The 40762-nt window shown below is 64.7% G+C and carries 54 protein-coding genes; 4 read left to right on the forward strand and 50 right to left on the reverse strand.

Annotated features, from left to right (window positions below; genetic code table 11):
• Window positions 1-124 precede the first annotated feature (124 nt).
• The 5 genes from B1A74_RS07595 to B1A74_RS07620 form a co-directional block, all read right to left on the reverse strand.
• A complete protein-coding gene (locus B1A74_RS07595; RefSeq protein WP_077244255.1) occupies window positions 125-772 on the reverse strand; it encodes an Eco29kI family restriction endonuclease in 648 nt (215 codons plus the stop codon).
• Window positions 769-1992 (reverse strand): DNA cytosine methyltransferase, encoded by a 1224-nt coding sequence (locus B1A74_RS07600; protein WP_244269191.1) that lies wholly within the window; start codon window positions 1990-1992, stop codon window positions 769-771. Before B1A74_RS07600 ends, B1A74_RS07595 begins: the two co-directional genes overlap by 4 nt.
• Window positions 1976-2416, reverse strand: a complete 441-nt coding sequence (locus B1A74_RS07605) for a very short patch repair endonuclease (RefSeq protein ID WP_077244292.1) — start codon at window positions 2414-2416, stop codon at window positions 1976-1978. Before B1A74_RS07605 ends, B1A74_RS07600 begins: the two co-directional genes overlap by 17 nt.
• An 87-nt stretch (window positions 2417-2503) precedes the next feature.
• Entirely contained in the window at window positions 2504-2749 is a 246-nt protein-coding gene (locus tag B1A74_RS07610) for a hypothetical protein (RefSeq protein ID WP_077244256.1), read from the reverse strand.
• A gap of 597 nt (window positions 2750-3346) precedes the next feature.
• On the reverse strand, window positions 3347-3943 hold the full coding sequence (locus B1A74_RS07620) for a recombinase family protein (protein WP_077244257.1): 597 nt from the start codon (window positions 3941-3943) through the stop codon (window positions 3347-3349).
• Between the two features lie 232 nt (window positions 3944-4175).
• On the opposite strand from B1A74_RS07620, the gene B1A74_RS07625 reads away from it, so the two are divergent.
• The 3 genes from B1A74_RS07625 (at window position 4176) to B1A74_RS14150 (ending at window position 5232) form a co-directional block, all read left to right on the forward strand.
• On the forward strand, window positions 4176-4448 hold the full coding sequence (locus B1A74_RS07625; RefSeq protein ID WP_018948375.1) for a CopG family ribbon-helix-helix protein: 273 nt from the start codon (window positions 4176-4178) through the stop codon (window positions 4446-4448).
• Window positions 4449-4474: 26 nt separating this feature from the next.
• Window positions 4475-4729, forward strand: coding sequence for a type II toxin-antitoxin system RelE/ParE family toxin (locus B1A74_RS07630; protein WP_341853164.1), 255 nt, complete (start codon window positions 4475-4477; stop codon window positions 4727-4729).
• Between the two features lie 116 nt (window positions 4730-4845).
• Window positions 4846-5232 (forward strand): hypothetical protein, encoded by a 387-nt coding sequence (locus tag B1A74_RS14150; RefSeq protein ID WP_143592243.1) that lies wholly within the window; start codon window positions 4846-4848, stop codon window positions 5230-5232.
• Between the two features lie 72 nt (window positions 5233-5304).
• Here the strand turns inward: B1A74_RS14150 and B1A74_RS07635 are convergent, their stop codons facing one another.
• The 15 genes from B1A74_RS07635 to B1A74_RS07705 all read right to left on the reverse strand — a co-directional run bounded on the left by B1A74_RS07635 (window position 5305) and on the right by B1A74_RS07705 (window position 17563).
• Window positions 5305-6837: a conjugal transfer protein TraG N-terminal domain-containing protein gene (locus B1A74_RS07635; RefSeq protein WP_077244259.1), complete on the reverse strand. Its 1533-nt coding sequence runs from the start codon at window positions 6835-6837 to the stop codon at window positions 5305-5307.
• The gene (locus tag B1A74_RS07640; RefSeq protein ID WP_018878687.1) at window positions 6834-7172 is read right to left on the reverse strand and encodes a hypothetical protein; all 339 of its coding nucleotides are present in this window, start codon (window positions 7170-7172) and stop codon (window positions 6834-6836) included. The genes B1A74_RS07635 and B1A74_RS07640 overlap by 4 nt, the downstream gene beginning before the upstream one ends.
• A complete protein-coding gene (locus tag B1A74_RS07645) occupies window positions 7169-8437 on the reverse strand; it encodes an integrating conjugative element protein (protein WP_077244260.1) in 1269 nt (422 codons plus the stop codon). Before B1A74_RS07645 ends, B1A74_RS07640 begins: the two co-directional genes overlap by 4 nt.
• Before the next feature lie 85 nt (window positions 8438-8522).
• Window positions 8523-9545: a TIGR03756 family integrating conjugative element protein gene (locus B1A74_RS07650; protein ID WP_019568932.1), complete on the reverse strand. Its 1023-nt coding sequence runs from the start codon at window positions 9543-9545 to the stop codon at window positions 8523-8525.
• An 11-nt stretch (window positions 9546-9556) separates the two neighbouring features.
• Window positions 9557-9952 carry a TIGR03757 family integrating conjugative element protein gene (locus B1A74_RS07655; protein WP_077244261.1) on the reverse strand — a complete coding sequence of 132 codons (396 nt, stop codon included), beginning with the start codon at window positions 9950-9952 and terminating at the stop codon, window positions 9557-9559.
• The gene (locus B1A74_RS07660) at window positions 9949-10374 is read right to left on the reverse strand and encodes a hypothetical protein (protein WP_077244262.1); all 426 of its coding nucleotides are present in this window, start codon (window positions 10372-10374) and stop codon (window positions 9949-9951) included. Before B1A74_RS07660 ends, B1A74_RS07655 begins: the two co-directional genes overlap by 4 nt.
• Window positions 10371-13112 (reverse strand): conjugative transfer ATPase, encoded by a 2742-nt coding sequence (locus tag B1A74_RS07665; RefSeq protein WP_077244293.1) that lies wholly within the window; start codon window positions 13110-13112, stop codon window positions 10371-10373. The genes B1A74_RS07660 and B1A74_RS07665 overlap by 4 nt, the downstream gene beginning before the upstream one ends.
• Window positions 13112-13531 carry a TIGR03751 family conjugal transfer lipoprotein gene (locus tag B1A74_RS07670; protein WP_099049990.1) on the reverse strand — a complete coding sequence of 140 codons (420 nt, stop codon included), beginning with the start codon at window positions 13529-13531 and terminating at the stop codon, window positions 13112-13114. Before B1A74_RS07670 ends, B1A74_RS07665 begins: the two co-directional genes overlap by 1 nt.
• Window positions 13488-14891: a TIGR03752 family integrating conjugative element protein gene (locus B1A74_RS07675; RefSeq protein ID WP_077244264.1), complete on the reverse strand. Its 1404-nt coding sequence runs from the start codon at window positions 14889-14891 to the stop codon at window positions 13488-13490. Before B1A74_RS07675 ends, B1A74_RS07670 begins: the two co-directional genes overlap by 44 nt.
• On the reverse strand, window positions 14876-15658 hold the full coding sequence (locus tag B1A74_RS07680) for a TIGR03749 family integrating conjugative element protein (RefSeq protein WP_077244265.1): 783 nt from the start codon (window positions 15656-15658) through the stop codon (window positions 14876-14878). Before B1A74_RS07680 ends, B1A74_RS07675 begins: the two co-directional genes overlap by 16 nt.
• Window positions 15658-16284 (reverse strand): PFL_4703 family integrating conjugative element protein, encoded by a 627-nt coding sequence (locus tag B1A74_RS07685; protein ID WP_077244266.1) that lies wholly within the window; start codon window positions 16282-16284, stop codon window positions 15658-15660. Before B1A74_RS07685 ends, B1A74_RS07680 begins: the two co-directional genes overlap by 1 nt.
• The gene (locus B1A74_RS07690; RefSeq protein WP_017926573.1) at window positions 16281-16613 is read right to left on the reverse strand and encodes a TIGR03750 family conjugal transfer protein; all 333 of its coding nucleotides are present in this window, start codon (window positions 16611-16613) and stop codon (window positions 16281-16283) included. The genes B1A74_RS07685 and B1A74_RS07690 overlap by 4 nt, the downstream gene beginning before the upstream one ends.
• 33 nt (window positions 16614-16646) lie before the next feature.
• Window positions 16647-17018 carry a TIGR03745 family integrating conjugative element membrane protein gene (locus tag B1A74_RS07695; protein WP_017926574.1) on the reverse strand — a complete coding sequence of 124 codons (372 nt, stop codon included), beginning with the start codon at window positions 17016-17018 and terminating at the stop codon, window positions 16647-16649.
• A gap of 12 nt (window positions 17019-17030) precedes the next feature.
• Window positions 17031-17264, reverse strand: coding sequence for a DUF3262 family protein (locus tag B1A74_RS07700; RefSeq protein ID WP_077244267.1), 234 nt, complete (start codon window positions 17262-17264; stop codon window positions 17031-17033).
• On the reverse strand, window positions 17261-17563 hold the full coding sequence (locus B1A74_RS07705) for an integrative conjugative element protein, RAQPRD family (RefSeq protein ID WP_038084421.1): 303 nt from the start codon (window positions 17561-17563) through the stop codon (window positions 17261-17263). Before B1A74_RS07705 ends, B1A74_RS07700 begins: the two co-directional genes overlap by 4 nt.
• Window positions 17564-17849: 286 nt before the next feature.
• On the opposite strand from B1A74_RS07705, the gene tnpA reads away from it, so the two are divergent.
• Window positions 17850-18104 carry an IS66 family insertion sequence element accessory protein TnpA gene (gene tnpA / locus B1A74_RS14595; RefSeq protein WP_425274676.1) on the forward strand — a complete coding sequence of 85 codons (255 nt, stop codon included), beginning with the start codon at window positions 17850-17852 and terminating at the stop codon, window positions 18102-18104.
• 485 nt (window positions 18105-18589) lie between these two features.
• On the opposite strand, the gene B1A74_RS07715 is transcribed toward tnpA, so the two are convergent.
• The 30 genes from B1A74_RS07715 to B1A74_RS07855 form a co-directional block, all read right to left on the reverse strand.
• The gene (locus B1A74_RS07715; RefSeq protein ID WP_077244268.1) at window positions 18590-19471 is read right to left on the reverse strand and encodes an ankyrin repeat domain-containing protein; all 882 of its coding nucleotides are present in this window, start codon (window positions 19469-19471) and stop codon (window positions 18590-18592) included.
• A gap of 387 nt (window positions 19472-19858) precedes the next feature.
• Complete coding sequence (locus tag B1A74_RS07720; RefSeq protein WP_077244269.1) at window positions 19859-20602, reverse strand: TIGR03747 family integrating conjugative element membrane protein; 744 nt, start codon at window positions 20600-20602, stop codon at window positions 19859-19861.
• Complete coding sequence (gene traD, locus B1A74_RS07725; RefSeq protein WP_077244270.1) at window positions 20602-22683, reverse strand: type IV conjugative transfer system coupling protein TraD; 2082 nt, start codon at window positions 22681-22683, stop codon at window positions 20602-20604. The genes B1A74_RS07720 and traD overlap by 1 nt, the downstream gene beginning before the upstream one ends.
• Entirely contained in the window at window positions 22680-23210 is a 531-nt protein-coding gene (locus B1A74_RS07730) for a PFL_4695 family integrating conjugative element protein (protein WP_244269193.1), read from the reverse strand. Before B1A74_RS07730 ends, traD begins: the two co-directional genes overlap by 4 nt.
• Window positions 23207-23719 carry a transglycosylase SLT domain-containing protein gene (locus tag B1A74_RS07735; RefSeq protein WP_077244295.1) on the reverse strand — a complete coding sequence of 171 codons (513 nt, stop codon included), beginning with the start codon at window positions 23717-23719 and terminating at the stop codon, window positions 23207-23209. Before B1A74_RS07735 ends, B1A74_RS07730 begins: the two co-directional genes overlap by 4 nt.
• Window positions 23686-24456 carry a TIGR03759 family integrating conjugative element protein gene (locus tag B1A74_RS07740; RefSeq protein ID WP_077244271.1) on the reverse strand — a complete coding sequence of 257 codons (771 nt, stop codon included), beginning with the start codon at window positions 24454-24456 and terminating at the stop codon, window positions 23686-23688. The genes B1A74_RS07735 and B1A74_RS07740 overlap by 34 nt, the downstream gene beginning before the upstream one ends.
• Window positions 24453-24692, reverse strand: a complete 240-nt coding sequence (locus B1A74_RS07745; RefSeq protein WP_018158366.1) for a hypothetical protein — start codon at window positions 24690-24692, stop codon at window positions 24453-24455. Before B1A74_RS07745 ends, B1A74_RS07740 begins: the two co-directional genes overlap by 4 nt.
• Window positions 24693-24707: 15 nt before the next feature.
• Window positions 24708-25415 carry a hypothetical protein gene (locus B1A74_RS07750; protein WP_077244272.1) on the reverse strand — a complete coding sequence of 236 codons (708 nt, stop codon included), beginning with the start codon at window positions 25413-25415 and terminating at the stop codon, window positions 24708-24710.
• Window positions 25412-26143: a PFGI-1 class ICE element type IV pilus protein PilL2 gene (pilL2, locus tag B1A74_RS07755; protein ID WP_244269194.1), complete on the reverse strand. Its 732-nt coding sequence runs from the start codon at window positions 26141-26143 to the stop codon at window positions 25412-25414. Before pilL2 ends, B1A74_RS07750 begins: the two co-directional genes overlap by 4 nt.
• 928 nt (window positions 26144-27071) lie before the next feature.
• Window positions 27072-27527 (reverse strand): hypothetical protein, encoded by a 456-nt coding sequence (locus tag B1A74_RS07760; protein ID WP_077244274.1) that lies wholly within the window; start codon window positions 27525-27527, stop codon window positions 27072-27074.
• Between the two features lie 337 nt (window positions 27528-27864).
• Complete coding sequence (locus tag B1A74_RS14325) at window positions 27865-28029, reverse strand: hypothetical protein (protein WP_167769405.1); 165 nt, start codon at window positions 28027-28029, stop codon at window positions 27865-27867.
• Between the two features lie 116 nt (window positions 28030-28145).
• Window positions 28146-29540, reverse strand: a complete 1395-nt coding sequence (locus tag B1A74_RS07765; RefSeq protein WP_077244275.1) for a DNA cytosine methyltransferase — start codon at window positions 29538-29540, stop codon at window positions 28146-28148.
• A gap of 214 nt (window positions 29541-29754) precedes the next feature.
• Window positions 29755-30015 carry a hypothetical protein gene (locus tag B1A74_RS07770; RefSeq protein WP_018168704.1) on the reverse strand — a complete coding sequence of 87 codons (261 nt, stop codon included), beginning with the start codon at window positions 30013-30015 and terminating at the stop codon, window positions 29755-29757.
• A 75-nt stretch (window positions 30016-30090) separates the two neighbouring features.
• Complete coding sequence (locus B1A74_RS07775) at window positions 30091-30513, reverse strand: antirestriction protein (protein ID WP_077244276.1); 423 nt, start codon at window positions 30511-30513, stop codon at window positions 30091-30093.
• Window positions 30514-30875: 362 nt separating this feature from the next.
• Window positions 30876-31211 (reverse strand): hypothetical protein, encoded by a 336-nt coding sequence (locus tag B1A74_RS07785; protein ID WP_077244278.1) that lies wholly within the window; start codon window positions 31209-31211, stop codon window positions 30876-30878.
• A gap of 237 nt (window positions 31212-31448) precedes the next feature.
• Window positions 31449-32396, reverse strand: a complete 948-nt coding sequence (locus B1A74_RS07790) for an ArdC family protein (protein WP_077244279.1) — start codon at window positions 32394-32396, stop codon at window positions 31449-31451.
• Window positions 32397-32619: 223 nt separating this feature from the next.
• Complete coding sequence (locus B1A74_RS14330) at window positions 32620-32790, reverse strand: hypothetical protein (protein ID WP_019591786.1); 171 nt, start codon at window positions 32788-32790, stop codon at window positions 32620-32622.
• A 480-nt stretch (window positions 32791-33270) separates the two neighbouring features.
• Entirely contained in the window at window positions 33271-33693 is a 423-nt protein-coding gene (locus B1A74_RS07795) for an STY4534 family ICE replication protein (RefSeq protein ID WP_077244280.1), read from the reverse strand.
• Window positions 33694-33879: 186 nt separating this feature from the next.
• The gene (locus B1A74_RS07800) at window positions 33880-34083 is read right to left on the reverse strand and encodes a hypothetical protein (RefSeq protein ID WP_019591783.1); all 204 of its coding nucleotides are present in this window, start codon (window positions 34081-34083) and stop codon (window positions 33880-33882) included.
• Window positions 34084-34270: 187 nt separating this feature from the next.
• The gene (locus B1A74_RS07805; RefSeq protein WP_077244281.1) at window positions 34271-34510 is read right to left on the reverse strand and encodes a hypothetical protein; all 240 of its coding nucleotides are present in this window, start codon (window positions 34508-34510) and stop codon (window positions 34271-34273) included.
• A gap of 24 nt (window positions 34511-34534) precedes the next feature.
• Window positions 34535-36769 carry a DNA topoisomerase III gene (locus B1A74_RS07810; RefSeq protein WP_077244282.1) on the reverse strand — a complete coding sequence of 745 codons (2235 nt, stop codon included), beginning with the start codon at window positions 36767-36769 and terminating at the stop codon, window positions 34535-34537.
• A complete protein-coding gene (locus tag B1A74_RS07815; RefSeq protein WP_077244283.1) occupies window positions 36766-37101 on the reverse strand; it encodes a hypothetical protein in 336 nt (111 codons plus the stop codon). Before B1A74_RS07815 ends, B1A74_RS07810 begins: the two co-directional genes overlap by 4 nt.
• Window positions 37102-37120: 19 nt before the next feature.
• The gene (locus tag B1A74_RS07820; protein WP_077244284.1) at window positions 37121-37633 is read right to left on the reverse strand and encodes a hypothetical protein; all 513 of its coding nucleotides are present in this window, start codon (window positions 37631-37633) and stop codon (window positions 37121-37123) included.
• Window positions 37630-37854 (reverse strand): hypothetical protein, encoded by a 225-nt coding sequence (locus B1A74_RS07825; protein WP_077244285.1) that lies wholly within the window; start codon window positions 37852-37854, stop codon window positions 37630-37632. The genes B1A74_RS07820 and B1A74_RS07825 overlap by 4 nt, the downstream gene beginning before the upstream one ends.
• Window positions 37855-37857: 3 nt before the next feature.
• On the reverse strand, window positions 37858-38052 hold the full coding sequence (locus B1A74_RS07830) for an acyltransferase (RefSeq protein WP_077244286.1): 195 nt from the start codon (window positions 38050-38052) through the stop codon (window positions 37858-37860).
• Entirely contained in the window at window positions 38045-38440 is a 396-nt protein-coding gene (gene ssb / locus B1A74_RS07835; RefSeq protein WP_077244287.1) for a single-stranded DNA-binding protein, read from the reverse strand. The genes B1A74_RS07830 and ssb overlap by 8 nt, the downstream gene beginning before the upstream one ends.
• Before the next feature lie 185 nt (window positions 38441-38625).
• Window positions 38626-38976 carry a hypothetical protein gene (locus B1A74_RS07840; RefSeq protein ID WP_077244288.1) on the reverse strand — a complete coding sequence of 117 codons (351 nt, stop codon included), beginning with the start codon at window positions 38974-38976 and terminating at the stop codon, window positions 38626-38628.
• Window positions 38966-39373 carry a hypothetical protein gene (locus B1A74_RS07845; RefSeq protein ID WP_077244289.1) on the reverse strand — a complete coding sequence of 136 codons (408 nt, stop codon included), beginning with the start codon at window positions 39371-39373 and terminating at the stop codon, window positions 38966-38968. The genes B1A74_RS07840 and B1A74_RS07845 overlap by 11 nt, the downstream gene beginning before the upstream one ends.
• A 153-nt stretch (window positions 39374-39526) precedes the next feature.
• Window positions 39527-40357 (reverse strand): PFL_4669 family integrating conjugative element protein, encoded by an 831-nt coding sequence (locus B1A74_RS07850; protein WP_018878665.1) that lies wholly within the window; start codon window positions 40355-40357, stop codon window positions 39527-39529.
• 38 nt (window positions 40358-40395) lie between these two features.
• Window positions 40396-40701 (reverse strand): DUF7673 family protein, encoded by a 306-nt coding sequence (locus tag B1A74_RS07855; RefSeq protein WP_077244290.1) that lies wholly within the window; start codon window positions 40699-40701, stop codon window positions 40396-40398.
• Between the last annotated feature and the right edge of the window lie 61 nt (window positions 40702-40762).

The raw sequence follows: 40762 nt of genomic DNA on the forward strand, positions 1-40762 counted from the left end.
GTTATTCTGTGAATTCAGGGGGGTGGCTCATCCCCTACTGAGGCTGCGGGTCGCTCGCGGTAGAGGGCGCCCCGGGTTGAGGAGGCGGGCGGGTGGCTAACCGACCGCAGGCCTCCCGCGCAATTTAGGTGGTGATCATCGTTACATCATCCGGTGGCGGATTGTTCTCAAGGAAGTCCGCAGCTTCCCGCGTGATTTGCTGTGCCGTTTCGTTGCGAGGTTGGCAGAGTTCCGCCCAACCCCGCCCCGGATGCACAACATCCCACCGGGGCCTCGCTCCATTGCGCCGCCCGGCGCCAGGATCGTGGTTGCCAAATCCGTCCAAGACTGCATTCCAGAGAGGATTGAACTTTGCGATGAGGAGCGACTCACCTAGGGGGATCCAGATATCGTCAACTATCAGGAATCGACAATGGAAGTCCTCCACGCGAAGGTTATCCACTTCGTGGATGCTGTTCCGGTGCTGATTTAGCCGGCTGTGGAGAACGAATCCAGGGTTGGTGCCTACAGCTGTTCCTCCTTTTCGCGCCCCCTTTGGAATAGCCTTGCCAACATAGATCGGGGCCATGAAACGCCCTTCCCGATTGCGCTCTGCAATAACCTCGTAGGGAGAAAACTCGCCTGTGTAGTAAATGGCGTAGATTCCCGCGCCCCGGAACTGTTCAAGGTTCGCAAGAGGCACCACCGGCCGGCGCAACATTGCTTGTCCCACACTCTCGCCCAAATGGCGCTTGTCGAGGGGATTGAACGGGACGACATTGTCGTCCGTCATGCTTGGCTCCTTTCGTCCCGCCTCTCGGATGCCCGTACGCGTATCGCCGCCTCTGCAAGCTGTTCGGCCACAGACGCGGCAACAATCCGACCCAGGGCGACCGGTACGGCATTGCCGAGCTGTCGCATCGTCTCGGTCCACGAGCCGTGGAAGACGAACCCGTCGGGGAACGTCTGGAGTCGCGCCGACTCGCGCACGGTAAAGTAGCGGACCGTACCGTCATCGCGCACCATCATGTTTTCACCACCGGGCACGCCATGATCCCCTGCCTTGAGGGTCTTGGCGGGCAGGTCGAGTGGGCTACCCGTATGTCCCGGGTAGACGCGCGCGCCGTCCTGGAAATTATGGTTCAAGAATCCGTGGCGCTTGCGAGCACGTGGATCGGGTACGTCCCACAGCGCATCGCGCACGGTCCTCCACGGCTTTTCCCGCGACGGTGGTGGCTCCGAGGCGAGTCGGGCTACCCGTTTTTCCAGTTGCGCCGGAATGGCCGGGCGGGAATGCCGGGCTATTCGGTGTTTCTCCCAGTACGCGCCCGTTACCCACTGGGCGTGCAATAGCGCATCAAAACTGTGTGTTGCGCGGGGGAAGGACCATTCGATACCAAGGTCAGCGCGGAAACCGACCATGAAGACCCGTTCCCTTTTTTGCGGAATGCCGTAGTTTGCCGCGTTCACCAGCGTGGGAATAACGTTGTAGGTTAAACCCGTACCATGAGCACCACCGGAGGTTTTCACCTCTTGGAGGCGTTTGAGGTGGTCGGCCCAGGTCTCGTTACCGCGCAGGGTGACCTCGGGGAATTCGAGTTGCAGCAGTATGTACTGAAAGTAGTTGGCAAAGCTGGAACGTGTCAGGCCTTTAACGTTCTCGACTATGAATGCGCGGGGCTGCAAGCGCCTGACAATGTCCACCGTGGCAGGGAACATGTCGCGTTTGTCGCCGTGCGCGCCATGCCTTCCACCCATGGAAAACGGTTGGCAGGGCGGTCCGCCGGCCACCAAGTCGATGCCTCCGGGGATCGAGTCCCAGTTGAAGTCACGGACATCACCGCCATGCAGCGGCCAGTTGCGCACCAAGGGGTAGTCTCTTCGCTGGTTCTCGCGGATGGTATCGCATGCCCATTTGTCCCACTCCACGACTGCCAAGGGTTCAAATCCCGCCAGGGAAAGGCCCATTCCCAAGCCCCCTGCACCCGCGAACAACTCAACTGCCTTCATCATTTTTCATTCCTGCTTCGCGATCCAAAAACTTCTGGATCTTTCCTATAGCTGCCTCGGTGTCGCCCAGCTCGCATTCCCAGATGACAAGCACTCGCCAGCCCATCGCGAGTAGCTTCTCCTGATTGACTTCGTCGCGGCGCCGATTCCCTTCCAGCTTTGTCCGCCAAAAATCGACCTTGGATTTCGGCAGTCGGGCACGAGCGCACCCGCGATGTCTATGCCAAAAGCAACCGTGGACGAATATTACGGCGTGTCGAGACGGGAAGGCCAGGTCTGGACAGCCGGTCAGGTCCTTGCGGTGAAGGCGATAGCGATATCCCATGCCGTGAACAAGACGCCTGACCAGCATCTCGGGCTTGGTGTCCCTAGAGCGGATGCGGGACATTCGTTCACTCCGCTCGCTTGGCGCAAGTCTATCTGCCAGTTTGCGGCTCCTTAAGGTCGAATACCCGTCGGATAGGACCCAGCGCCCGGAGTAGCGGCAGCTCACGGCCAGCAAGCTGAACTCGCTTCAGTGCACGATGTTGGGACATAGCGTTGAATGTTCTTCCCCGGTAAGCACGAAGAAGTCTTCGAGCCTACCGTTGAGCGTAACCCCGTCCGCCCAGGTAAGGCCGATCATTCCCGGGCCCTCGCCGATGAAATACTGACCCAGATGGTCCTTGTGTACGGGATACCGTAGGCTGGTCCAGTAAACCGCCTCGCGGCGATCCACAGCAGCCATAATTTCCCGTGCGTTACTGAATCCCTTGCGCATGGTGATGGGTTTGTCCTCACCTGACGGGGTGGGCCTCCAGTGGCGCGACCCAGTCGAAAAGGCGGATACGCACCCCATTGGTATCGAGTCAGACTAAGGGGCGTGCGTGCCGCTGGCAAGGCTGGGGCTTTGCCTCGGTTCGCGCCCCCCTCTTAGCTGGGGCTCGGGCGCCGCCCCGTCGTTTCTGGATCGGTCTGCGTGTTCGATGCCATCAATGAACGGGATCCCGTGCTCGAGCTTGCCAAACCCGTAGTCCCAGAGCCAGCGCTACTGGGGCTGCGGGTGGTGCCTCTCCTTTGACCTTTCGCTCTGCCCTTTCCGGATAAGCCCCCTTGCCGTTCTCCATCCCATTCCCTTCCCGGGCCTTTCCCTTTCTTGTAGATGCGTTGCTCGTTAGCCGGTGTAGCCGCGTCTCGCCTTGGCAGACGCCCTTTGCGCCAGTTTCGCCGCTGCTTCGTCCAAGGTCCTGCACCAATCATCTCGGACCGTCCCCGGTCGGACGATACGACCCCACTCCGGGTGAGGGCGTAGGCCCCGAAGAGCCCCCGCCGGATGAACATCCGGTATGACCGGTATTGATGGCGGTCAGGGACAACTTTATGCAGGCGGATCTCGATCATCGCCACCCTCACGAAGTGCGGTTCGACCGCCGGGAAAGTGGCGATAGAGCGTGGCGGGCGAAACACTCAGCTGCTTGGCGAGTTCCCGCACGGGGGCATCGGAATGCGAAAGGACTGTCCACGCAAGGGCCAGCTGTTCGTCTGTAAGCGCCGGGGGGCGTCCGCCGGTGCGGCCACGCTGGCGCGCTGCGTCGAGGCCCGCACGGGTCCGTTCCTGCATGATGGAGCGTTCGAACTCGGCCACTGCGCCAAATACGTGAAAGACCAGCTTCCCGCCTGGGGTCGTGGTGTCGATGGATTCCGTCAGGGACTGGAACTCGATCCCGCGCTCCTCCAGGTCCCCGACGGTGGTGATGAGCTGCCGCATGGATCGGGCAAGCCTGTCCAGTCTCCAGACCACCAGGACGTCGCCCTGCCGCATGTAGTCCAGGGCCTCCCGAAGCTGCGGGCGGTTACGCTGGGCTCCGGATGCGCGGTCCTCGTAGATCCGGTCGCACCCGGCCTGCCGCAGAGCATCGGTCTGGAGCGATGGGTCCTGGTCCCGGGTAGAAACGCGTGCGTACCCGACTTTCATAGGCTTGGCCTCTCGAAACTCATGGCTATGCTAGGTTTTGCGACAGTAGGTTTCAAGACATGGTTTTGAGGCACTGAGCCGGAAGAAATCGAGTCGCTCAGATGGGTTCGGCTTGGCCGTCTCGAAAACGATCGTTTTTGATACTGGCTGTTCGGTGATCGGCGGGGTGGACGCGGGGCCGGGTACCGCGCTAACTTGATATAAGGTAATACCACGTAATACGAGGGCCACCATGGCAACGTCCCTGAAAATCGATGACGCGTTGAAAGATCGCCTCCAGGATCTCGCCGCCCAACGCCGGAGGTCGCCTCACTGGATCATGCTGGAAGCCATCCGCCAGTACGTTGACCGCGAGGAAGCCCGCGAGAGTTTCCGGCAGGAAGCCCTGGCGTCCTGGTCGGCTTACCGGGAAACCGGGCAGCACCTGACCGGGCAGGAAGCCCGCGACTGGTTGAGTACATGGGGCACTGACGTTGAAGGAGCCGCGCCCGAGTGCCACGAGTAATCGTCACCGCAGGCGCCGCAGAAGGTTTGGAGCGATGCAGGCGCGCTCTCGCCACTAAAGCCCCGGATGCCGCCAGGCGCGCGGGCCAGGCGATCGAGCGGCAATTCCTGCTGCTGGAAACGGCCCCCGATATGGGGCGGCCGGACCCTGAAATCCCCGAGCTGCGCGAGCTGGTGATTGCCTTCGGTGACTCCGGCTTTGTGGCGCTCTACCGACACGAACCGGCCGACGATGCCGTGTATGTCCTCGCCTTCCGGCACCAGAAAGAGGCGGGCTACTGATGGAGCTTGAGCTTTAACCGCTTGTGCCGCGCGTCGTGGATTGGTCCCCCGGGCCTTGAATCTCGGGCCGGCGTGCGCTACTGGTGTAGTTAAGGACGAAAACGACTGGATAAAGCATGTTGGTACTTACGACACTCATTCTTGCCCCCTTGGCCTTGTTCCTGGCCGCTGGGCTCGTCACTTCGATCCGCCGGCGAGGCTGGAAGGCCGGCGTGCGGCAGTTCGGTGTGGCCTCTGCGGGCTTGGGCTCAGGTGTGGCGCAGGCTGTTGGTCGAAACGCCGTCGCGGCGCCCGTTTCACCACACGCACAAAACGGCGTTGAGCCATTGGCATCGGGGGTTAGTTCGGGAGAACTATTGGCGGTGCTTCTGGAATCCGCCGCAGCAGAAGGCGGCGAAAGCGAAGAGTTTTCCGCCTTCGGAACGCCATCAGAGGACATCGCCATGTCCCCTGGGAGCTACTACGGCGAAAATGATTACGCGCACTATGCCACCAAGGAGTGATGGGCTTATAAGCTGTTGATGCCCATCATCGTCTGACAGCACTCCTCCCTCGCCAACAACGAGCGCGGAGTGTTACTTCTTCCCTCGACTAGCAAAACGACCGGCGGCGGAACCGGCGGCGGAGGCTGCGGCGGGCCCAGCGTTAGCCATTGACCCCGTCGTTTTGTCGCCTGCAGCGACGGAATCGGCCACCTTATAACCCGCCCAACCGACAATCATACTGAACAGCACTGGAAGGCCGATGTGCAGGAACCCGATTGCCATGCTCAGGATGCTGGCCTTTGTCCCTCCATCAGCAGACAGCAGCGACCCAAAACTCGACGCCATATAGCTGCCCGTGGATGGATACAACGCCGCCATCATGTTGTCCTCCAGCCAGCGGCTGATCGCCCAGAGGTAGGTCCAGAACGTGATCGTGAGGATCGAGGCCGTTGCGATGAACACCGGCCCCCAAGAGTACAGCGATAACACGAGCAGGATGGGGAGCAGCATGTAGATCCCCATGAGCAGGAAGCTCTGCACGATGGGCGCGGCCTCGCGGATGGTGAGCATCATGGGGCCATGGGAAAACATTTCCTGCGCGCCGAGTCCAATCCCCGCTGCGATCGTCGCGAAAACTCCACCCCCTGAGTCGGTATTGATCAGTTCGCTGGTAGCGATTGGTGCGTTGACCGCAGCTTGATCGACCATCCGGCGGATCATCCGGTCTTCGATCTCCTCGTCCGAAGTCCCGAAGAATCCGGATACCCGGTCCCGGATCCCCTCAAAGGTGCTGGTTTCCATTTCATCCAGGATCTGCTGCCGCAGCCCGGGTCCTCCGTTCCCGCTCCACCAGTCCTCGCAGGACGGGCGGCCGTAAGGCGGCTCCGCGCCCTCGTTGTAATCTGGATCGTCTCGGGCCGGGTTGTAGTCGAAGCCGTGTACGGGGCTCCCGGCCCTATAGCGGTCATAGAATCCATCGGTTTGCAGGTAGACCCGGGAACCGATGAACTCGGGATCATCGGTGCCGTGCGTGGCCAGCAGTGAATCGACGTCCGGACGCTCGCGCTGGAATCGAGAGCGGGCCGGGATAAAGCACTCATTCGTGAATCGTTGGACGTTCTGCGCCACTTCGGGATCCGAGATCCGTTGTTCATCGATTGTCAGGCGGGTGCGCACCATTTCTTCCGGGCACCCGATACCGGCGATCGCTGCGCCAGTGATCCCCTTCGAGATCGCCATGGTGCCGTACCACCAGACCGGTACCGAGGCATTCGAGAGATCGAACGTAGTCGAGTACGTGGTGTCTTCGATGCTGGAAATGTCCGGCACTTGGCCGCAGGTGTTCTCAAACTCCAGCTCACTGAGCGTGAGGGGCCAGATCGGCTGTGCAGCCAGCACGACGACCGAGAGCGCCTTTACGATCTCGACCTCCATCATGTGGACGGACTTCCGGCTCCCGGCCTTGGCCTCCTGTCCGGTGTAGTTGTCCACGAAGGCTCGGATCACGATGATCAGAAAGGGGATGAACGCGATCCCCGAAAACACGAGGATGTCCCACAGGTTCTGAAACTGCATCCACCCGAAAATGGTGGTGAATGCTTCGAGGGGATGCCCAACGGTCATACCACTAACTCCACGGCGCGGCCCAGCAGGTTCTGCCCCAGCAGGATTTCCAGGATCACGAGCCAGGCCGCGACTCTCCAGCGTGCGTCCACCAGACGTTGTTGCGACTCCGGCGGCAGGTGCCCGCCGAGCCAGGTCACCCAATACCGCCAACCCAGCACGACCGCCGCGATCAGCAGCCAGCGCCAACCGGCCAGCAGCCACTCAGTGCGATCGAGGCGGGCCCGCACCGCCTCCGCCCCTTCGATCATGTTCCACGCGAGCCCCGCCACGATGACGATCGCAAAGGCGGCCGCGACCCCAATCAGGAGGTGGCGCGGGATTCGCGAAATCATGGCTGTGGCACCACGCCGCCACGGATTGGGGCGGTCTCGATCGGTTGCGGGGATGGGGTGCCGCTGGAGGCGCGGGTGCGGCGCTGCGCTTCACGCAGGATCGACCCGGCCGTATTCGACACCACGGCCTGACGCGCCTCGATCTCCATCATCAGCGTGTCGATCTCGGAGGTGATCTCCTCGACGCCGTCGCGGATGTCTTCGCGGGCGACACCGGCCGCGTCGATCTCCGGTGCCTTCCGCCCGCTCAGCAGCATGCGGCGGGTCAGGAGGGCCTGCTCCATCGTGCGCGCGGTCGCGACTTCCTGTGCCAGCCGTCCCGTCGCCACCATCCGGTCGGATTCCGGGAGTTCACGCAGCGCCTCGATCAGGCCGCGCGACACCCCCACGCCGGGGGCCGAGACGTCGCGCAGATTGCTCCGCGTCGGATTGGTCGCCCCCGAGACGAGCTGCATCAGATCCTCGCGGACCTGCTGGTTGGTTTCTTCGAGGATGGGCAGGAGGCCTACGCCGGGGGTGGTCTCGCTTTCGCACCCCTGGCAGGTGCGGATGTGCTTGTCTCCGAGCACCCGGGTTGCCCACTCCTGAGCCTCCTGCGGGCTGCTCCAGGTCCGTGCCAGGAGGGGTGTTTCACCACCGCCTGCATAGGGTGTGCCGGCGTTCGGGGGCCGATCCAGGGTGATGTTGTAGCCCGCCTTGACGGTATCGCTGATCACGTCAATCGGCTCCTGCCCCTGTCCGCCCCGGCGGCCCCCGATCCATTCGGCCCCATCGTTCCCGGCGTTCTGATCAATCTCCTCCTGGACCTGCACGATGTCGCCCCCGGAGCCCATGGCTGCACGCCAGTCATCGCCCTTCGAGAGCGTGACCCACTCCTGGTAGGGGTTGCGGCCGTCGGCGATGGCGGCCTCCATTTCCTCGCAGCTCTGCGTCGCGAGCGAAAGCTCTTCCTCGGCGCGCAGCAGGTTGTTCTGGAACAGATCGTACAGCCCGGGGTTGGACCTCTGGAGCACCATGGCCGGCAGGGAGGCGATCGCGTCCGTCGCGGACTGGACCATCTGATCGACCATGTCTTCCATGCCCTGAGCGACTTCGTTCAGGGTGTTCTCGATGCTCAGCAGGGGATCGAAGCTGCCACAGCTATACCCCGCACTGGCCTCCGCGCCGAAGGCCAGCCGGGTCGTGGTGACATTGGGATTCGGGGCATTGGAAATGGGCTCGGCACCGCCCACTTCGTAGTACCAGAACCCGTCTTCGGACGGCACCAGAGCATGGCCGGCGGTAGGTCCCCAAAGCGCCGCGCAGGCTGTAGCAGCGATCAGTGTTTTCCGCATCCGCATGATCCGTCTCCTAGAACGTGACAGAGCCGAGGTAGACCTGGCCCCCGATTTCGCAGCAGTTGTAGGGACGCCATAGGGTCCACACGTAGTTGCCCTTGAGGTTGGTCTTGTCACTGGACCAGCCCTCCTTGTCCTCGGTGTCATCCTCCCCGAACACCTCGCAGGCGTTGGTGTCCGTGGGCATGTGCATCTGGAACGTGCCGGTCTCTTCGTCCCGCTCCACCAGTTCGGGGGGAAGCCACACGCGGTAACCGTCCTCATGCACCACGTCGTCGCCCGGGAGCTGCTCGTAGACATGCCCCGACTGGTCTTCCCGAGTGGTAATGTCGCCCGCCCGCTGCGCGACGATCGCGGCCGCCTTGGCATCCTCCGGCTGGGAGACATAACCCGACCGGGGGTACACCGCACCCCAGGTGTAGTCGTCCCACTCTCCGATCTCCCGTTCACCCTCCTGGAGGGATTCGAGGTAGAACATTTCGGGCACCGCGTAGCGCCAGGCGAGTACGCTGGTCGCGGACTGGTAGTAGGGGTGGAAGGCTTCGGCCGTGGCCGCGCCCGGACAAATGTACGGGACGTCGATGTACTCCAGGATCTCCATGAAGGGGTGCCCGACTACATCCGCTTCCTTGAATCGAAGCTGACGGGCATCGCGGGAATGGCGCCCCTCCAGCGTGTTCCCGCCTCCCACGAAGGCATCGAACGACAGGATCGATTCGGCGGCGGATTCCTGTGCGGACCCTAGCGCTCCCCGGATCTCGGCCCACGGGTTTTCGCCGGTGTTCTGGTAGGCCGAAATGACGGCGTCCGGGACGTAGTGCCGGATCCGCTCGGTGGTGACCACGCTGCACCCGGTAATGGTGCAGCGTAGCCACAGACAGACCCCGATGATCTCCCAATTCAGGCAGGACGAGAGGGCGCTGCTCGTCTGTGAAGTGATCTCGGAGGTACTAATGGTGTCCGGATCCTCGGCCTTCGCGGGGCTGCCCACCAACAGGCAGAGCGCGGCCACGATTCCGGCGCCGATGCGGCGCATGGACCCCCGGATCATTGCCGCCACCGTTCATACTCGCGCAGGCCGCGCGCGAGATCCGTTGTGCCATACACCACGGCCTGGCCGTCGAAGACGATGGCCGGTACTTGTTCAATGTTCAGACGATAGGCGCGCAGCAGCGGATCGTAGGCGGCTTCGAGATCCCGATGCGCCCGGGCGTCCAGGCGCTCCTGAGCGATCGCGGCCGCGGCCTCGGGGTCGGCTGGAAGCCCCTGACTCAGGGCCTCCGTGGCTCGGTCCACGGCGTCCACATGATGGATCTCGATGGGGATCCCCCGGCGGTCGGCTGGCGTGGTGGATACGGTCGTACCGGTGGTCACGAAGACCTCGATCTGCCCCGGGTCGGCACTGGCGGGGCTGATCCCCACTAGGAGCAGCATGGCAATCATTCGTCGCATGAGCGGCCTCCTGCGCTGGATGTCGAGGGAAGGTGAAGCTGTGCCCGAAAGCGGCACTGAGGCTCGTTCAGCATGCGCTCGCACACGCGGCCTTCTGCCTCAGCCAAACGGATCGCCATGTCCCGCAGCGGACCCGCGCGCACCTCGCCCTCCTCGAACTCACGCGCCAGCGTCTCGGGCGTGCGCCCGTACACGGTCAGCTCCATCAGAACGGCATCGCGTTGGGTATCGGTAAGCCAGCCGCCCTTGTGGATCAGCTGGCCCTCGCCCTGCAGCGGGAGGGTGTGGATCTCCAGTTGTTCCGGGCCACCCTTGTTCTCGGGCATCAGGAACAGGCCCTTGCGACCCCCGGCGACCAACAGCCATTCGGTCCAGGCGAAGTCGCTCGCCCAAAGGGTGTGTTGATTGATCACGATGCGTCCCCTCCGATCCGGCGTGCGACTTCTTCGGCGGCTTCGACTTCCGAGCATCCCAGCTCGTCCATGATCTTTCGGCGTTCCGATTTCTCGTGCTTCTCGGTCATCGCCAGGGCCAGGGCGATCGGGGGTGGGACGTTGCGGAACAGCGTTTCGACCTGGTCGGCCAGGACCACGCCCTCGACGTACTTGCCGGGTTCCTTGCGGGCTCCGAGCAGCAGGCTCTTCTGTTCGCTGGTGAGGTCCTTGAAGCGGGCGATCTGCTCGATCTCCTCCTTCGGCATCACCAGGCACATCCACCACTCCATCATGTTGAGCATCTTCCGGGACGCATCCGGGAAGTCCTCCAGGTTCTGCGTGGCGATCCAGAACCAGGCCCCGAGCTTTCGCCACATCTTCGTGATCTTGACGACGTAGGGGGCGAGCAACGGATTGGTCGTGATCATGTGGCCCTCGTCGGTGAGCACGAGGGTCGGGCGTTCGGAGTGCTGGTGTTGCTCGACCAGGTCGTTGATATGGTTCATCAGGCCCACGTAGGCGACCGTGAGCTGATCCTCGTAGCCCTCGCGCGCCATGATCCCCATATCGACGATCGTTACGTCGGCCTCCGGCCAGCGCTCGCCGGCCCGGTTGAAGACCTTGCCGGCGAACCCGTGACAGAACACCTCCATGGACTGCGCCATTTCGCTGACGCGCTTGCGGCGTTCGGGGGAATCTTCCTCCTTCGCGACCTCGTGCAACCCGGCGACCACGTCCTCGGTCAGGACCTGTTCACGCCCCGCCGCGCGGACGTTCTTGGCGGCACGGAGGATGCCGTTGGCGATGGCCGTGTTGTCCGGGCGGCGCATGTGCGCCTCCTCACGCGGATCGCCCCCGGTGATCATGATCTTCGCCGCGATCTGCATTTCGCCGAGCAGGTCGCGCCCCTCCTCGATGTTGTCCTCGTCGTCTTCGTCGAGGTCTTCTTCCTCGATCTTCCTGTCCACCAGGGGGTCGTCCAGGAGCTGGGTCGCCGCCGCGAACGGCGGCAGGCTGACCCGCTCCTTGGGGTTCAGGGAGACCTGATTGACCGAGACGCCACGGTGGTCCAGGTACTGACCCAGCAGACCAAACGAGTTGCCCGCCTCGATGATGAAGATCCGGGGGCGGTAGACCGCCACCATCTGGAGGATCAGATAGGTGAGCAGGGCGGATTTGCCGGCCCCGGTGGGGCCGAGGATCAACGCGTGGGCGTTCTTCTTCCGGTCCGAGGGATGCAGCGGATCGAACATGAGGGGCTCGGCGCCCCGGTTGTAGAACAGAAACCCGGCGTGGTCCGTCCCCTTCGTGCGCCCGTAGAGGGGTAGCAGGGCGGCGAGGTGGTCGGCGTACACGTAGCGGCTCCGGCGCGTGACGCGCTCCAGCGCCGGGTCATAGGCCATCGGGAGCGCGCGCAGATAGGTGTCCAGCGGGAGCAGCTCGGCCTCTCGGGTGATGATCTGGAGGCCGTTCGCCACCAGACGCGAGGCCAGCTCGTTGCACCGGCGCACCAGCTGCGTGTCGTCCTCCGCGCGGATATAGAAAGCGATTTGGGTGGGGTAGAGCTTGTTGCCTCGCGCGAGTTCTTCCTGCGCCGTTTCCACCTCCTCCAGTGCCAGCCGCGATTCGATGTTGTCCCCACGGGACGCGGCGTGGATCTGCCCGATGTGATTGGAGACCTGGTCCTGCGGCTGGATGGTAATCGTGACCGAGAGGATCGTGCCTTCGGGAGCGCGATCGAACAGCGCATAGATGTTCTCGCCGGCCTGGCGTTCCGCCGTGAAATGCCCCGTCTTGGGCGCCTGACGCAGGCTCTGGACGTTCAGGACCGCATGGGGCATCCCGTCGAAGCGCCAGACGCCGGCCTCGGCATCCGACACCGGCATCGAATACGTGAACAGTTCGGCCAGGTCGCGACCGAACGGGAGATCCTCGTCACCCGGATAGGGGGCAACGTTCAGCAGCTTCTCCGGGTCGCCATCGGCCACCTCGGGACGCGGGTTGAACCACGGGACGAGCCACTCATACAGATCCTGCGCCTTGCAGCGCTTCACGCCGACCCCGACGGCTTCCAGGGAGGTCGCCCATTGGGCGGCGACCTGGTTGAGCGTCTCCTCGGGCGACAGGTCGCCCGAGATCGAGCGGCGGTACAAGCACGCGCGCACGCGACGTTTCTGCCCGCGCCACGCGCCCCCGGTGACCTGCTGATCGACGAAGAGACCGCCCTCCTGCGAGATCCGGTGGAGGTGGTCGTCCACCTCTGCGAGGTAGGCGTCCCGAAACGGATTGTCCTCGGACCGCTCGCGGGCGTAGGCCCGGATATGGTCGGTGACCCCGCCCAGGGCGGGGTCGTCCTGCACGAAGACCTGTAGCACCCACGGTGAACCGTCCACCTCGGGGACCGCGTCGGTCAGTGCGCCCTGGATCTGTTGGCGCAGGTCCTCCATGTATTCGGGCGTGCGCGCCTCGGAGCTGGCCGGGGTCAGCTCGAACAGGGCGCCAACGCTGTTTTGGTCCTCCAGGAGGAACACCTGAGTCGTCGGGTCGTAGTCCGTCCACGGGAGCAGGTCCGTGAACGAGTTGGGCCGGCGGTAGAGGTCCTTGACCTCGGCCTGCGTTACCGGCCGCGACCCGCCCAGGTTCGGGTCGGGCCCCTGATTCTCGTCTTCATCCCTGGCCGAACGGCCGGGTAGGAGCGAGGTGAGCATCTTCAGCATCATCGGGCTCCCGCCTCTCCGGGGAGTGCATAGTGGTGGCGGTCATACATCGGGAACGACGTCGAATACCCGGGCACGGGCACCTCGTCGCGACCGGCCAGGTGCGGGTAGACGAACATCACCAGGGTCGGATTGGACACCCGACTGAAACGGGTTTCGATTTCGTCGTGTGCGGACCGGGTGTAGCCCGCGAGATCCGCCGTGCCGTCCTGGACGTCTCGGCCGATCGGCTGTTGCAGCGCCTGACGCGCGGCATCGACATCGGTGCGCCCCATGGACTCGAAGTGTCCTTCGTACACCTCGTCCATTGTGGGGCCGTCCTTCGGGATCACCTTGTCCGCCGAAGTGGAGGCGCAGCCGGCGGTCAGGACCGCACTAATCAAGAGTGCGATGGGTAGAGCGGCGCTCGAACGCTTCATGGGAGACCCTTCTGCCTTCAAGTTCATAATCGATCCTCAGTTCCCGGTCGAGGTGGACGGCGACCGTCTCGCCGGCGGGGGCGAAGACCGCGTCGAAGTGGCTTTCCTGGCGTTCCCGCAGCCACTGCGCGACTTCGCGGGCGGCACCGGAAGCCGCGCGGCCGGCGATGAACTCCCCGGTGTCGCCGGTGACGATGTTCTGCGTGAAGCCCTCCTGCCCGACGATCTGCGTGGTCTGCGCAGCGGCGGCTGCGTCCGCAGCGGCCTGTGCCGTCACGATGCCGGTAGCCTGTGCCAGGTAGGCCGGCGCATTGGAAATGCGATCGCCCGCAATGCAGGGAACGCCCTGTTCGTTGGAGATCCAGCCGAGAGAGTCCCCGGAATCCCCGTCGGGGTCCGGCAGGGTGCGCACGGTGCCGTCCTGAAAGACGAACGTGACCGACTCTACCGAGCCCCGGACGCAGGACAGCGTCCAGTCACCCATCGCGGTTCCGGAGAAGATCATGCCTTCGATGTTGGGGATCTCGATGTCGTTGGCGGCCAGGTTGCGCTCGCCGACGATCACCTTGAAGGGCACGGGGTCCTCGACCGTTCCGCCATGCGGTACGCGCCCGATCAGGGCCGTCATGGCGGTCGAGCCCATCAGGGTCGAATTGCGCGGCACCGTGTACCGGGGATCTTCCTCCGGCGTATCCGTGCCGGTGGCGCGCGCCGCCGTGTCGCGGGCGTGCTCCACGCCGGCGGCGCCGCGATCCCGGATGGTGCCGGCCACCGACCGGCTGCGATCGAGGAGTCCGCCCCCTTCTTCTTCGGGGTCATAGCCCACGGGATTCGTCCAACGCAGGGTGTCGGCGGACTCGGGTTCGGCCGTGCGCGTGCGGTCCTGAATGACCGGGGCCTCGTCTTCCCGAATGCCTAGACCGATCGGAATGTCGCTCCCGGGCACCAGGTCGGGATCTTCGTCGCGCTGCTCCAGCTGCTGCCCCATGTCCTGTACGCGGGAACTGAGCTGGTCCATGCGCCCGAGGAGTCCCTCCAGGTGGCTCTGGCGCTCGGGGTCCGGCTCCTGCCGTGCTTCCTCGGCCAGCTGCTCGCGCATCCGCTGGTTGTCTTCGCGCAGTTCGCGCAGCTGTCGGCGCGTCTCGCGCTGCTCGGCCGTCAGGGTGCGGATGGTGTCGGTGGCCGTGTCCGCGTCCGGTTGCGCCGCCGCCTGCCGCTGGTCCAACGAGTCCGGTGCCTCGGCCGTCGGCTCGGTGCCGCAGGAGCGAAGCATCACCAGGATCATCAATGCGCCAACGGCCAGGCCGATGATCGGCAGAAGTCGATTGCCCTTGGTGGAAACCATCAGCGCACCCCCCAAAAGCTCTCGTCAAAGGGGCGGTCCGACACGACATACACGGCGGTTGTGTCGGCTTCGTGGCCGGCCGGGTGCAGCCGTGCATGCTGAAAGGTGGCCGTCAGCCAGTCGCCCCGGAGGTCGCGGGGGTCGAGCGTCACCGGGGATTCCGTGGCGTTGCGTAGCTTGACGGCGGTGACGTACCAGCGCCCGCCGCGCCAGGCCGCGAGCGGTTCGGCGGTGACGGCCGCGCCCCGGACCAGGCGGACCGGTTCCTGGTTCAGCGAAACCTGGCGCACGCCAGGCATCTGCGGGGCGAGCCGGCTGGGGCCATACAGGGATTGGGACGCGAATCGCGTCAGCGCCACGTAGTCCAGGTTTTGGTGGTCGGGTTCGGCGTCGGGGACGTCCGTCGCGTGGTCCCGCCGACTCCCCGGCCGATGAATGACGACCTCATTGGCGCGGGCGCCGTCTTCGGCCGAAAGGTCGAGCATGAACGTCGCCCCGGATTCGACATCGGCAATGACGGCGCGGGCGGGGCCGAACGAGGATTGCGCCTTGAGATAGGCGATCCCGTCGTTCGAGAACACGCGGACCTGGTCATCGATGTGGGGTGGAAGCCCCACGCGGACGTGCCCTGCAGGGAAGCGGATCAGCCGCTCCTGCCCCACGGGCAGGGTGACCTGGACGGGCGCTCCGTCCCACGTAATGCGGTCGGGGCTGTCGCCGGCGGTGGCCGACACCGGCCCCGCGAGGGCCGCGATAAGGGCAATGGCGAGGATCGGGCGCATTACTGCTCCTCCTCCGGGTCGATGCGATAGGGATCTTGGACGAAGCCCGCGAGGGCGAGTCCCCAGGGGTTCGATTCAGGGTCGATGTCGTAGGCGACCACCCGCAGGGGGTAGCGGATGAAGACCTGCTTGACGCGCTCGCCGTCGATGCGCTCCTCGACCTCCACGTCCAGCCATACGGTCCACGTCCCGTCCCCCGTGGCCTGCACGCGGTCCGGGGTGTAGCGCAGGCCGTCGATCTCCCGGATGAACCGGCTGCGATCCCGCAGCTCACCGCGCCGTTCGCGCTGTTCTCGGTCCGCTTCGAGGGTTTGCTGAAACCGTGGCGTCAGGAACGCCTGCAGCGACCACAGGTTGTCCGCGTAGTCCGCGCGTCCGTCCTCGGGCCAGCGATGGACCTGCTGCCAGATATAGAACGCGAAGGTGTACACCGACGCGGGATGCACCTCTCCGGCTTCCAGAACCCCGCCGGTGCGCAGCTCCGGGGGGATGTGCACCGTCAGACGGTCGGGGGCCTGCTGCCACCCCCACCACAGGCCGAGGGCCACGAGCGCCATGACGCCGATGACGCCCCGGAGGGTGTTGATGTGCGATCGGGCGCTGTCGAGTTCCTTGCGGTATCTCACGAACGTCTCCCCAGGTCCCAGGTCCCGCTGCGTAGCGTCACCGGGACCTTGCGCAGGCCGCTCCGGTGAAGGGCGAGCATGGCGCGTTGTTGGTAGTAGCCCGTGGGGCGGCCCCGCTTGATCTTCTGGAAGATCGTGGCGGTGATGAATACGGTCCCCAGCACGGCGACCGCCGCGAATCCGACGCCCATCATCGGAGCGCCGACCACGAAACCGAGCAGGATCCCGACGGGTAGCCAGCCGATCACGGCGAGCACGAGAATGGCGAGCAGCTCACTGGAGGAGCAGCCGCGAAAGATGGGCGGCTCCTCGTTAAGCCGCTCGGCCATTCGGTTTTCGAGTCCGGGTGTCGCCACGCGGCATTACTCCATGATCGAAATGGCCTGATTGACGAAGAAGCTCAGGACGAGGAGCACCACGGCACCCACCACGCCAAGCAGACCCACCTCGCCCCATTCGGCCTTGCCTTGGCGGGCCTCATTGAATTTGGTCAGCGCGGTCCAGGACACCCACAGGAAGGAGGCGACGGCGATCAGTGTCCCGAGGACGATCGCCCCCTCGAAGATGTAGCCGCGCATGAGGTCGATCCAGTTGCCATCCTCGAACCCTCCGTCGGGCTCGGGTGCCGTCGGCAGGTTCTGCGCCCAGGCGGGCGTGGAGTGGAGGGCGACCACGACTCCAGTCATGAGGATGTGGCGGGCGCGGGCCCATTGGCGTTTGCAGGTATTGAGCATCGAAAAGTCCTCCTATGGACGGATGAAGTAACCCACGAGCATCACCACGACGGCGGCCCGTACAGAGACCCAAAGCAGGTCGAACATGGGTGTCTCGCGATCGCTCCAGGCGCGGAACTGGCCCATCACGACCCACATGAGCCAGCTCAGATAGGTGACCGCGACAATGGCCGCGATCGCGAGCCCCAGGTCGGCGCCACTCGCGCCGGCCCACTGCTCGAACTGACTGGAGGCATCGCCGCTCACCGGCGGTAATCACCACTGAGGGGCTCGACCCGGCGCGGTTGGGCGCGCGGTGCCCGGAGGTGCTCCTCGATGCCGGCCTGCACCCGCTCCAGGTCGTGGCGCAGCCAGTCGTACTGGAAGCGGATCCGCGCGTCGGGTTCGGCATGGGCTTCGGCCTGATCGACCAGCGCGTGCAGGGCCTGGATCTCGTGAGCGAGTCGGCTCAGGCTCTCGCGTTCCGCATCGCGGTCGGCCAGGGCCGCCGGTGTGAGGGTGATCATCACCACGCCCGTAGCGAGCGCGACAAGGGTCCTGTGCATGACGTGTGACTCCGAGGCGTTAGCGTGAGCCACAGTCTTCTGATTCCCGGCCGTGGCGACTACGAAAAATCCTCAAACCGATCGCGAGGGTTTTTCGGACGCCAGGGTTGAGCCCCTGCGCCGTGCTATTCGGGCCTTCGGAAAGGGCGGGTTTGGCGAGGGTGAAACGTGGGTGGGTCCAGCGGGTCACGTCGCAAGCCCGTAAGCGTCCAGCGAAATACATTCTTTCGTCGTCCCGCCGCGGGTCCGATCATGAAGCCGAGCCCAGTTGGAGAGGAACGGCATCATGGGTTGGAGGCGACGGAGTGGGGAGGAGTGGCAGCGATTGGTATCGGGATGGCCGCGTAGCGGTCTAACCCAGGAAGCGTATTGTGCGCAGCACGGGATCTCCGTCGGTAGCCTGCAGCGCGGGCGTCGGCATCCTGGATGCGGAAGCGGCGACGGCGCGAACGGAGGGGAGTGCCGCGACCGAGTTCGTCCCGGTGAAGCTGGTGGGCGATCGGCCCCCCACCCCCCCCCGCGGCGGGCGGTGCGGAGCTGACCCTGGTATTGGCCGATGGGGTGCGGCTCGAGATCGGGACGGCATGTCCGGCCGAGACCCCGAAGCGGGTTCTCGGAGTCGTGCGGGAGTCCGCATGATTGCGTTGGACGCGCGGCAGTCACCCCGGTGGGGGTCGAGATCCGGCATCGCTCGTCGGCTCGCGTTTTTCAGCCAGCGTCGGCTCTTACGAGTCTCCACCGTAGCGCGGCCCGGAGGGCCGCGAAAACACCGGTCAGTCTCTGAGGTGTTTGATGATGAACAGGTAGTTCGCGGCGATGAGAGCGAGGATGGTGAAAATGACTTCCATCATGTCGGAGCTCCGGGTCGCGGCATCCTGTGAGTAGGCTTCGCGGCTGTTTCCCCAGCCATCTATCTGCCAAGCACCATCAAGCGGGCACGATGTACTCTCCTTCGTCGATTTCTTCGTGCCAATGGATGAGGTTCACGCCGTCGTCGCGGATTCGGTCTGATGTAAATCAGAGGGGCTACTCGTAGAGCTCTTCGCGGAGGCGCCAATAGACATCATCGGATTCGGTGATGAGGGAGTTGTTGTCGGCCATCCCCGCAGCTGTGAACCCCTCAGAGGTTACTACGCTGGCGTCGGCGCCGTGGTCGAGCAGGATTTCGACCATGTTCGGGCCGCTGACCGCAGCGGTTAATATGAGGGTGGTTATTCCGCTCTCGCTCCGCGCATTTACGTCAGCGCCGCCCGCCAGCAGGGCCACAGCCATCGCCGGGCCGTTTTGCAACGCGGCGAACTTGAGGGCGGTCATTCCGCGCTCGTTCCGCGCATCGATTTTGGCGCCATGGTCCAGCAGGGTCTCGGCCATGTCCGGGTCGTTGTCCTGAGCGGCGTACATGAGGGCAGTCGCTCCGGTAGCGGACCGCGCATCAATGTTGGCGCCGTGGTCCAGCAGGGTCTCGGCCATGTCCGGGTCGTTGTTCTGAGCGGCGTACATGAGGGCGGTCATTCCGGTAGCGGACCGCGCATCAATGTTGGCGCCGTGGTCCAGCAGGGTCTCGGCCATGTCCGGGTCGTTGTCCTGAGCGGCGAACAGGAGGGCGGTCATTCCGCGCTCGTTCCGCGCATCGATTTTGGCGCCATGGTCCAGCAGGGTCTCAGCCATCGCCGGGTCGTTTTGCCCCGCGGCGACCATGAGCGCGGTCGAGCTGTTTTCGTACCGCCGCGCATAAATTTTGGCGCCCGCCTCGATCGCGGCCCTAGCTTCACCGGGGGTGCCTGCCCACGCGGCCTGGAAAAGCCGGTTCGTTGGATCCGACGCGAAGGCCGTTTGCAGGAACAGGCCCAGGACCAGGATTGCCCCAAGGGCGATGCTCGGCAGCAGGGGGCGTTGGTTGCGAATCATTCCGCCACTCCTTGGGTTGATGTGTGGGTAGGGCACCGATCGAACCGCCACTATACCAGTGCGGGTTTCCCTCGGTTTCACCGGCCCTGTGTGAATTTTTACTACGCTTCCTGGGTTAGACCGCTACGCGGCCATCCCGATACCAATCGCTGCCACTCCTCCCCACTCCGTCGCCTCCAACCCATGATGCCGTTCCTCTCCAACTGGGCTCGGCTTCATGATCGGACCCGCGGCGGGACGACGAAAGAATGTATTTCGCTGGACGCTTACGCAAGCCCGAGCGGGGGGTGCTGTGTCGAACGTCGGTGGGAAGGGGTTTGGCGTCCGGCCGTCCGGGGGTGGAGAAACGCCCTGCGCTCGTGACACTCGCAGCGGCGGGAGGGGTTCTCAGAGGTATTTCTTGAAGCTCGATGCCGTAATGGCCACGGTGATCGCATTGAGCAGGGCGAACGGGAGAATGACCCAATTCGGGTGGACCGAAAACGGCAGCGCGAGGTAGACCACCCAGGCCATGGCGATCGAGGGCGCCATCAGCCGTTTCGCGTGGTGGTAGACGAACGACGATTCGCGGCCACCCCCCCAGCGGCGCAGATCGCGCTGCACGAGTCCATCGACCAGGGCCACCATGGCGAACAGGACGAACACCGGCATGGCGAGGGTCAGCACCCCCAGGCGGAGGGCGAAGACCTGCGTGATCGCCATGCCGGCCAGGACATAAGGCTCAATGGAGTGATACCCGTTGCGCAGAGAGTGCACGATCCGGCCATCCTCGGGGTGCGCGGGAATCGACAGCCACTCCACGAGCGAGTGGATCCCCGTGTACTCAAACAGGAAGCGATAGGACACCTCCGCGAAGCTGCGCGCGTAGCTCCCTGGATCCGCGGTCAACATGGACTGACGAAAATCCTCGTTGAGGTAGCCGATCTCGCGTTCGAGCATCTGCTGGCTGTGCTGGATGCCTTGGTCCGGCCAGATCCAGGTCATGCCGACCCATTCCGCCACCAGGGAAAACAGCAACGCCGCGAGCAACCATAGGACGGTCTGGCCCGCGAGGTTCAGCGTTCGCCCGATCAGCCCCGGCTCGCGCTGCTGCGCGGGGTGACTCGATGTCTGCCGGCGCGCGCTCGCCATCAGGCGGGTTCCTGCGGGGCGACCGGCATGGCGGTGTCCTGCCACCAATGCTCGGCGGTGGTGTAATCGCGCTGCATGCGCTCGGCGATGTCGGCGAGCGACCCGGGCATCACCGGATCCGCTTTACTGTCCGGAAGCGGCATCCGGATCTTCCAGAGCTGTCCCCCCTCGATCAGGGCGAACGCCTGACCCTTGGGCAGGGTGACGATGTCGGACGGCGTGAGCAGCGGGACCTCGGTTACCGTGATGCGGTCTTCGTTGCGGCTGGAGAAGTGCTGGTCGGATTCGGGATCGGCCGAATCGTTGGTGCCAGATACCTGCATGAGCGTGTTGATCTCGACCTGCGGAAGTTGCTCCGTGAGCATTTCGGCCGTCTCGTACTCCTTCACCCGCAGCATGACCAGCGTGTTGAAGTTACCGGCCACCTGGCCGGCCTTGGGCTTGGATCCGATCCGGGCCTCGACGTCGGACCAGGTCTGCGTATAGGCCGTGACCTGGAATCCCGCTCCACCGGCCTTGTTCAGCAGCGGGATGAACTCGTCGCCGATCAGCTCGTTGAACTCGTCCGCATGCACGTTGACGGTCGGAAGCCCCGACCGACCACCATCCGGTAGCCCGTCGTCCTGCCCATGCTTGTACAGCTGACCCGCGACGGAGCAGAGATCCGCGAACATCGAGTTGCCCACGGCCGCCGCCACGTCCGCATCCGAGAGCGCGTCGAGACCCACATAGACGATCCCGCCGGTGCGGATGATCTCCCGCCAGGAGAAGATCGGGCGCGGATCGTCGGTGTCGAGATAGTCGGGGGCGATCAGCTCCGCCGTCTTGCCGGTGGTCAGCTTTTCCATCAGGGGGAGCAGCGAAGCCACGATCTTGTCGAAATAGGTCTTGTCGTACTCGAAGGCGCTGCGCAGGCCGTCGGCGACGGGGTCGAACAGCCCCTGCTCCTTGGCGTAGAGCATCAGGGCGACGGCACGCTTGTCCCGACCCTGAAGGTTGCGCGGTAGCTGACGTTCGTTGGTGTTGGCCTCGCGCCGCCCCACTTCCTCCTTCCAGCCTTCGGGCGCCACACTGGGGAGCCAGTGCTCGTAGTATTCGATCAGCAGCGGCTCGATGTAGGTGATGTGCCGGAGGATCTGTTGGTAATCGGGGCGTCGGCCCAGCGCCACGATCGCCTGGGACACGATGTTCACGAATCGCCACGCGAACTCCTTGAAGGCGGCACTGTTGCCTTCGCTCGGGAGCTGGTTCGAGACACGGGTGGCGACCTCGGTAATGCGGCTGAACGACCCGACGGCGTTGTAGCGTGCCGAGTGGTCGGGGTAGCCCAGGTGACACATATAGAACTGGTCTTCGCGCCCCGCGCGGCGGGCCTCCGCATACATCCGCTTGAGCAGTTCGGCATCTCCCTTGGGGTCGATCACGATGGTGACGTCGCCACGCCGGATGTCCTGAGTGATCAGCACTTCGGCCAGCCGCGTCTTGCCCACCCGGGTCGCGCCCAGTACGAGGGTGTGCCCCACGCGCTCACCGAGATCCGTCCAGGCATCTTCCTCGTCCGGTTCCACGGCGTGCAGCGCGGGTTTTCCACCCACGGGAGGCAGAGGGGCCAGGGGGTTCCACCAGGATCGTTTCCCGAGTGCGCGCGCAATGCCGCGCAGCCCGGGGATGGACTCCCACTGGACCTCCTTGCGGCGGGCCCAGCGGTACAGGGGTCCGGGATCCACGTAATGCTGGACCTCCGGTCGGATCGTGTCCCGCAGGCGCTGCGTGTGCTTCTGCGTCCAGCGGAACCCCCGTCCGAGGTAGAGCTTCCGCCGCGAGACGGGGATTTGTTTCGCGCTCATGGAAAACTCGGGTAGCTGTCGGAGGTGGCGGTGATACCGCACGATCCGCCACCCCTGACGCGCCCGGTGCACGGCCAGTGCCCCGAGCATCGCCGCCGCGACCCAGGCGATCGAGGGGGTCATCATCAGGGCCCAGGGCGCGGCGACCGCGATGACGGCGGCGGCGCCGGCCACAAAGGCGGAGTAGAACTCGACCGGCGGCCGTAGGAGGGCCTCGACGGGCAGTTGGCTCATTGTTCGATCCCCTCGCGCGAGATCAGGACCGGGTAGACGTCGAGCTGCAACCGCTCGGCGAGATCATCGCCGTGCGAGAGCTGGACCGGGATCCCGTGCGCGGTGTCGCGCACCCGTTCGAGGTCCTCGGGGCTCTCCGCCTGAACGAGCATGCACACGGCCCCCGCCTGCATGAGCGCGACCCGGTGGTGTTCCAGCCAGGCGAGCGATTGCGGATCCGATCCCACCAGGCAGAGCGGGCGCGGCATATTTCGGAGTGTCTCGCGCACATGCGCCGGCGGCTGCCCCTGCAGCGGTGCCACGCGCAAGCGGGAGGGTTCGATGGGCAGCATGCGCTCGGCCGCGTCGTTCAACGGGGGGAGTGCGGCCGTATTGCGAGGTGTGGGGTCCTCGGCGCCCTCCAGGCGCTCAAGGTAGGGGGCCGCCGGACGGCCCTCGCCCGTATCGAGGATCACCTCCAGGGCCTGCGCAGAGGCAGAGACGAAGAGAAGGGGCAGCAGGGCGGCCAGGGGGGACTTGACGATCACGGCAGAGCCTCCAGATGGTGTTGGACGCGGGCCCGGTGGCGGGCGGCGTTGGTGGTGTTCGAGGGCGCGTGATAGAGGCCGCTGGCTTCCAGCCAGTGGCCGCTGCGTTCGTACTGCTCTCGCAGGATCGCGGCACCGATGCGGAGGTTGCGATAGGGGTCGAGGGCCCGCGCCGGGTCCTGGAGACGCGCCTCGTGCCAGCGCCAGTTGACCTGCATGAGTCCTATATCGATGTTCCGCTTCCCGGCCGCGAGGTGGCGCTCCAGGGCGTCCAGCGCCTCCCGGTACGTGCGGTATCGCTCCGGCCGTCCACCCACGTTGAGGGTCCAGGGCCACGGCCGCGCCGCACCCGTGGACAGCCGTGCGCCGGACTCGGCGGCGGCGAGGGCGTACAGGACATCGGCCGGAACACCCTCGGCCTGAGCGACGCGGTGGTAGCCTTCAGGAACGCCGGCTACCGCCTGGGTCGCGAGCGTTAGGGCAAGACCGGCTGCCAGCGCTGCCCGGATTGCCGCAACAGCGAGGGCGTGTCGTGATCGGCCAGCGTGCCGTCGTCGTGATTGAGGGTGATACGACCGGCTCGCACCAGGTCGATCGGGACCGCGTTCTCCGCCGCCCATCGGCGCACCTCCTGATCCGCATCGGTATCCGTCAGAAAGACGTCCAGCCGCCATTGGGCCCCGTCCTGCAAGCGCTCCACGGCGCGTTCCAGGATGTCCCCGCAGCGGTTGCAGTCGCGGGCGGCGACCAAGACCACGCGATCATCCGCACGGAGGTCATCCAGGGTGGGCGTACTCGGCTCACTCATGCGGGGCGTGGCACCCGTCGCGGAGCCGGACCGGTCACGCGGCTCGATCAGCACCCTGTCCGGGTAGAGGCGATCCCACGCGGCATCGTAGGCATGCTGGAAGGCCAGTTCTCCGGTGACGCGATCCCGCTCCTGCTCCACGGCCAGCTCGGCGTAGTACCGACGTTCGCGCTCGGTCTCTGCATGAATCCCCAGGACCCATATCGGGTCCAGATCCGGCGACCAGAGTCCCCGTGGACCCTCCATGATGGCGTCGTAGCGTTCCCACTCGGCGTCGGAGAGATCCCAATGCTGTGTCCGGGCCGGTGCCGTTTCGACGCCTTCGGACGCTCGGGCCTCGGCGCGGGTCGCGTCGGACTCGACCGAACTGGCCTGCACGGTGCCGGACAGTCCGGTCGTCACCAGCAACGCGATCACGGAGTAGCGAGGCCGGGTCATGGGTACCCCCGCATGCAGGGTCGCCCATCAATGAAATAGACCCGCTGTTCCCATTTGGACGAAAGGTCGGCTTCGACCCGGGTCCGCTCGGCGACCTGGTCAAGGCAGGTCGGCGGCGGCTCGGGAATCGCGACGGGCTCGACGGGGGGCGGATCGGGTGTCACCTCGGGTTCCGGTTCGTGCGTGGCCGCGATGACGCCGACTCCAATCAACAGCAAAACGACAGCTCCACCCATGATGGTCTCCTGCTCCTACTCGTCGTGGATGGCGAGGGCGTGCATGAACCCGCGTGGGTGCCGGAGGACCGCGACACCTGCATCCGGATCGAGGCTTTCCAGCGTCCATTGCCCGTAGCGCCCGCCCACGCGGATACGCTCGCGGCCACTCGCGCCTTCCAGGATGGCGAAGTGGCGAGCCCCCCAGTGTTCGATACCCGTCAGGGTGGCGTTCGGTTCCGGCGTTTCAGGCGTTTCCTCCAGGCGGGCGACGCGGCGCTGCGTGGCGTTCAGATCGCCCCTCAGCGCCTCGATGGGCTCCAGGGCCTCCGAGGATTCCACCTCGGCGCGCAGGTCCATCAGTTCACCCTGCAGGGCCTCCAGTCGGTCGGTCACGGCCTGATCCGGTCCCTGGTGGTCGAGCGCGGACTCCAGCCCGTCGAGCTTCTCGCGGAAGTCGCGTTGCTCGGAGCGCAGCGCGCGCAGATCCTCGTCCTGACTGGCGACCCGTGCCTCCAGGGAGGCGAGCAGCATTTCCAGTTCGTTGAGGTTCCCTTGATCGACCTCGGCGACCGGTTCGGCCCGTACGGGTTCGGGTTCCTCGGTTTCGGCCTTTCCGCCGCCGATGAACATCAGGAGCAACCCCGTTACGACGGCGAGGCCGACGACTGGCCCCGCGATCTTGAGCCAGCGCGGGATGGGCTGAGGCGCTGGACGATTGTCCGACTTCTCGTTCGTGCTCATTGATCACCTCGCAGAATCGACCGGGCGCGGGACGGGGCATACCGGGCGGCCACCTCGTCGCTGGGGATCTCCAGTTCGGCGCCGGTGCGGAGCTGATTCGGGTTCGGCGCATTGGCCGGGAAGAACGCGTGCGGGTTGGCCTCGAACAGCGCGGCGGCCATGCGCGCCGGTTGCTCCGGCGAAACCGCCTCAGCGATGGAACCGAGGGTCTCTCCGAGCTGAACCGGGCCATACAGGCGGGCTGTTGGGGGCTGTGGCGCGAGCACGTCGCGCACGGTGTCGGCTTCGATCGCTTGGCCGCGCGCCCGCGCGGACTCGGCATAAGGCGCACGCGGTTCGTAGGAGATTTCCCGCATGGCGGGATCGACGACCAGGCGCCAGGTGGGGCCGGCGAGGGTGGTAAGCGCATTCTCAAGGCTCAGGGGCCCCAGCTCTCGATGCACCTCGGGAAGCGGTCGGGTCAGGAGCACCCGCATGGCCGGGTCCGCCTTGGCCGGCTCCTCCAGCTGATACCCGCTATGTGTCAGGAGGTAGGTGAGCGCGGAGCCGACGTGCCGGACGTCCGACGGGAAATCCATCTGGACCGTGACCTGCAGGGGCTGCACCTGCTCGGGCGCGGGCGCATCGGTGGCGGTGAGGTATCGACCCACCTGGATGTCACTGGCCGTAGCGGTTCCCCAGGAGGTGAACGTCAGCGCCACAAGGAGTGCGGGTAACCGTGTTCGCATGTCTTGCCTCGCCTGCTTGGAATAAAGACCCGCGCCAACGGAGGCGCGGGCACCAGCCCTAAGGGGTATGGGCTGCCCGCCGCCAAGGCAGCGGACGTCGCCAATTCTCCGGGTCCCGCGTGTGGCGACTACGAAAAATCCTGAAGCGAGCGCGAAGGGTTTTTGAGTTATCCACAAAAACTGGGGATAACTGCATGGGAAAGAGGGGGAAGAAAGCGAGGGAACAAGGACTTGCCAGGCGTGGGCAAAACGTAACCAGCCACCCCGGTTGGGTCGGGGGTGGCTGATCCGCGAGTTGACTTCGATTGAGGTGCTTCAGGACCGGGCGCGTCGATTGTGCGATGGCCCGGTCGAGTAGGAGTCTTCCCCAGGGCGGATCGATCTCACCCTCCTGCAGTAGCGAGTCGTATTCCGGCGATCCATGGTTTTGGGGGGATGGATCTATCTCGAATGGCGCGGCAGTACCGCACAAAGGGACCCACGCTGCACCTGGCGGTGGGCGGCCAGTGATTTGAATCACGGAGACCAGAGTCTCCCCACGGCGGGCGCTACGCACCGACCGTGGGGAGACCCCCCTAAACCATTCGAGAAGAACTCGTGCCGGGCCCGGAGGGCCCAACGAGTTGACTTGTGAACCTCCACCGAGGATCGGTATTGATCGACTGACCCGAGCCAGGGACAAAATTGGATCAGCCGACAGCGCCGGGCCGCAAAGGGGCAAATGCGGCACCCCCACTCTCGGCGCGTAGGGGCTTTTGCCGACGGGCGTCGGCAAGGGGCCTGATACGCTCAGGCGGGCGGTGTAATACGCATTCAAACTCAAGGGCCCGATTCGGGCAATCCTCCAGACTGCAAATGTTGAATCTCCGCCGTCATTCCCCAGGTGCGCGCGCGCACCTCGGGAATGACGGCCCGAAGGCCGTCAGGGTTAGATCCAGCGGAAGACGTGCTGCATCCGCTCGCCCTCGGCGAGCGGTAGCTCCACGACATCCGCGCGGGCGTTGGCCCAAGTGTTGCCGCCATTCTCGGTGGCTTCCTGCCGCAGCGCTTCCAGTTTCCCGAGAGCGTCCGTAACAGCAAGCGTGGCGACGTAGTCGCCTACCAGCGGCGTGCCCTCGTCGGACACCCGCAGGGTGCGATATTCCGGCGACGTCAGTGGTGTCCCGGCGACTCGGGGAAAATCGAGCATCCCCGAAACCGCGTGGACGGCCTGCGCCCGATTCAGTCGCGGCAGGCCCTCGGCATCGCAGTCCATGTCGAGAAATACGCCATTGGGATCATTCCACGCCGCCCAGGCGAGAAGCTCGGCACGGGTGCCGTACTCCACCAGTCGTTTCTGGTACAGCGGGTCCCGATACAGCGCCGCGAGTTCATAGGTGTGCATGGTCAGTCTCCTGCATGGAGGGGACAGACCGCTCCCACGGGGAGCGGTGTCCCCGTGGTGGGTGAAGTGAATGGATCGACCGGCGGAGCCGGCGCCCCTCCTCCCGGTCCGGAGGGGCTTTCAGGGGCCTGATACGCTCAGGCGGGCGGTAAAGCCGTCATTCCCCAGGGCCGCTCGCGACTCTCGGGAATGACGCCACCCCGCACCAGAGGCGGGAGTGGCGGTCGGTCAATGGCGCCGACGGTTTTGTCGGCGGGCGATCAGGTAGGCGCCGATCATCACGATCCCGATCAGTGCCAGCCCAATGAATACGCCGAAGTCTTCCATGAGCATCATCTTAGCTCTCCCAGCAGCCCACGAGCCAGAGGATCAGGCCCAGGACCACGGTGCTGAGTCCTCCTGCGGTGAATCCGCGTTCGATGAACAGAGCCAGGATTCCGGCAACAGCCAACAGTATGCCGGCCTGCCGCAGGCCTTCCTGGATTCGTGCGAGATTAAACATGGTCTATCTCCTGCAAGGAGGGGACAGACCGCCCCACGGGGATCGGTGTCCCCGTGGTGGGTGAAAGCGTGCTCGCCCAGCAGATCGCTGGGTGAGCACGGACGGAGCGACAAGGGTTATGCCGCGACGGACTGATGTGGCTGCATCGAGTCCCGCAGGGCGGCTAGAGCGCGCCCGAGGTGCATTCCGACGGCTTCAAATGCGGCGTGCACCACAGACTGACCCAGGATTTCATGCGCGCGCGTGGCGGAGAGCCCTGCGATCAAGGACTCGGGAACCGCTTTGACGCGGGCATGCTCCTTCGGTGTCAACAGCCGAGTGAGCGCCGAGTCGCTCGGATGCCGAATGAACGGCTCGGTGGACCGCGCCTTTGCATACCCGCGTCCGATGGTCCCAAGGCTTGCCTCGGATCCATCGAGGAGCTGCCGCCGAAAGCCTTTTCCGGCCTCCTTGTCGCGGACCTCCTTCTCGGCCAGGTAGCTGTATGCCTTCCAGGCAGGATCGTCAGGGTCGATGTCCTCCAGGATGTCCCGGATACACGACTCACGATCCCGAACGGCACGCAGCCCGTCGAACGAGAATGGCACCTCCGGGTTGGTTGCAATCATGCAGAACCGATTGCGCCGCTCCATCGAGCCCAGCTCAAATCCATCGAGAACCGTCTCGTGCAGCTCGTAATCCAGGCTGCTCAAGATGGACCGGATCACCGTCATGCTGGTCGTGGTGCCGTACTGAGGCACGTTCTCCAGCAGGATCACACTCGGCCGCAAGGTCTGAATCGCCGCGAGAAACGCGACGAACAACGGACCAGCGGTTTCGTGCTCCTCGGCTTTCGCCAAGCGGTTTTTCGCTCGACCCGAGAGGGAGGCCCCTGTGCAAGGAAGCCCCGCCGCGAGGATGTCGATGGCCGGTAGCTTGCGCCACTCCACATCCTGCATTGGAGCCTCGATGGCGATCGAATCCGATTTCCAGATCGGATTGTTCGCCAACGACGCCTCCAAGTAGTCGCCGTCCGCCTCGTTGGCAAAGGCCAGCTCGACGGGGATTCCAGCGGCTTCCAGGCCTCGATGAAGGGCGTGGTCAAGAATACCCCCGCCGTGCGCCAGAGACCCCATACGCAGGGGCTCGTGCTGGTTCAGCCGCTCAAGCAGCCGGATCGAGCGCTCGGTTGTTGCTCGGTCGTGATGATGGACCCGGATCTCGATGGACCCGGGGCGGATGACCACGCGGACTCGCTCGGCCTCGCCGAAAGCGGACACGAGGGCCTCGCCCGACACATCGATGACCGGCAGTTCCTGGTCGCCCCGCTTGCGACGGGACACTTTCCGATCGCCAGATGGGGTGAACCGCAGGGTAATCCCTCCGTGCGGACCATTCTCGCGATCAAGACTTTTCAGCTCGAACTGCTGACCCGGGCTGATCCCGGCCCGTGCCAGACGTCGGCCTTCCAGCCACAACCGCTTGGTCCCCTTGCGTTCTCCCAAGGTCGTGTAAATCACTGTCGTTGCCATAGGTCAGTCTCCTGCATGGAGGGGACAGACCGCCCCCACGGGGATCGGTTGTCCCCGTGGTGGGTAAAGGAATGGATCGACCGGCGAGCCGGCGCACCCCTGCCCGATCCGGGGGTGCTTTCAGGGGCCTGATGCGCTCAGGCGGGCGGTAAAGCCGTCATTCCCGAGGGCCGCTCGCGGCCCTCGGGAATGACGCCCCCGCAGGGGCGTGTGGTCAAGCGGCTTGCTTGCCGGTCGCAACCGCCAAAGCCAGCGATTCGATCGGCTCGATTTCGGCGAGAAACGCCAGGTGTTCGAGTGCCTGAGCACGTAGGGCACCGGGCGACGTATCCATCGGCTCCAGTGCGTGCGAGTTGAGCAGGAATACGCCCGGGCCATGGCAGACCATGATCCGGGTCGCGTCCGAGCCAAGGGCGTACAGCCCTCGGTCCATGGGGACCAGGTCCCCAAGAATGGAGTGATGTCGAGATTCCACGGTCAGTCTCCTGTGTCGAGGGACGACCGACCCCCAAAGGGGTGGTCGTCCCTTTGGGGAATGGAATACCGTCGGCTAGTCGATCGTGCGAAGGATCTCGCCGGACTCGTCGTGGTCCAGGGCGTAATCCCTCAACCAGTGGTACAGGTTGACGTGCCGATCTTCGCGAAAGCGCCAGGCCATCGCGTTGAAGGCGAACAGACAGGCAACAATGCCCGCCGCATCCGGACTTAACTCGCCCTCGTAGCCGTTACCGGGCACGACGATCCGCAGGTTCCGTTCCTGTTCGGGAGCCATATAGAAACCGCCGTTGGAAAGCTCGTAGAACTCCCAAAAGCCGCCCCGGTAGGCTTCCGCAAGGGTTCCCAGCGAATCGAAGACGCAGTTTTCAAATGCCAGGGCATGTGCCCCGAGATACCTCGGCAGGATCCGGATCCGTTCGAGGTCCGGGACACGGTGGCGATGAATCGCAAGATCCGTTTCAGTGCAAAACGTCATGGTCTATCTCCTGCATGGAGGGGACAGACCGCCCCCACGGGGGGTCGGTGTCCCCGTGGTGGGTGAAGTGAATGGATCGACCGGCGAGCCGGCGCACCCCTGCCCGATCCGGGGGTGCTTCAGGGGCCTGATACGCTCAGGCGTCTGTTCTATGGATGGGCCCGCTGTGTCCAGGCGCCCGTATTCAGAGCCTCCGTGGCCGCCTCCTCCGTGGCGAAATACTCCAGGGATTCCCGCGACAACGGAGTCCCGTCCAGAGGGTCCGCCGTACCGACATACCAGCCTCGGGCGGATGCCATGGGCTGGAGTTCGACATGGTGGCCGAAGTATTCAAAAGCGATCTTCCCGTACATCCTCGCCTCCTATCCGTACCGGATCCGGTGGAATACCTGGAGTTCTTCCTCCACGGAAAAGCCGTAGAGGTGGTAACTCCGAATCTCCTGATCCCCGGACTCGAAATCGATCTCCGGTTCAGTGGAGAACCACAGGTCGATGCCGGTCGGCGGGTCGCTGGAGGGGTGCACGGCACCCTTCCGGTTCAGGAACTCAACGGTCGCCTCGACGGCCGACGGATCCTCTGCGTCTTCGGGGTCCATACGGACCCCCTCGGAATCGATCCATCCTCGCTGGGAGGGTTCGCCAAGTTCCAGATCGACGGGCTTCCATCGCTCGAACGTGATCTTGATACGCGCAGTCATGGTCTGTCTCCGGATGGAGGGGACAGACCGCTCCCACGGGGAGCGGTGTCCCCGTGGTGGGTGAAGTGAATGGATCGACCGGCGAAGCCGGCGCACCCCTGCCCGATCCGGGGGTGCTTTCAGGGGCCTGATACGCTCAGGCGGGCGGTAAAGCCGTCATTCCCCAGGATCGCGCGCGACCCTCGGGAATGACGGCCCGAAGGCCGTCAGGATTGAGGGTGGATTTCGAGCCGGGATTTATCCCGCCTCCTCGGACTGCACCTCGGCCTCCGGCCGCAGGTGCTCAGCGGCTTTCCGCGCCTGACTGGCTGCACGGAAAATGGCCCGCTTGTCCTCTTTGAGCTTCCTGACCCAGGAGCCGATGTAGCCTTCGTGGCGAAGATCCCCCTGGATGCCGATCTCGGCACACAGGAAGGCGGCTCCCAGTTCAGCGACCAGCTCCTCGAACGCATAGCGCTCGGATCCGAAGTGATCAAACTCCACGATGCCTTCGCGCGCGAGTCGGGACTCGTGTCCCGTCCAGTGCGTGAGTTCGTGGAGTGCCGTGGCGTAATAACCGGCCTCTTCCCGAAACGACGCTTTCGGGGGCAACTGGATGTAATCCAGCTCGGGCGAATAGAACGCCCGGGTGCCCCCGTGTCGGATCAGAGCCCCGGAGGACTCCAGCACCGATTCCGCGGCCTCGATGGGCGTGAAGCTCGGTTCCGGGGCGTCCCCGGTGGGACCCACGCGATACCGGTCCTCCAGGCCATCGATCTGGTCTACGTTGAAGAGCTTGAAGGCCCGAAGGATCGGCACGGTTTTCATTACCGGCTCGCCCTTCTCGTCCGTCACCGGCTTGCCATCGCGGTCGGTCTTCTGCCGCTCGATCGGCTTGAAGAACACGGCCAGCGTGCTTTTCTCGCCCTTGCGCACCGACCCGCCGGCATCCTTCGCCTGCTTGAAGGTCATCCACCGACTGCTGGAATACCCGTGTGCCACCTCCCGCATCCACAGGAGCATGACGTTGACGCCCTGATAGGGGCGATTGGTCGCGGCATTGACCGGCATTCCGCTCGCCAGGGCCGCCTTGTCGGGATTCCAGGGCTTGACCCAGGGGACCGTGCCCCCTTCGAGGGCCGCAACGATCTTGTCAGTGACCTCCTGGTAAAGGTCACGGGTTTCCTTCTGCTGCTTCTCAGCCATGGTCTATCTCCTACGTGGAGGGGACAGACCACCCCCACGGGGATGTCTGTCCCCGTGGGGTGAAATTGTGAAGTCGGGACCGACCGGCTTTTGCCGGCGCACCTCTTCCCGATCCGGAGGTGCTTCAAGGGGCCTGATACGCTCAGGCGGGCGGTAAAGGCGTCTTCCCGGAAACGGCCGTACCGGCCGCCTCGGGGAAGACGCCCCGGAGGGCGTCCGAAGATCACGCCACCTGCAGCTGCAGATGATCGAGATCCGTGATGGACAGCTGGCCGAGGTCGTCCTCGGTAACAGGTTCGGCGGTCCGCGAATCGAGGACACTGAACCCGCACCGGAGGGCTTCCGCGACGGAATCGAACGAGGTGAAAACCTGGAGGATCGGACGCTGTTTCATGGGGGTACTCCTTTTGCTTGTTGGGGGACACCACGGAACCTTCTCCGCGCTGGAGGCGGACGCGAGAAGATTCCGTGGTGCCCCCTCAACGGAGGAGACACCCAGAAGGTCAGGCCTCGGCCAGGGCCCAGTGTTTGGGCACCGACTTCGGCATCGGCCGCCGATTGCGATCCGGTTCGGAGAACCGGCGATCGAGCCGTGCTGCGACCGACTGCCAGAGCTGACCTTCATTTTTCCGCGAAATGTGACGTCCCATAGTGATCTGTCCTCAAAGTTTGGGGACAGACCACCCCACGGGGCGCTGTCCCCGTGGTGGGTAAAAATATGGATCGACCGGCAGAACCGGCGCACCTCTTCCCGATCCGGAGGTGCTTCAAGGGGCCTGATACGCTCAGGCGGGCGGTAAAGGCGTCTTCCCGGAAACGGCCTTGCCGGCCGGCTCGGGGAAGACGCCCCGGAGGGCGTCAGAAGAGAAGTTGATTACTCCGAGGTGGTTTCCTCGGGGGGTTCCTGGGTCGTGCGCTCGGCGGTATAGACGGTTTCGCCGTCCACTTTCACCCACGCGACACGCAACAGCCGAGCCTTCAGCGAGATTCCGGTTTCACCGGATTTCTCGCCTTTCTTATAGACAAAGGTCTCGGGGTACAGATCCCCGAGCTTGAAGGCAATAAGGACCTTCTTTTCGTGATCGACGTAAGCCTTGGCGGCTTTGATCACGCGTTCCGCTTCCTGGCCGCTTACGCGGCAGTCGAAGCGGGTTTTCTCTGGGGCCTCACGATCTCCGTGAATAGCGACGATGTCGCAAGCCCAGAAAGGCTGGCCCTTCCTGGGCCGCACCTCACGGATGCGATTCACGTACCCGAGGCCAGAAATGTGCAAGTCAAAGTAGTGGGATTCGGACATGGTGTTTCTCCTTATGACGAATCCGGAGAAACCATGCCCGTCCGGGGATTGGTTTCCCCGGTAGGGTGGATAAGGTCGGTGTCGTGGTTACTTACGCTTCCTCTTTTCCTGTCTCCACACGATAAAGTGGACGACTAGGAAGACCGCAAGAACGACCGTTGTGGCAATGGCGAGTGGATCCATAAGTCACTCCTCGTTGTTTTGCACGTTCACCAATCCAAGCAGGATCAGGAACACGCCACTGAGAATGGCGTACAGAGCGCTTGCAAAGGACACGTGCTCGGGTTCGAGAAAGACCGCGATCAAGCCGGCTACGGTCAGAGCAATGCCGACACGGCGGGAATCCTCCCGGAAGCCTTGCGGATCTATGGACACCCGTTTACCTCTCATGGTTCTCCTCCGGTTATAGCCGGAAGAGACTCGCCCTGCCGGGGGAGTCTCCCCGGCAGGGTGGGTGGAAATGATGTCGGGACCGACTGGCTGTACCAGCGCACCCCTGCCCGGTCCGGGGGTGCTTGAAGGGGCCACGATACGCACGTGGTGGGCGTTGAAGACTGTTATTGCTGGAAAACTAGCCTCACCAGAAAGCGTCTGTCAACCCGGCCGCGATGTCTTCATCGACCGGCTCCTCAACCTGCTCCAGCTCGCGCACATCGGCCTCCACCCACGCGTGGTCCCGCTCCCGGTAGAGCAGGCGTTGCATCGGGGCGTCGTCCGGAATATCCAGGACTTCGCAGATCCCGTGCTCGGGGTGTTCCACGGTCGCGCCGGCGGCGCAGTGATCGCGGCGCTCGATGGGGAATCGGATGATCGCCATGGGCTCTCCTGTAGTCTGGCGCAGTCAGTCGAACTGCAGCTGCACCTTGCCTTCCGTTAGTTTCGCACCGGCATCAAAGGTTTTGCCAGTCCGTTTGCTCTTGAGACCCTTGAGCTGTACCAGGTCCCCCGCGAACAGCGTGAGCGCCTGGGTCTCGGTCAGCTTCTTGCCACTGAGCTGCTTCCAGACAATGGCGTTGCACGCTTCGCACTGCCAGGCCTTGGGTGATTCCTTGATGTTGCCCTGCTGGGCGCAGCCGCACTGCCCGACCGGCCCCTGTTTTGGGGCCTTGCCGGGTTTTCCGCCCTGGTCGGGCAGCGTGGTCGTGCAGTCCGGATAGCGGGTACAACCCCAAAACGCCCCGGACCCGCCCTTGCGGCGCCGCATGGGCGAACCGCATGCGGGGCAGGCGTGCTGGGCCTGCGCCTCGACCTGAACCGCGTCGGCGCCCTGCTGTTGAACGTTCTGCACCAGTCGCTTGACCCATTCGGACTGCCGTTGCAGGAACCCGTCGATCTCGCCTTCGCCCTTGGCGATCTGGTCCAGAGCCTGTTCCCACAGGGCCGTGGTGGACGGGTCCTTCACCGGATCCGGCAGCGCATCGATCAGCGACCGGGCGGCGGCCGTGGAGGTGAGTTTCTTCTTGCGCTCCTCCAGGTAGCCGCGATCCATGAGGGTCTGGATGATCCCGGCGCGCGTCGCCTCCGTGCCGATGCCCGTGTTCTCTTTCAGGACGCGCCGCAGCCGCTCGTCCGCGATCTCGCGGGCGATGTTCTTCATGGCGGCGAGCAGCGTGCCCTGGGTAAAGCGTTCCGGCGGGGTGGTTTCCTTGTCGCGGATCTGCGCGCCGGCCAGTGAGACGGGGTCGCCTTTCTGCACGTTGGGAAGGGCCTGGTCGCTTTCGGCGCGCTCCTCGGCCGAAGCGTCCGTCTGGATCAGTACACGCCAACCGGTTCGGCGATTGACGCGCCCCTGCGTGCGGAACGTTTCGCCTTCGGCCGCGACTTCCAGCCGCGTCTGGTCGTACTCGTAGGCGGGATAGAACTGTGCAATGAAACGGCGTCGGATCAGGTCGTAGACCGCCTGTTCCCGCGACGACATCGCGTGGACATCCGCGACGGCGGTGGTCGGGATGATGGCGTGGTGTGCCGTGATCTTCGCGTCATTCCAGCAGCGTCCCTGTACGGCGGCATCCGCGCCTTCGACCAGGTGTTCGATGGTCGAGTCGCTCTGCATCAGTCCCTGCAGGACGTCGCGTGCCTCGCCGTGCTGGCTGACGGGCAGGTAGCGGCAGTCGGTCCGGGGATAGGAGGTGGCTTTGTGCTTCTCGTACAACGACTGTGCGGTATCGAGGACCTCCTGCGCCCCCATCCCCAGCCGTTTCGATGCCTCCTGTTGCAGCGTCGAGAGATCGTAGGGCAGCGGCGCGTTCTCGCGCTTGCGCTCGGTCTGCGCCAGGGTCACGGTGCCTTGCACCCCCTGTACACGCTGCGCCACAGAGGCGGCCGCCTGTTGACTGGTACAGCGGCCTTCGGAGTCACTCACTCCCTCGGGTGGCACCCATCGGGCCTCCCACGCGCCGTTCGTATGGCCGCAGCGGACCGATACCTCGTAGTACGGGACTGGCTTGAACTGTTCGATCGCGCGGTCACGATCGACCACGAGCTTGAGGGTGGGCGTCTGGACGCGCCCGACCGAGAGCACGCCGTCATACCCGCGTGCCTGCGCCGCGAGGGTGTAGGCCCGCGTGAGGTTCATGCCCACAAGCCAATCGGCGCGGGCGCGTGCCACGCCGGCGCGGTACAAGGGGAAGGTTTGATCCCCCGGTAGCAGGTTGGCGAGGGCCTTGCGCACGCTGGCCTCGTCCAGCGCGGCGAGCCAGAGGCGCTGGATCGGCCCCCGGTAGCCGCACAGATCCAGCACCTCGCGCGCAATCGTCTCGCCTTCCCGGTCGGCGTCCGTCGCGACGACGACTTCGGAGGCCTGTTTCAGCAGGGACCGGATGCTGGAAAAGTGCCCCTTCACCTTGGGTCGCACGTTCATTCGCCACTGGTCCGGCAGGATGGGGAGCGTCTCCACGCGCCACTGCTTGAGCGCCGGGTCATAGTCTTGTGGCGGGGCCATTTCCAACAAATGCCCGAAGCACCAGGTGACCGTCACCCCATCCCCGCGAATACACGCATTTTCCTTGCGCGATGCTCCCAGCACACGCGCAATGTCGCGGGCCTGGGATGGTTTTTCCGCAAGAAAGAGCTTCATGCTGGCAGGGAGTCGGACGAGGCTTGGGGTCCCTGTGGGGACGGTTCTGGCGCGTCCAGTTCGACGTAGACGATGCCGTGTCGAGCCTTGGTAACGTCCCAATCGGTGGCCCGACCGCTCACGTCCGTGGCCGTGGTTGGGGCGAGTGAGACCCGCATGAACCCCGGCGGAAGTTCAACGGTCACCACGGACGGAGAGTCGCCTTCGTCTTCGCGCCACTCGTCCAGTTGGCGCACGGCAGCGGCGTAGATCGTGAACTGGGGATCATTGAGTCCCATCTGATCGCGCGCCAGTGTGTCGATACGGTTAGAGAACATTCCGGTGGGCATCATGGGGTCCTCGTGTACGGGGTTACTCCACGGTTTCGCGCACTTTGGCGCGGAAGCGGTCCATGAACGCGTCCGTGGCGGGAAAGCCGTCTACCTGGTCCGTACCTTCGTAATACTCCACGGCGATGTGACTGCCGTTGCCGTCACGGGAAATGTCCATCTGGACCACGCCGGCGTGACCGAGGATTTCGCGGTAGTCCCGCACGGAGTAGAAGGAGCCGGGGTTTTCATGGAAATGGTAGGCATCCGAGGCTTCCAGCCACGCCTGTCCGGCGCGATTGGTGCGCTGTTCCAGTGGCAGATACCCGAACTCGCGGCGGATGCGATTGAAGGCGGTATCAACGTCGGTCGTGGTGGTGACCTCGAAGTTGAGGACCTCGTTCGCGTACTGCTGTTGGCCGGAGGCCTGGTTGTTGGATCCAGCCGAGGGGCTGCTCGTCGTGGTCGGCCGCGTCTCCTCAATCACGATGCAGCCGGACAGGGCCGCGATTACGGCACCGGCGAGGAGGGTGCGGGTAATCATGCCGTTCATCATGGAGTGTCTCCTTCTTCCTTGGCTGGGTCATCGGCGGTGACGCGCGAGGCGATCGTAGGTTCTGGCTCCGTGGGTACGCGGGTGACCGCGGCCCATTGCCCTCTGCGCCAGTCGGCGCTTTCATCGGCCTCCTTCCCGGCCGCCTGGTCGCTGTGCGCCTCGAAACGGGTCGTGGCGACCACGCGACCGAGTTCCACCAGTTGAGCCTGGTACACGGGCATGCCTCAGCGGACCTCCTCGGGATGCGTCCACTCGCCGCACCAGTGGATCGCGTTCGTGATGGGGAACGGTCCGTCGCTCGCGCCTACGGGCTGCAGCAGTCCCGGGGGGTGGCGTCGGCAGGAGCCTTCATTGGTGCCCAGACGGTGCCAGTAGATGCAGGCATCGCAGCGCGCACGGGCGAATTTGGTCTCAGGCATCCGTCCCTCCCGCGCGCTCGTCACGTTGCCGGAACGTCACGTCCTCGACGCGCGCAAGGTCCAGATCGACGGCGGACGCGCGGACTTCGAGGCGGGATCGCTCCTCGCCGGTCTCGCGGTCACTCCATGTGGACTCGAACAGTTCACCCTCGACGTGGACCCGAGCGCCCTTCGGCAACAGGCGCGCGGCCTGCTCGGCACGGGGGCCCCACAAGGCCACGTCCAACCAGAACCCGCCCTTGTCTTCAAAGCCGCCGTTGCCGTCGGGCTTCGGTCGATCAAAGAAGATGCGGAGGTTGGTGACGGGGGTTGATTCGCCGCCGCGCTCGGCATGGCGGAGCGTGGGCGCCGCGCCAAGATTGCCGCGACCGGAAAAGGTATTGGACATGATTCACACCGGACATGGGTTCGATGTCAGCGTGCGCGGCGCCCCATCCGGAAGCTAGGCGAAATCCTGAAGTAAAGCGGGGTGGTTTTGGCCGAAAGAGGCCGACTCGTCCTACTACTGGCTCGGGGTGGAACGGGGTTCCACCCCCTCTGGTCTGGCTCAGGGTGCCACTATCGGGATAGCGGTTACGCGTCGGCTCTCGCCGTCTCGATTTTCGCGATCGTCACGAGCTGGAACCGTTGCTGATCACCCAGGCGGTGGTGGCGAATCTGCTCCAACGCGTGGTCGGGTCCTGTGACGTCGATGCCGAACTCCGTTCGTGCCCGCCAAATGACACGCAGTGCCCGCGCCTGATCGAGTCCGTCGAAAAGCTCGTCGAGTTCCACGAGGTCAAGACCATTCCAGCCGTCCAGCGGAACGATATGCCCCGCCCTGGCCGCCTCTTCCATGGTCATGCTGCCGATTGACCGGCGCATCGCCCGGGCAGACTTACGGATACCCTCTCGCAGTTTCTGGCTCATGGTGTCATTCGGCATGGCTCCCTCGACCGCGCCATTGGTCTTCCAGCGCGTTCAGCGCCTCGATCTGTGCCACCAGATCCTTGAGTCGGAGCCGCTCGTAGTTCCGCCGCCGGTGCTCGAACGTGAGGATCCGCCCTCGACGTTCGATCTTCAGCCACGCCAGACGCGTCCGCAAGGGCACACCCTCGCGGGAAAGTGCCTCCTGAAGCATGTCCGACGTAAACATCAGCCAGGACTGGCCGATGCCGTCGAATCCACGTAGACGCCACCGGAACACGGACCCGCCTTCCCGCCGGGAGCGATGGATCGCGGGATGCGCGACCCAGGGCCGTTGGTACGTGTTCTTGAACTCCTGCACCAGCTGGTCCATCTGATCATCGATCTGCCGTAGCTCGGTTTCGAGAACCTGCATTCGCTTACGTGCGTCAGCGAGTTTCATGTATCCCTCTCCAGTGGCCTCGCGCGCCCCTTACCCTTAAAGGGCCCTTTAGGGCGTAACTACATGGCAGGCCTTCGGCCATAACTACTCTCCGTGCATCTGAGCCAGGCGATCCATCAAGGTCCATCACGTTCCGGTTTCCTGAGCCACGGGCGAATCGTAGGACTCGGCGCGCTCGCCTGCCGGGGCATCGGTTTCATCGTCGTCCTCGTCGTCATAAAGCCCTGGGGGCGGCTCGCTGCGCGCCTTCGGGTCCCGAATGTCGGGTGCCACCGGCGCCCGCAGTTTCCCCTCCAGGACTTCCTTCGGCGGCAGGCCGAGGGTCTCGATTGCCTGTCGGGCTTTCGCTGTGCCAGCGGCCACGTCGTCCCGGGTCACGCCCTGATACTGGAATCCCTGAGGAGCGTTGAACGCACTGCGGACCAGTCGGCCACCCTGATACAGCATCCGCTCGCTCTCGTCCCGGCCCATGAGCCCGACGTGGCGCGCGGTCAGGATGGCGCGTGCGGTCCGATCGAAGTCGGCGATCAGGTAGGCCCCCATGAAGCCGTAGGGGTTCGAGAACTCCAGTGGGACCGTGCACGGGCTCTGGCTCTGAGCCACATCGATCTCGATACCGGGCATCGAGGCCAGGAGGCGCTCGGTCTGTTCCCGGAGGGCATTGATGCCCTCGCGGTTCTCCGTGAGGGATTCATAGGTCTGGAGCAGTTTCCAGTCGGCCCACGGATCGTCCAGGGCGGCGGCTCGCCAGATCCGCCGCATCGTGGTCGCGAAGCGCACGAGTCCGATGATGGGTGCCTTCTTGTCGGTGGCTCCGCGTCCGTGCACCAGCCGCTGCGCCTGGCGCGTCTGGATCTCCATCGCGGCGGACCCGCGCAGGCCTCCGGGTGACGAACTGGCGGTACGCCAGTCCACGATGGGGTCGGCCTCGTTGGGCATGGGTTTCGTGTCGGCCATGGTCGCCTCCTAATGTCGTGAGTGCCGGGAGATCCCGGTCAGCGTGTTCTATCACCGTCCTCCGTTTCCTGGCAGGCCAAATCCCAAATCGCCTGCCAGGGCGCTTCCGGGCGGTGTTTATAAAGATCGGAACCTTCCATAAAGAGTCCGATTGCCGTGAGCGCGGACGCCTGGAGATCCGGATCGAGTCCTCGTAGATCGGACAGGTCGAGCGGCCATTCCGGCGCGTTGTAGCAGGCGAGCAGCACGCGACGGACGGAGCGCGCCTGCCCGCTGTGGTTCAGCGCCACGTCCAGCAGTCGATCCAGGGCCTGATCCGCGTCTACTGTGGCAATCCTCGGCACGTCCGTTCTCCTCCTGGTCTGGCTCAGGGTGGGACGGGGTCCCACCCTGAGCCAGACCAGG

This window comes from Thioalkalivibrio halophilus (assembly GCF_001995255.1).
Classification (GTDB): domain Bacteria; phylum Pseudomonadota; class Gammaproteobacteria; order Ectothiorhodospirales; family Ectothiorhodospiraceae; genus Thioalkalivibrio; species Thioalkalivibrio halophilus.

Coding starts and splice junctions, on each gene's coding strand:
- B1A74_RS07595 (WP_077244255.1), bottom strand. CDS start 772: ATGACGGACGACAATGTCGTCCCGTTCAATCCCCTCGACAAGCGCCAT.
- B1A74_RS07600 (WP_244269191.1), bottom strand. CDS start 1,992: ATGATGAAGGCAGTTGAGTTGTTCGCGGGTGCAGGGGGCTTGGGAATG.
- B1A74_RS07610 (WP_077244256.1), bottom strand. CDS start 2,749: ATGCGCAAGGGATTCAGTAACGCACGGGAAATTATGGCTGCTGTGGAT.
- B1A74_RS07620 (WP_077244257.1), bottom strand. CDS start 3,943: ATGAAAGTCGGGTACGCACGCGTTTCTACCCGGGACCAGGACCCATCG.
- B1A74_RS07625 (WP_018948375.1), top strand. CDS start 4,176: ATGGCAACGTCCCTGAAAATCGATGACGCGTTGAAAGATCGCCTCCAG.
- B1A74_RS14150 (WP_143592243.1), top strand. CDS start 4,846: ATGTTGGTACTTACGACACTCATTCTTGCCCCCTTGGCCTTGTTCCTG.
- B1A74_RS07635 (WP_077244259.1), bottom strand. CDS start 6,837: ATGACCGTTGGGCATCCCCTCGAAGCATTCACCACCATTTTCGGGTGG.
- B1A74_RS07640 (WP_018878687.1), bottom strand. CDS start 7,172: ATGATTTCGCGAATCCCGCGCCACCTCCTGATTGGGGTCGCGGCCGCC.
- B1A74_RS07650 (WP_019568932.1), bottom strand. CDS start 9,545: ATGCGCCGCATCGGCGCCGGAATCGTGGCCGCGCTCTGCCTGTTGGTG.
- B1A74_RS07655 (WP_077244261.1), bottom strand. CDS start 9,952: ATGATTGCCATGCTGCTCCTAGTGGGGATCAGCCCCGCCAGTGCCGAC.
- B1A74_RS07665 (WP_077244293.1), bottom strand. CDS start 13,112: ATGCTGAAGATGCTCACCTCGCTCCTACCCGGCCGTTCGGCCAGGGAT.
- B1A74_RS07670 (WP_099049990.1), bottom strand. CDS start 13,531: ATGAAGCGTTCGAGCGCCGCTCTACCCATCGCACTCTTGATTAGTGCG.
- B1A74_RS07680 (WP_077244265.1), bottom strand. CDS start 15,658: ATGCGCCCGATCCTCGCCATTGCCCTTATCGCGGCCCTCGCGGGGCCG.
- B1A74_RS07690 (WP_017926573.1), bottom strand. CDS start 16,613: ATGGCCGAGCGGCTTAACGAGGAGCCGCCCATCTTTCGCGGCTGCTCC.
- B1A74_RS07695 (WP_017926574.1), bottom strand. CDS start 17,018: ATGCTCAATACCTGCAAACGCCAATGGGCCCGCGCCCGCCACATCCTC.
- B1A74_RS07705 (WP_038084421.1), bottom strand. CDS start 17,563: ATGCACAGGACCCTTGTCGCGCTCGCTACGGGCGTGGTGATGATCACC.
- tnpA (WP_425274676.1), top strand. CDS start 17,850: ATGGGTTGGAGGCGACGGAGTGGGGAGGAGTGGCAGCGATTGGTATCG.
- B1A74_RS07715 (WP_077244268.1), bottom strand. CDS start 19,471: ATGATTCGCAACCAACGCCCCCTGCTGCCGAGCATCGCCCTTGGGGCA.
- B1A74_RS07720 (WP_077244269.1), bottom strand. CDS start 20,602: ATGGCGAGCGCGCGCCGGCAGACATCGAGTCACCCCGCGCAGCAGCGC.
- traD (WP_077244270.1), bottom strand. CDS start 22,683: ATGAGCCAACTGCCCGTCGAGGCCCTCCTACGGCCGCCGGTCGAGTTC.
- B1A74_RS07740 (WP_077244271.1), bottom strand. CDS start 24,456: ATGACCCGGCCTCGCTACTCCGTGATCGCGTTGCTGGTGACGACCGGA.
- B1A74_RS07745 (WP_018158366.1), bottom strand. CDS start 24,692: ATGGGTGGAGCTGTCGTTTTGCTGTTGATTGGAGTCGGCGTCATCGCG.
- B1A74_RS07750 (WP_077244272.1), bottom strand. CDS start 25,415: ATGAGCACGAACGAGAAGTCGGACAATCGTCCAGCGCCTCAGCCCATC.
- pilL2 (WP_244269194.1), bottom strand. CDS start 26,143: ATGCGAACACGGTTACCCGCACTCCTTGTGGCGCTGACGTTCACCTCC.
- B1A74_RS07760 (WP_077244274.1), bottom strand. CDS start 27,527: ATGCACACCTATGAACTCGCGGCGCTGTATCGGGACCCGCTGTACCAG.
- B1A74_RS14325 (WP_167769405.1), bottom strand. CDS start 28,029: ATGTTTAATCTCGCACGAATCCAGGAAGGCCTGCGGCAGGCCGGCATA.
- B1A74_RS07765 (WP_077244275.1), bottom strand. CDS start 29,540: ATGGCAACGACAGTGATTTACACGACCTTGGGAGAACGCAAGGGGACC.
- B1A74_RS07775 (WP_077244276.1), bottom strand. CDS start 30,513: ATGACGTTTTGCACTGAAACGGATCTTGCGATTCATCGCCACCGTGTC.
- B1A74_RS07785 (WP_077244278.1), bottom strand. CDS start 31,211: ATGACTGCGCGTATCAAGATCACGTTCGAGCGATGGAAGCCCGTCGAT.
- B1A74_RS07790 (WP_077244279.1), bottom strand. CDS start 32,396: ATGGCTGAGAAGCAGCAGAAGGAAACCCGTGACCTTTACCAGGAGGTC.
- B1A74_RS14330 (WP_019591786.1), bottom strand. CDS start 32,790: ATGAAACAGCGTCCGATCCTCCAGGTTTTCACCTCGTTCGATTCCGTC.
- B1A74_RS07795 (WP_077244280.1), bottom strand. CDS start 33,693: ATGTCCGAATCCCACTACTTTGACTTGCACATTTCTGGCCTCGGGTAC.
- B1A74_RS07800 (WP_019591783.1), bottom strand. CDS start 34,083: ATGAGAGGTAAACGGGTGTCCATAGATCCGCAAGGCTTCCGGGAGGAT.
- B1A74_RS07805 (WP_077244281.1), bottom strand. CDS start 34,510: ATGGCGATCATCCGATTCCCCATCGAGCGCCGCGATCACTGCGCCGCC.
- B1A74_RS07810 (WP_077244282.1), bottom strand. CDS start 36,769: ATGAAGCTCTTTCTTGCGGAAAAACCATCCCAGGCCCGCGACATTGCG.
- B1A74_RS07815 (WP_077244283.1), bottom strand. CDS start 37,101: ATGATGCCCACCGGAATGTTCTCTAACCGTATCGACACACTGGCGCGC.
- B1A74_RS07820 (WP_077244284.1), bottom strand. CDS start 37,633: ATGATGAACGGCATGATTACCCGCACCCTCCTCGCCGGTGCCGTAATC.
- B1A74_RS07825 (WP_077244285.1), bottom strand. CDS start 37,854: ATGCCCGTGTACCAGGCTCAACTGGTGGAACTCGGTCGCGTGGTCGCC.
- B1A74_RS07830 (WP_077244286.1), bottom strand. CDS start 38,052: ATGCCTGAGACCAAATTCGCCCGTGCGCGCTGCGATGCCTGCATCTAC.
- ssb (WP_077244287.1), bottom strand. CDS start 38,440: ATGTCCAATACCTTTTCCGGTCGCGGCAATCTTGGCGCGGCGCCCACG.
- B1A74_RS07840 (WP_077244288.1), bottom strand. CDS start 38,976: ATGCCGAATGACACCATGAGCCAGAAACTGCGAGAGGGTATCCGTAAG.
- B1A74_RS07845 (WP_077244289.1), bottom strand. CDS start 39,373: ATGCAGGTTCTCGAAACCGAGCTACGGCAGATCGATGATCAGATGGAC.
- B1A74_RS07850 (WP_018878665.1), bottom strand. CDS start 40,357: ATGGCCGACACGAAACCCATGCCCAACGAGGCCGACCCCATCGTGGAC.